General features: G+C 60.4%; 52 protein-coding genes, 2 pseudogenes and 1 riboswitch (2 of these 55 only partly in view). Of the genes and pseudogenes, 22 read left to right on the top strand and 32 right to left on the bottom strand.

Going from position 1 to position 55,415, the window contains the following annotated elements; translation table 11 throughout:
* The 4 genes from CXF97_RS00540 to CXF97_RS00525 all read right to left on the bottom strand — a co-directional run.
* Window positions 1-560 carry the beginning of a monovalent cation/H+ antiporter subunit D gene (locus CXF97_RS00540; protein WP_101155170.1) on the bottom strand. 1,120 nt of this gene lie to the left of the window's left edge, so 560 of the gene's 1,680 nt are visible here — the first part of the coding sequence; the start codon lies at window positions 558-560; its stop codon lies beyond the left edge, outside the window.
* On the bottom strand, window positions 557-901 hold the full coding sequence (locus CXF97_RS00535; RefSeq protein ID WP_016775082.1) for a Na+/H+ antiporter subunit C: 345 nt from the start codon (window positions 899-901) through the stop codon (window positions 557-559). The genes CXF97_RS00540 and CXF97_RS00535 overlap by 4 nt, the downstream gene beginning before the upstream one ends.
* Window positions 901-3,819, bottom strand: a complete 2,919-nt coding sequence (locus tag CXF97_RS00530; protein WP_101155168.1) for a monovalent cation/H+ antiporter subunit A — start codon at window positions 3,817-3,819, stop codon at window positions 901-903. Before CXF97_RS00530 ends, CXF97_RS00535 begins: the two co-directional genes overlap by 1 nt.
* Before the next feature lie 223 nt (window positions 3,820-4,042).
* Window positions 4,043-4,978 carry a DMT family transporter gene (locus CXF97_RS00525; protein ID WP_101155166.1) on the bottom strand — a complete coding sequence of 312 codons (936 nt, stop codon included), beginning with the start codon at window positions 4,976-4,978 and terminating at the stop codon, window positions 4,043-4,045.
* An 85-nt stretch (window positions 4,979-5,063) separates the two neighbouring features.
* On the opposite strand from CXF97_RS00525, the gene CXF97_RS00520 reads away from it, so the two are divergent.
* Both CXF97_RS00520 and CXF97_RS00515 read left to right on the top strand, forming a co-directional pair.
* A complete protein-coding gene (locus CXF97_RS00520) occupies window positions 5,064-5,627 on the top strand; it encodes a helix-turn-helix domain-containing protein (RefSeq protein ID WP_101155375.1) in 564 nt (187 codons plus the stop codon).
* Window positions 5,628-7,031, top strand: coding sequence for an FAD/NAD(P)-binding protein (locus CXF97_RS00515; protein WP_101155164.1), 1,404 nt, complete (start codon window positions 5,628-5,630; stop codon window positions 7,029-7,031). It abuts the gene before it with no gap.
* A gap of 201 nt (window positions 7,032-7,232) precedes the next feature.
* On the opposite strand, the gene ppnN is transcribed toward CXF97_RS00515, so the two are convergent.
* Window positions 7,233-8,606, bottom strand: coding sequence for a nucleotide 5'-monophosphate nucleosidase PpnN (gene ppnN / locus CXF97_RS00505; protein ID WP_101155162.1), 1,374 nt, complete (start codon window positions 8,604-8,606; stop codon window positions 7,233-7,235).
* 223 nt (window positions 8,607-8,829) lie between these two features.
* Here ppnN and CXF97_RS00500 point away from each other — a divergent pair, with 223 nt between their 5' ends.
* Window positions 8,830-9,357, top strand: a complete 528-nt coding sequence (locus tag CXF97_RS00500; RefSeq protein WP_101155160.1) for a DUF3087 domain-containing protein — start codon at window positions 8,830-8,832, stop codon at window positions 9,355-9,357.
* Here CXF97_RS00500 and CXF97_RS00495 read toward each other — a convergent pair.
* Window positions 9,354-9,740 (bottom strand): DUF2784 domain-containing protein, encoded by a 387-nt coding sequence (locus CXF97_RS00495; protein WP_101155158.1) that lies wholly within the window; start codon window positions 9,738-9,740, stop codon window positions 9,354-9,356. The two genes, CXF97_RS00500 and CXF97_RS00495, sit on opposite strands and share 4 nt — an antisense overlap.
* Before the next feature lie 129 nt (window positions 9,741-9,869).
* Between CXF97_RS00495 and CXF97_RS28140 the strand changes: the two genes are divergently transcribed.
* Window positions 9,870-10,013: a hypothetical protein gene (locus CXF97_RS28140; protein WP_178081126.1), complete on the top strand. Its 144-nt coding sequence runs from the start codon at window positions 9,870-9,872 to the stop codon at window positions 10,011-10,013.
* 44 nt (window positions 10,014-10,057) lie between these two features.
* Here CXF97_RS28140 and CXF97_RS00490 read toward each other — a convergent pair whose 3' ends face one another.
* Both CXF97_RS00490 and CXF97_RS00485 read right to left on the bottom strand, forming a co-directional pair.
* Window positions 10,058-10,330, bottom strand: coding sequence for a hypothetical protein (locus CXF97_RS00490; protein ID WP_101155156.1), 273 nt, complete (start codon window positions 10,328-10,330; stop codon window positions 10,058-10,060).
* Between the two features lie 262 nt (window positions 10,331-10,592).
* Complete coding sequence (locus tag CXF97_RS00485) at window positions 10,593-11,273, bottom strand: SOS response-associated peptidase (protein WP_101155154.1); 681 nt, start codon at window positions 11,271-11,273, stop codon at window positions 10,593-10,595.
* 155 nt (window positions 11,274-11,428) lie between these two features.
* Between CXF97_RS00485 and CXF97_RS00480 the strand changes: the two genes are divergently transcribed.
* From CXF97_RS00480 to CXF97_RS00470, 3 genes are all read left to right on the top strand, one after another.
* The gene (locus tag CXF97_RS00480) at window positions 11,429-12,376 is read left to right on the top strand and encodes an ABC transporter substrate-binding protein (protein ID WP_101155152.1); all 948 of its coding nucleotides are present in this window, start codon (window positions 11,429-11,431) and stop codon (window positions 12,374-12,376) included.
* A 133-nt stretch (window positions 12,377-12,509) separates the two neighbouring features.
* Complete coding sequence (locus CXF97_RS00475; RefSeq protein ID WP_101155150.1) at window positions 12,510-13,409, top strand: polysaccharide deacetylase family protein; 900 nt, start codon at window positions 12,510-12,512, stop codon at window positions 13,407-13,409.
* A gap of 106 nt (window positions 13,410-13,515) precedes the next feature.
* Window positions 13,516-13,758 (top strand): DUF1652 domain-containing protein, encoded by a 243-nt coding sequence (locus CXF97_RS00470; protein WP_101155149.1) that lies wholly within the window; start codon window positions 13,516-13,518, stop codon window positions 13,756-13,758.
* A gap of 3 nt (window positions 13,759-13,761) precedes the next feature.
* On the opposite strand, the gene CXF97_RS00465 is transcribed toward CXF97_RS00470, so the two are convergent.
* A complete protein-coding gene (locus CXF97_RS00465; protein WP_101155373.1) occupies window positions 13,762-14,124 on the bottom strand; it encodes an NUDIX hydrolase in 363 nt (120 codons plus the stop codon).
* A 216-nt stretch (window positions 14,125-14,340) separates the two neighbouring features.
* On the opposite strand from CXF97_RS00465, the gene CXF97_RS00460 reads away from it, so the two are divergent.
* Window positions 14,341-14,538 carry a DUF2188 domain-containing protein gene (locus tag CXF97_RS00460; RefSeq protein ID WP_101155147.1) on the top strand — a complete coding sequence of 66 codons (198 nt, stop codon included), beginning with the start codon at window positions 14,341-14,343 and terminating at the stop codon, window positions 14,536-14,538.
* Between the two features lie 54 nt (window positions 14,539-14,592).
* Here the strand turns inward: CXF97_RS00460 and CXF97_RS00455 are convergent, their stop codons facing one another.
* On the bottom strand, window positions 14,593-14,832 hold the full coding sequence (locus CXF97_RS00455) for a hypothetical protein (RefSeq protein WP_101155145.1): 240 nt from the start codon (window positions 14,830-14,832) through the stop codon (window positions 14,593-14,595).
* 184 nt (window positions 14,833-15,016) lie between these two features.
* Between CXF97_RS00455 and CXF97_RS00450 the strand changes: the two genes are divergently transcribed.
* The gene (locus CXF97_RS00450; protein ID WP_101155143.1) at window positions 15,017-15,352 is read left to right on the top strand and encodes a hypothetical protein; all 336 of its coding nucleotides are present in this window, start codon (window positions 15,017-15,019) and stop codon (window positions 15,350-15,352) included.
* Window positions 15,353-16,123: 771 nt separating this feature from the next.
* On the opposite strand, the gene CXF97_RS00440 is transcribed toward CXF97_RS00450, so the two are convergent.
* Window positions 16,124-17,023 (bottom strand): LysR family transcriptional regulator, encoded by a 900-nt coding sequence (locus CXF97_RS00440; protein ID WP_101155141.1) that lies wholly within the window; start codon window positions 17,021-17,023, stop codon window positions 16,124-16,126.
* Window positions 17,024-17,142: 119 nt separating this feature from the next.
* On the opposite strand from CXF97_RS00440, the gene CXF97_RS00435 reads away from it, so the two are divergent.
* Both CXF97_RS00435 and CXF97_RS00430 read left to right on the top strand, forming a co-directional pair.
* Complete coding sequence (locus CXF97_RS00435; RefSeq protein ID WP_101155139.1) at window positions 17,143-18,510, top strand: MFS transporter; 1,368 nt, start codon at window positions 17,143-17,145, stop codon at window positions 18,508-18,510.
* Window positions 18,511-18,540: 30 nt separating this feature from the next.
* The gene (locus CXF97_RS00430; protein WP_101155137.1) at window positions 18,541-19,815 is read left to right on the top strand and encodes a glucarate dehydratase family protein; all 1,275 of its coding nucleotides are present in this window, start codon (window positions 18,541-18,543) and stop codon (window positions 19,813-19,815) included.
* A gap of 51 nt (window positions 19,816-19,866) precedes the next feature.
* Here the strand turns inward: CXF97_RS00430 and CXF97_RS00425 are convergent, their stop codons facing one another.
* Window positions 19,867-20,751 (bottom strand): LysR substrate-binding domain-containing protein, encoded by an 885-nt coding sequence (locus CXF97_RS00425; RefSeq protein ID WP_101155135.1) that lies wholly within the window; start codon window positions 20,749-20,751, stop codon window positions 19,867-19,869.
* 157 nt (window positions 20,752-20,908) lie between these two features.
* Here CXF97_RS00425 and CXF97_RS00420 point away from each other — a divergent pair, with 157 nt between their 5' ends.
* Window positions 20,909-23,935, top strand: coding sequence for an FAD-binding and (Fe-S)-binding domain-containing protein (locus tag CXF97_RS00420; RefSeq protein ID WP_101155133.1), 3,027 nt, complete (start codon window positions 20,909-20,911; stop codon window positions 23,933-23,935).
* On the opposite strand, the gene CXF97_RS00415 is transcribed toward CXF97_RS00420, so the two are convergent.
* The 3 genes from CXF97_RS00415 to CXF97_RS00405 form a co-directional block, all read right to left on the bottom strand.
* Window positions 23,868-24,554: a paraquat-inducible protein A gene (locus tag CXF97_RS00415; protein ID WP_101155131.1), complete on the bottom strand. Its 687-nt coding sequence runs from the start codon at window positions 24,552-24,554 to the stop codon at window positions 23,868-23,870. The genes CXF97_RS00420 and CXF97_RS00415 overlap by 68 nt on opposite strands.
* Window positions 24,551-25,147, bottom strand: coding sequence for a paraquat-inducible protein A (locus tag CXF97_RS00410; protein ID WP_101155129.1), 597 nt, complete (start codon window positions 25,145-25,147; stop codon window positions 24,551-24,553). Before CXF97_RS00410 ends, CXF97_RS00415 begins: the two co-directional genes overlap by 4 nt.
* A gap of 608 nt (window positions 25,148-25,755) precedes the next feature.
* Window positions 25,756-27,147 (bottom strand): aldehyde dehydrogenase family protein, encoded by a 1,392-nt coding sequence (locus CXF97_RS00405; protein ID WP_101155127.1) that lies wholly within the window; start codon window positions 27,145-27,147, stop codon window positions 25,756-25,758.
* A 103-nt stretch (window positions 27,148-27,250) separates the two neighbouring features.
* Here CXF97_RS00405 and CXF97_RS00400 point away from each other — a divergent pair, with 103 nt between their 5' ends.
* Window positions 27,251-28,129 (top strand): LysR family transcriptional regulator, encoded by an 879-nt coding sequence (locus CXF97_RS00400; RefSeq protein WP_101155371.1) that lies wholly within the window; start codon window positions 27,251-27,253, stop codon window positions 28,127-28,129.
* A 12-nt stretch (window positions 28,130-28,141) separates the two neighbouring features.
* Here the strand turns inward: CXF97_RS00400 and CXF97_RS00395 are convergent, their stop codons facing one another.
* The 3 genes from CXF97_RS00395 to CXF97_RS00385 form a co-directional block, all read right to left on the bottom strand.
* On the bottom strand, window positions 28,142-28,765 hold the full coding sequence (locus tag CXF97_RS00395) for a glutathione S-transferase family protein (RefSeq protein ID WP_101155125.1): 624 nt from the start codon (window positions 28,763-28,765) through the stop codon (window positions 28,142-28,144).
* 118 nt (window positions 28,766-28,883) lie between these two features.
* A complete protein-coding gene (locus tag CXF97_RS00390) occupies window positions 28,884-29,702 on the bottom strand; it encodes an alpha/beta fold hydrolase (RefSeq protein WP_101155123.1) in 819 nt (272 codons plus the stop codon).
* Between the two features lie 219 nt (window positions 29,703-29,921).
* Window positions 29,922-30,965 carry an LLM class flavin-dependent oxidoreductase gene (locus CXF97_RS00385; RefSeq protein ID WP_101155121.1) on the bottom strand — a complete coding sequence of 348 codons (1,044 nt, stop codon included), beginning with the start codon at window positions 30,963-30,965 and terminating at the stop codon, window positions 29,922-29,924.
* 203 nt (window positions 30,966-31,168) lie between these two features.
* Between CXF97_RS00385 and CXF97_RS28655 the strand changes: the two are divergent.
* Window positions 31,169-32,209 (top strand): annotated as a pseudogene (locus tag CXF97_RS28655) (cache domain-containing protein); the annotation flags it as partial.
* Between the two features lie 138 nt (window positions 32,210-32,347).
* Window positions 32,348-33,115, top strand: a complete 768-nt coding sequence (locus tag CXF97_RS28650) for a methyl-accepting chemotaxis protein (RefSeq protein ID WP_371918358.1) — start codon at window positions 32,348-32,350, stop codon at window positions 33,113-33,115.
* A gap of 79 nt (window positions 33,116-33,194) precedes the next feature.
* On the opposite strand, the gene CXF97_RS00375 is transcribed toward CXF97_RS28650, so the two are convergent.
* Window positions 33,195-33,680 (bottom strand): flavin reductase family protein, encoded by a 486-nt coding sequence (locus CXF97_RS00375; RefSeq protein WP_042606747.1) that lies wholly within the window; start codon window positions 33,678-33,680, stop codon window positions 33,195-33,197.
* Window positions 33,681-34,003: 323 nt separating this feature from the next.
* On the opposite strand from CXF97_RS00375, the gene CXF97_RS00370 reads away from it, so the two are divergent.
* Together CXF97_RS00370 and CXF97_RS00365 are read left to right on the top strand one after the other, a co-directional pair.
* Complete coding sequence (locus tag CXF97_RS00370) at window positions 34,004-35,410, top strand: cytosine permease (RefSeq protein WP_101155117.1); 1,407 nt, start codon at window positions 34,004-34,006, stop codon at window positions 35,408-35,410.
* 249 nt (window positions 35,411-35,659) lie between these two features.
* Window positions 35,660-36,760, top strand: coding sequence for a polyamine ABC transporter substrate-binding protein (locus CXF97_RS00365; protein ID WP_101155115.1), 1,101 nt, complete (start codon window positions 35,660-35,662; stop codon window positions 36,758-36,760).
* Window positions 36,761-36,886: 126 nt separating this feature from the next.
* Here the strand turns inward: CXF97_RS00365 and CXF97_RS00360 are convergent, their stop codons facing one another.
* Together CXF97_RS00360 and CXF97_RS00355 are read right to left on the bottom strand one after the other, a co-directional pair.
* Window positions 36,887-37,861, bottom strand: coding sequence for a TerC family protein (locus tag CXF97_RS00360; RefSeq protein WP_101155113.1), 975 nt, complete (start codon window positions 37,859-37,861; stop codon window positions 36,887-36,889).
* A 249-nt stretch (window positions 37,862-38,110) separates the two neighbouring features.
* Entirely contained in the window at window positions 38,111-38,899 is a 789-nt protein-coding gene (locus CXF97_RS00355; RefSeq protein WP_101155111.1) for a helix-turn-helix domain-containing protein, read from the bottom strand.
* 82 nt (window positions 38,900-38,981) lie between these two features.
* Here CXF97_RS00355 and CXF97_RS00350 point away from each other — a divergent pair, with 82 nt between their 5' ends.
* Window positions 38,982-39,980, top strand: coding sequence for a bile acid:sodium symporter family protein (locus CXF97_RS00350; protein WP_101155109.1), 999 nt, complete (start codon window positions 38,982-38,984; stop codon window positions 39,978-39,980).
* Between the two features lie 6 nt (window positions 39,981-39,986).
* Here the strand turns inward: CXF97_RS00350 and CXF97_RS00345 are convergent, their stop codons facing one another.
* Window positions 39,987-40,583, bottom strand: coding sequence for a response regulator transcription factor (locus CXF97_RS00345; RefSeq protein WP_101155107.1), 597 nt, complete (start codon window positions 40,581-40,583; stop codon window positions 39,987-39,989).
* Between the two features lie 113 nt (window positions 40,584-40,696).
* Between CXF97_RS00345 and CXF97_RS00340 the strand changes: the two genes are divergently transcribed.
* Window positions 40,697-42,337, top strand: a complete 1,641-nt coding sequence (locus tag CXF97_RS00340) for a hybrid sensor histidine kinase/response regulator (RefSeq protein WP_101155105.1) — start codon at window positions 40,697-40,699, stop codon at window positions 42,335-42,337.
* A gap of 33 nt (window positions 42,338-42,370) precedes the next feature.
* Here CXF97_RS00340 and CXF97_RS00335 read toward each other — a convergent pair whose 3' ends face one another.
* Both CXF97_RS00335 and CXF97_RS00330 read right to left on the bottom strand, forming a co-directional pair.
* Window positions 42,371-43,543: a cystathionine gamma-synthase gene (locus tag CXF97_RS00335; protein WP_101155102.1), complete on the bottom strand. Its 1,173-nt coding sequence runs from the start codon at window positions 43,541-43,543 to the stop codon at window positions 42,371-42,373.
* Entirely contained in the window at window positions 43,540-44,916 is a 1,377-nt protein-coding gene (locus CXF97_RS00330; RefSeq protein ID WP_101155100.1) for a pyridoxal-phosphate dependent enzyme, read from the bottom strand. Before CXF97_RS00330 ends, CXF97_RS00335 begins: the two co-directional genes overlap by 4 nt.
* Before the next feature lie 365 nt (window positions 44,917-45,281).
* Here CXF97_RS00330 and CXF97_RS00325 point away from each other — a divergent pair.
* Window positions 45,282-46,394: pseudogene (locus tag CXF97_RS00325) on the top strand (5-methyltetrahydropteroyltriglutamate--homocysteine S-methyltransferase); the annotation flags it as partial.
* A gap of 65 nt (window positions 46,395-46,459) precedes the next feature.
* Here CXF97_RS00325 and CXF97_RS00320 read toward each other — a convergent pair.
* The 3 genes from CXF97_RS00320 to CXF97_RS00310 are packed head-to-tail and all read right to left on the bottom strand — an operon-like array spanning window position 46,460 to window position 49,247.
* Complete coding sequence (locus tag CXF97_RS00320; RefSeq protein ID WP_101155099.1) at window positions 46,460-47,224, bottom strand: ABC transporter ATP-binding protein; 765 nt, start codon at window positions 47,222-47,224, stop codon at window positions 46,460-46,462.
* Complete coding sequence (locus CXF97_RS00315; RefSeq protein ID WP_101155097.1) at window positions 47,221-48,237, bottom strand: iron ABC transporter permease; 1,017 nt, start codon at window positions 48,235-48,237, stop codon at window positions 47,221-47,223. Before CXF97_RS00315 ends, CXF97_RS00320 begins: the two co-directional genes overlap by 4 nt.
* Window positions 48,234-49,247: an ABC transporter substrate-binding protein gene (locus tag CXF97_RS00310; RefSeq protein WP_101155095.1), complete on the bottom strand. Its 1,014-nt coding sequence runs from the start codon at window positions 49,245-49,247 to the stop codon at window positions 48,234-48,236. Before CXF97_RS00310 ends, CXF97_RS00315 begins: the two co-directional genes overlap by 4 nt.
* 139 nt (window positions 49,248-49,386) lie before the next feature.
* Window positions 49,387-49,581: riboswitch (cobalamin riboswitch) on the bottom strand.
* 138 nt (window positions 49,582-49,719) lie between these two features.
* Here CXF97_RS00310 and CXF97_RS00305 point away from each other — a divergent pair.
* Both CXF97_RS00305 and map read left to right on the top strand, forming a co-directional pair.
* Window positions 49,720-49,947, top strand: coding sequence for a ParD-like family protein (locus CXF97_RS00305; protein ID WP_007918027.1), 228 nt, complete (start codon window positions 49,720-49,722; stop codon window positions 49,945-49,947).
* Window positions 49,944-50,735: a type I methionyl aminopeptidase gene (gene map / locus CXF97_RS00300; RefSeq protein WP_101155093.1), complete on the top strand. Its 792-nt coding sequence runs from the start codon at window positions 49,944-49,946 to the stop codon at window positions 50,733-50,735. The genes CXF97_RS00305 and map overlap by 4 nt, the downstream gene beginning before the upstream one ends.
* Before the next feature lie 131 nt (window positions 50,736-50,866).
* On the opposite strand, the gene CXF97_RS00290 is transcribed toward map, so the two are convergent.
* The 5 genes from CXF97_RS00290 to ribBA form a co-directional block, all read right to left on the bottom strand.
* Window positions 50,867-52,021 (bottom strand): ABC transporter ATP-binding protein, encoded by a 1,155-nt coding sequence (locus CXF97_RS00290; protein WP_101155091.1) that lies wholly within the window; start codon window positions 52,019-52,021, stop codon window positions 50,867-50,869.
* 17 nt (window positions 52,022-52,038) lie between these two features.
* On the bottom strand, window positions 52,039-52,848 hold the full coding sequence (locus CXF97_RS00285) for an ABC transporter permease (protein WP_007918021.1): 810 nt from the start codon (window positions 52,846-52,848) through the stop codon (window positions 52,039-52,041).
* Window positions 52,849-52,854: 6 nt separating this feature from the next.
* Window positions 52,855-53,763, bottom strand: a complete 909-nt coding sequence (locus tag CXF97_RS00280) for an ABC transporter permease (RefSeq protein ID WP_101155089.1) — start codon at window positions 53,761-53,763, stop codon at window positions 52,855-52,857.
* Window positions 53,760-54,785: an ABC transporter substrate-binding protein gene (locus CXF97_RS00275; protein ID WP_101155087.1), complete on the bottom strand. Its 1,026-nt coding sequence runs from the start codon at window positions 54,783-54,785 to the stop codon at window positions 53,760-53,762. Before CXF97_RS00275 ends, CXF97_RS00280 begins: the two co-directional genes overlap by 4 nt.
* A 316-nt stretch (window positions 54,786-55,101) precedes the next feature.
* Window positions 55,102-55,415, bottom strand: the end of a protein-coding gene (gene ribBA / locus CXF97_RS00270) for a bifunctional 3,4-dihydroxy-2-butanone-4-phosphate synthase/GTP cyclohydrolase II (RefSeq protein WP_101155085.1). The gene runs 796 nt beyond the window's last position; the window shows 314 of its 1,110 coding nt (coding positions 797-1,110); its start codon lies off the right edge, out of view; its stop codon occupies window positions 55,102-55,104.

The following is a 55,415-nucleotide window of genomic DNA, read 5'->3' as shown; positions in this document are numbered from 1 at the left end:
TAAATCAACGCCGCGCCGATAAGGAACAGTGACGATGCCAACAGGTTGATCGAAATGTAATGCAGCCCCGACGACACTCGCGCCCGGCCCGAGCCGTGCAGCAACAAGCCGTAGGATGCGGCAAGCAACACTTCGAAGAACACGAACAGGTTGAACAGATCCGCCGTCAGAAACGCCCCATACAGACCCATCAATTGAATCTGGAACAACGCGTGGAAACTTGAGCCGGCGCCGTCCCAGCGAGCCATGGCAAACATCAGCGCGCTGACGCCGATCACGCCGGTCAGCACCAACATCATTGCCGACAGACGATCAACCACCAGAACGATGCCGAAGGGGGCCTGCCAGTTGCCCGGCAGATAAACGCCTATGGAACCGGGCACACCGGTGGTCTGCGTCCATTGCAGGAGCATCACCGAAATGAACAGGCCGAGGAAGCTGGAGAAGAGGTTGATTTTGGCCTTCAGCGGCCGATGCTTCTCGCCCAGCATCAGCATGATCGCGGCGGTCAGCAGCGGCAGCAGGATCGGAGCGGCGATCAAGTGAGTCATCACCATCATTCTTTAGGCTCCCGGCCGTCGACGTGGTCGGTGCCGGTCAAGCCGCGCGAGGCGAGCAGTACGACGAGAAACAGCGCGGTCATGGCGAAGCTGATGACGATGGCCGTCAGTACCAGCGCCTGGGGCAAAGGGTCGGTGTAGTGCAGCAGATCCTGGGTTACGCCGTCCTTGATCACCGGCTCCTTGCCGATAAACAGGCTGCCCATGCTGAAAATGAACAGGTTGACGGCATAGGACAACAGGCACAGGCCCATGACCACCTGAAAGGTTCGCGGGCGCAGGATCAGCCAGACTCCGGACGCGGCCAGAATGCCGATGGCGATTGCGATGACTTCTTCCATCAGACGGCTCCTTTGCTGGCGACGGATTTGGGCAGCGATGCAGTCTTGTGTCCGCGCACCGATTGGTGGGCGAGGGCGGTGAGGATCAGCAGTGTCGACCCGACCACCACGGCGTACACGCCGATGTCGAAAAACAGCGCACTGGCGATATGAATATCGCCGAGCAACGGCACGCTGATGTGCCACGTGTGAGTGGTCAGAAACGGATAGCCCACCAGCATCGCACCGAGACCGGTGGCAGTGGCGAACAACAGCCCGGTGCCCATCCAGCGCAATGGGCGCAGGCTCATTTGCGCCTCCACCCACTGCGTGCCTGCGACCATGTACTGCAGGATAAAAGCCACCGACATCACCAGCCCGGCGACAAAGCCGCCGCCCGGTTGATTGTGCCCGCGCATGAACAGATAGAACGACACCACCAGTGCGACGGGCAGCAGCAGACGCACCAGCACCGCCGGCACCATCATGAAGCCAAGCGCGGTGTCACTGGCCGAACGCGGGTTGACCAGATCCGTCACCACGTCGGGTGCCAGCAAGCGTTGCTGGGCCGGCAATTGCAGGCTTTCTTTCGGCGGGCGGAAGCGGCGCAGCAGCGCGAACACGGTGAGCGCCACGGCGACCAGTACGGTGATTTCGCCAAGGGTGTCGAAACCACGGAAGTCCACCAGCATCACATTCACCACGTTGCTGCCGCCGCCCTCGGGCAGGGCGCGGCTGAGGTAGAACGACGAAATGTGGTTAGGCGTCTGCCGGGTAAGCATGGCGTAGGACAGCAGCGCCATACCCGCACCGACCGCAATCGACAGCAGCAAGTCGCGCAGACGCCGAATGCGCGCCTTGCGCAGGCTGCCTGGCAGCGGAGAAACCTCTTCAATGCGTCGCGGCAACCAACGCAGGCCGAGCAGGATCAACACCGTGGTCACCACTTCGACCGCCAGTTGCGTCAGCGCCAGATCAGGGGCCGAGAACCAGACAAAAGTCACGCAGGTCATCAGGCCACAAACGCTGACCATGGTCAGGGCGGCGAGACGGTGATACTTGGCTTGCCATGCGGCGCCGAGCGCACAAGCGATCGCCAGCAGCCACAGGGTCACGAAGACGATGGAACCAGGGATTTTCGGTCGCTCGCCCCAAGTGAGAGTGCTGTGCAGCATCGGGATCAGACCGGCGAGCACGGCGGCCAATACCATCAGAAAGAGCTGCATCTGCAGTCGCTTGGTACCCAGTCTCCTTTCGACGCGCCGGGCGAGGCGCATCATCACCACCAGACTGCGCTCGAACAGCCGCTTGCCGTTGAAGCGCCCCACCAATGGTGGGTACTTGAAGCGACCGAGCTTGAACTGCTTGCGCAGCAACAAATACAGAAGGATGCCGCCGGTCATGGCGACCAGGCTCATGATCATCGGTGCGTTCAGGCCGTGCCAGATGGCGAGACTGTATTCCGGCAACACGCCCCCAACCACCGGCAGTGCCGCAGCCGCAAGCAATGGCCCGATGATTTGCGCCGGAAAAATCCCCACCAGCAGACAGGTGAAGACCAGCAATTCTACTGGGGCGCGCATCCAGCGTGGCGGCTCGTGCGGGGTGTGCGGCAGGTCGGTGGCGGTGGGGCCGAAGAATACGTCGACAGTGAACCGCAGCGAGTACGCGACGCTGAACATGCCGGCGATGGTTGCGACGATCGGCAGACTGGTTTCCACCCATGCGGTGGCGTTGATGAATACGGTTTCGGCGAAGAACATTTCCTTAGACAGGAAACCGTTAAGCAACGGCACCCCGGCCATTGAGGCGCTGGCGACCATGGCCAGCGTCGCCGTATAGGGAATCAGTTTGATCAGGCCACTGAGTTTGCGGATGTCGCGGGTGCCGCTTTCGTGGTCAATGATGCCGGCGGCCATGAACAGCGAAGCTTTGAACGTGGCGTGATTGAGAATGTGAAAAACCGCTGCGACCGCAGCCAGTGGACTGTTGAGGCCCAAGAGCAAAGTGATCAGGCCGAGATGGCTGATGGTCGAGTAGGCCAGCAGACCTTTGAGATCGTTCTGGAACATCGCGCAGTACGCGCCGAGCAACAGCGTACACGCGCCGGCACCGCTGACGATGTAGAACCATTCTTCACTGCCGGACAGCGATGGCCACAATCGTGCAAGGAGAAAGACCCCGGCCTTGACCATGGTCGCTGAGTGCAAATATGCCGAGACAGGCGTCGGCGCTGCCATGGCGTGGGGCAGCCAGAAGTGAAAGGGGAATTGTGCGCTTTTGCTCAGCGCGCCAATCAGGATGAGCGGCAGAAGAACGGGGTAGAGGGCATGTGCGCGAATCAGATCGCCGGCGGCCAGGACCTTGTCGAGGTCGTAGCTGCCTACGACATGGCCGAGGATCATGACCCCCGCCAGCAGGCTTAACCCGCCTGCACCGGTGACCATCAACGCCATATAAGCACCGCGCCGCGCATCGGCGCGGTGATGCCAGTAGCCGATCAGCAGGAACGAGAAGAGACTGGTCAGCTCCCAGAAAAACACGATCTGAATCAGGTTGCCGGAAATCACCAGGCCAAGCATGGCGCCCATGAACGCTAGGAAGAACGCGAAAAAGCGCGGCACCGGATCGTCCGGCGACATGTAATAGCGGGCATATAAAGAGACGAGTGTGCCGATGCCCAGCACCAGCATCGAGAACAGCCAGGCAAAGCCATCCATGCGCAAAATGAAGTTCAGCCCAAGGCTGGGCAACCACATGAATTCTTCGCGGATCACGCCGCCGTGGGCGATTTGCGGGTACAGCAACGCGACCTGAACGGTGCCGATCAAAGCGACCAGGCCCGCCAGCAGGGATTCGGCATTACGCGCATTGTGCGGCAGGACAGCTGCCAGACAGCTGCCAACGAATGGCAGAAGCAGTAGAACTATCAGGGACATAGGCTTCTAATCTGCGGAAGTTTGTGAAGCATCATACGTGCCAGCTCCCCGATCACCAAATGCGAGGATGTCTCAGAATCCTACAAAGTAGTCTCAAATTTTATGTTTAGTGTTGTTTCAACGAGGCGAATTTACCGTTGATCGCCTTATCGCGAGCAGGATCACTCCTGCTATATGCAACGCGTCGAATGAGCCTGCTCGCGATATTAAAGGGGCGCGCAACCTAGCCAAGCGTTTTCCGCTCCCGCTCATCCTGGGCTTGAACCATATTTCCTTTGGTCTTCAGCTCACTGACAATCACCGCCACAACAATCAGCCCGGCACCCACCAGCGCAATGGCCGGCAACCGTTCCCCGGCCATCCGTCCGACGATTCCCGCCCATACTGGTTCACCGGCATAGATCAACGTCGCGCGAGTCGGCGAAACACTTTTCTGTGCCCAATTCATCGCCACTTGAATCGCCGCACTGGCTGCGCCCAGGCCTAAAGCCGTCGCGAGCAACAACCAGGAAAAATCCGGAATCACTTCACCGGTCGGCACCACCAGCAAGAACGACAACACCGCGGTCACGGCCAGTTGCACCACGGTCACGCGTCGCACGTCCACCTGCCCGGCGAACGTGCTGATCAGAATGATTTCGGCAGCAATCGCTACGGCGCTGATCAGTGTCGCAATTTCCCCTGGGCTGAAATTCAAGGACGCACCCGAAGGGCCCGACAACAACATCAACCCGGTGAACGCCAGCATGATCCCGATGCTTGGCATCAATCCCGGGCGCCTTCCCATTACCAGCCATTGCAGCAGCGGCACAAAAGGCACATACAGCGCAGTAATGAACGCCGACTGGCTGCTCGGGATACTTTGCAGCCCGACCGTCTGCAAGCCGTAACCGAGCATGATCGCTACACCGATGAACGACCCGGCTTTCACTTCGAACAAGGTCAACTCGCGCAGGTGGCGCCAGGAAAAAAGCGCGACGATCGCCGCCGCTGCGGCAAAGCGCAGGCCGACGAAAAACATCGGGCCGCTGACAGTCATGGCGTGCTGCACCAGCAGAAAGGTGCCGCCCCAGATCATGGTGATCAGTACCAGCACACACTCGGCTTTGCTGAAACGGGAAAAGCGGATTCGGGAGGGAGAAATGTTCGGCGACATCATGACCTTGCGCACTGTAAAAGGGAGGCCGCACAATGCCGCCAACGTTGCGCAGTATACTGCCCAACCCCATCGAGTGAGCAATATAGTGCACAAAGATTCAACTCAGCGAGCCTCCGTCCTGCAACACGTCAGCCAGAACGTCCGGCGCCTGCGCCATGCTGCGGACATGAGCCAGACCGCGCTGGCAGAAAAATCCGGGGTCAGCCGACGGATGCTGGTGGCGATCGAGGCGGGCGAAAAGAACGTCAGTCTGACCACGCTTGATCGAGTTGCCGAAGCGCTCGAGGTGGCCTTCAGCGATCTGATTCAGGCGCCCGAGGCGCGCGATCCGAGCCGGATCAACGAGGTGGCCTGGGCGGGCACTATAGCGGGCAGCAGAGCCGTGCTACTGTCCAAAGCCACCGCGACCCGTGAAGTCGAACAGTGGGAATGGTGCCTGCAACCGGGTGAGGTCTACCCCTCGCAACCGGATGCCGATGGCTGGAGCGAGCAGATTTACGTGTTTGAAGGTTGCCTGACGCTGATGCTGGGCGATCAGCCGCAGCACATCCATAAAGGAGAGTTTTTCATGTTCGCCAGTAATCAACCGCACTCCTACCGCAACGATGGCGAAGTCGCAGCGTGGTTCGTGCGCAATGTGGTGATCTGAATGGAGCAGCCTGACGACATCCTGATCATCGGCGGCGGCCTCAGCGGCACGATGCTGGCGGTGCAATTGTTACGCCTGCCTGGGCAACGGCGGATTCTGCTCATCGAGCCGCGTGATGAACTGGGACGTGGTGAGGCTTACAGCGCGGTCGAGCTGGGGCATACCCTGAACGGCAACGCGGCGCGGATGAGCGTCGACCCGGATAATCCCGACGACCTGACACAGTGGTTGAGGGAACATATTGCGGCCGGCGGCTGGCCGGAGTCGGCTGAGCAGGATGTGCCAGTCAGTGAACTGTTTCCTCCGCGTGGTTTGTTCGGGGTCTATGTGCAACAGCGTCTGGCTGAGGCACGGGCGGTCGGCGCGCAGCAAGGTTCGTTCGTTGAACACGTCCGTGCGGAGGCCGTCGACCTGCAAGTCGATGCTGGTTCAGTGCAGCTCACCTTGAGCGATGAACGGATTTTGCGCGGATCCCGGGCCGTGTTGGCCACCGGCATGTTTCCCGCCGCTCGCACGCCACAGACACAGTCCAGTGGCCTTAACGCAGCTGCGCTCGATCCTTGGGATGTCGCGACCATGCGCCAACTCGCCCCGCAATCCACCGTGTTGATCATCGGTTCCGGTCTGACCATGGTCGATGCCGTGGTGTCGCTGGAGCAGGCCGGGCATCGCGGGCCGATCGAGGTCTTCTCCCGGCATGGCCTGCTGCCGCATGTGCGCCGGCAACCGCCGGCCTGGGCAGATTTTCTGGCGCAGGATGAGCGCATCCGCACACCCCGCCAGCTGTTGCGCGAACTGCGTCGGCACTGTCGCGACGCCATCGCTCAGGGTATCGATTGGCAGGCGCCACTGGACACGGTTCGGGCGCATATTGCACGTCTGTGGAGTCAGGCGACCGACGTGCAGCGTCGACAATTCGTACGGCATGTGCGGCCGTGGTGGGAGAGTCACCATCACCGCTCGCCACCGCTGAGTGCCGAATTGATCGAGCGGCTGCACAACGAAGGGCGCTTGCGCATTCATGCCGCGTCGTTCACAGGGCTTGAGCCCGGCACTGACGATGCTGTGAGGATTGGTATTCGTCCGCGCGGTGAGGCCGAAACTTGCGTCGTAAGCGGTGCGGCGCTGATCAACTCCAGCGGCATCGAATATGACTGGCGACGGGTCGCTCGGCCATTGCCGCAGCAATTACTGGCGCGCGGACTGGTGCAGCCGGGGCCTCTGGCGTTAGGCATCGCAGCGGTGGACGGTGCGGTAGTCGATGCCGAAGGGCGCGTGAGTTCTCAGCTGTTTGCGATGGGCCCGCCATTGCGTGGGATGTGGTGGGAGAGTACGGCGGTGACGGATGTGGCGTTGCAGGCCAAGGCATTGGCTGGGCGCTTGGTGAATAGCCTGAAAGAATGAGGGATCCTGTTGGGCCTTTTCGCGAGCAGCCTGCTCCCGGAGGGGGGATTGAGGTTGTGGATACAATTTACGCCACACCATAAACCCTGTGGGAGCGAGCTTGCTCGCGAAAGCGTCATCTGATTCAACGTCTCTGTTGAATGAGAGACCGCTATCGCTGGCAAGCCATCTCCCACATTGGGTTTGTGTGACAGCCTGGTGTTATGCGACGACCTGGTAACACGGCACATACGCCGCGCCACCCGGCAGTTTCATCCGGTGCTGAGCGACGAAGGCTTTGAGTAGTGCATCGAGCGGCTGCATGATCGCCGCATCCCCACGGATCTGATACGGCCCGTGCTCTTCGATCAGACGAATGCCCTTGTCCTTGACGTTGCCGGCCACAATCCCGGAGAACGCCCGGCGCAGGTTGGCCGCGAGTTCATGCGGTGGCTGGTCGCGGTGCAGTTTCAGGTTGGACATGTTTTCGTGGGTCGGATCGAACGGACGCTGGAAGCCCTCATCGATTTTCAACAGCCAGTTGAAATGGAACGCATCGTTACGTTCGCGGCGGAACTGCTTCACCGCTTTCAGGCCTTGATTCATCTGGCGCGCTACTTCGGCCGGGTCATCGATGATGATCTCGTAATGCTGCTTGGCCGCTTCGCCGAGGGTCGCAATGACAAACGCATCCAGCTGTTCCAGATACGGCGCGGCATGCTTCGGTCCCGTGAGGATGACCGGGAAGGGCAGGCCTGCGTTGTCCGGGTGCATCAGGATGCCGAGCAGGTACAGGAACTCTTCGGCAGTACCGGCGCCGCCCGGGAAAATGATGATGCCGTGGCCAACACGGACGAAGGCCTCCAGGCGCTTTTCGATGTCCGGCAGGATCACCAGCTCATTGACGATCGGGTTAGGCGCTTCGGCGGCAATGATGCCTGGCTCGGTCAGACCGAGGTAGCGACCGCCATGGATGCGCTGCTTGGCATGGGCGATGGTTGCGCCTTTCATCGGGCCTTTCATCACGCCCGGTCCGCAACCGGTGCAAATGTCGAGGCTGCGCAGGCCCAGTTCGTGGCCGACTTTCTTGGTGTATTTGTATTCTTCGGTGTTGATCGAGTGGCCGCCCCAGCACACCACGATCTTCGGTTCGACGCCCGGGCGCAGGGTGCGGGCGTTGCGCAGCAGGTGAAACACGTAGTCACTGATGCCTTGGGAGTTGCTCAAATCGATGCGCTGGCTGTCGAGTTCGTTCTCGGTGTAGACGATGTCGCGCAGGGCGCTGAAGAGCATTTCACGGGTGCTGGCGATCATCTCGCCATCGACGAACGCGTCGGCCGGAGCGTTCAGCAGCTCAAGGCGTACACCGCGATCCTGCTGGTGAATACGGATTTCGAAGTCCTTGTAGGCTTCGAGGATGGTCTTGGCGTTGTCGACATGCGCGCCGGTATTGAGGATAGCCAGGGCGCACTGGCGGAAGAGGGTGTAGGTGCTGCCGGATCCGGCTTCGCTCAGTTGCTGAACTTCACGTTGAGAAAGGGTTTCCAGGCTGCCTTTCGGGCTGACCGAGGCATTGATTACGTGTCGTTGGGTCATGCAGTGATCCTTAAAACGATGCCATCCGCAACGCAGCGAAGAGCACCCGAATAGTGTGTATCCATGAATGAAGATGGCACGATCTGCGCTGTACCGCCATGTCCCCGTTGGACGCTGAAAAGATGAAAAGGAGCCCCAGCATAGCTAAAACCCTGTGCGATGCGATAATGCGTCGGCGAGTTTTTTGCGTTGCGCCTTTTGTCACTCAGGGAAGTCATTTTTGATGTTCGAGATTCAGCCGATGGACCCCGCTACCTTTCGTCAGCAGACCCGCCGCAGCACAGTCATCATCGCTGTGCTGTTTTTGCTGTTGGCCATGTTGTTTTCGTCTGTCGCTGTGGCTCTGTTTGGTGAACCGGACGGGGATAATCTGCGCTTCAATGTTGGCGGCGTATTTGTGGCATTCCTGCTGACGGCGGCGCTGTTGCGCGGGCGTTTCTGGCACCAGACCTGGATGGCCCCGGCGGTGTACAGCTGGCGCCTCAAACGCAACCTGATGAGCATCACTAACGTGATGCATCAAGTAACCGCCGCGGTGCAACGCAACGATCCTACAGCGATGAAGGTGTTGCGTTTCTACCACCTCGGATTGCTGCAGATGCACGAGCTGGACGGCAATTCCAGCGATCACGGCCAATTGCGTGAGGAAGTCGAACAGCACAAGGCGCGAATGCAGGCGCTGGGTCTTGATCCAGACCAACCACGCTTCGATCCGCAGTGGCTGGAGACGTTAAAAACGGCTTCGCGTTAAAACGGAATGCGCCGGGCGCGGCGCAGTTTCCACGAACGAAGCAGTCGTGCGTATACCAGCAGGTTGACCGCCAGCACCACACTGCCGAGGGCCAATTGAATCTGCGGCGTCAGACCTGCCGGATAGATGATCGGCCAGATGTAATGCTCGATAAAACCGCCAGCGTATTCGGTCTGCCCGGCCGCGTGGCGCATCAGGTTTTCCCAATAGGTCAGCGGGCAGTTCAAGTGCAGCACCTCAACCGCCACGCCCCAGGCGGCCGCTGGCAGGTGCAGCCACAGTAGCCGTGGCCAGCGCAGCACCAGCAGCCCGCCGAACAGCACGAACAAGATGAAACACAAGTGAAACAGCACCAGCCCGTCGGCGGCGATTCGGTACAGCATGGCGTCTTCCTGACGTAAGTTCTGAGAGCGCTATGGTACGCCGTGCGGAGCTGAAATCGTGGGTGAATTCCGGCGTGGGAAAATGTTCTACCCTTTCAGGGATGATCAACTGTTCTGAGTGAGGTGGACATGGCAAACGAGCAAACGCGTCCGAATCAGGATGAGCCAACAGAGGAAGAGATCGAGCGGCAAAAGAGGCAGGAAAAAACCTGGAAGCACGACGACAGTCGCGAGCTGTCTGACCGCGATCAGGAGCGTCCGCTCAAGCCTTGAATTGCACCTGCAAAGAGCCCCGCATCAGCGGGGCTCTTTGCATTTCAGAGGTCTTCCAGCTGCGTGAAGTCCGGGTAAGTTGCTCGGTACCCCAACGTCCTGTCGATCCAAGCATTGAGCTCATTGACCATCACCGGCGGGTGGCCGGGATAACCCTCGAGGGCGTTGCGCAGGGTGCGTTCGATGTCGGGCACGCTGTGCAAGTTTCGGGTCTTGATGTAATGGCCGATAAAACAGTCGAGTTCCAGGCGTTCTGTCTTGGACAGATGGACACACTTCAGGCCGCTGACCTGTTTGATTGCAAAATCGTCGCTCACTTATTTCTCTGCAAGGCTTGAAAGTTGTTGATGGATTCCTGATTTCTTTGACTCTTTGGTCAATTGGTATACCAATCGGAAAGGCGGCGCGCATGCTATCCGCAGCGCGCGAAAATGTATGTATGACTGTCGAAATGTCAGACAGGCGGTTAGCCAGATCGAAGGGCGTTCAAGAGTTGTTGTTTCGCGGTTGAAACACTTTTTGTAACGCGAGGGATTCTGCAGTGGGCTCGTTTGAACAACGCTGGGATGGTGGAATGATCTAGTCGACGCGTTCTATCAAATGCGCACCTTGATTACGCGTATTACCGACCGCTTTGCCGACTTTGTGCCATTCGAAGGCATCACTGGGCTCGCCTTCAAAAAGCAGCATCTGCTCGGCGCGCTCGTGTGACGTAGCCGGATCAAGCCATTCACGAGCATGTTGCGCATCGAAGACCACGGGACGGCGATCATGAATATCGAGCAGGCCGCCCAGGCTGTCGGCGGTGATGATGACGAATCCGTCGTCCTCCCTTGGTAGAACTCCCGGTGCAGGAAATTGGCCGATGCCAGCACAGAAAACCGGGGCGTGATCCGCCCGACGAATCAACCAGGGCTGTCGGGATTTTTCCCCGCTATCAACCCACTCAAACCAGTTGTCGACGGGCACGATCAGCCGCTGCCGCCAGATCGCCCTGAAAAACGCGCCGTGGCCGACTTTTTCCCCCCGAGCGTTGATGGGCGCGGCACGATTCTTCGCCCAGTGCGGGCGCCAGCCCCAGCGCAGATCGTTGGCATGAACGGACTGTTCGTGTTGATGCAGAACCGCCAGCGCAGTGGTGGGCGCTGCGTTGTAGCGATTCAGCGGCGCGTCACCAACGTGATTGATCAACGCGTCGGGCATGTTCAGCACCGCGACGAAATCATGAATCCCGCAGTACTGGGTGAGTCTTGCGCACATGGCTGAAATCTCCTCAAGGAGTTTTCAGTCTAGTCGCGCCCGAACATCGCCTTTATCAATGTGAAAATAACGAGCTTACGTTATGCGAAATTAGAATTTAAAAATAAAAATCAAGAGCGTTAAGGTCTATGCAAACCACTTCTGCAGGACTCGCCATGAAGCTTTCTCGTGTGCTCCGCCGCGTGCTGAGCGCTGCCTTGTTGACCTCCCCACTTGCCTACGCTGCGGAGCCAGTGGTCCTGCATGTGGGCGATCAAAACTACTACAACATCCGCGCTTCGATTGAGGCATCAGGTGTGTTGAAGGACGCGCCTTACACGGTTGACTGGAAACATTTCCAGGCTGCCGCACCGCTCGCCGAGGCGTTGCAGGCCGGCTCGCTGGATCTGGGGTTTCTCGGCGATTCAGGCTTCCTGTTCCTTGCTGCCAGGCAGGCACCCGTGAAACTGATCGGCGTATCGCGGCAGAACCCCGACACCATTGCCTTGCTGGTGCCCAAGGATTCGCCAGTGAAAACCATCGCCGACCTCAAGGGCAAAAAAGTCGCTTACTGGCCCGGAGCCTGGAGTCAGCAATTGACCCTGCGTGCGCTGGAGCAGGGCGGTCTGCCGGAAAACTACGTTGATTTCGTCAAGCTGATGCCGATCGACGCGGCCGCCGCTCTGCCGCAGGGTAGCATCGACGCCTTTCCAGTGTGGGAGCCGTATATCTCGCAACAGATCGTGTTCTCCGGCGCTCGACCGATTCTGACCGCGAAAAACCTGATGCCGGGGTTGAGCGCCATCGCTGCGTCGACGCCTTCCATCGACAGCAAGCGTGCGGCGATTGCCGATTTTCTCGCACGATTGAAACAGGCGCGCGCCTGGGTGGATAACCACACCGACGAGTACGCCGACCTCTGGGCGAAGAAGGCCAATCTCGATCAACAAGTCTCGCGGCACTGGTTGCGCCAGGCGCACATGACCGTCGGGCCGGTGGATCAGCAGGCGGCAGCGGATTTGCAGAGCACGGCGGACTTCCTGTTCAAAGTCAAGGCACTACCGGCCCCGCTGGCCACGGCGGGCATTATCGACACTTCATTTCAAAACGCCTTGACGCGCTGAAAACCAGCACTGGAACCAAACCCTGTGTACCTTATCCAACCTGCGCTCGCCGATAGCGGCGCGGGGAGGGACAAGGGCGAAGGAGTTTTGCCATTCGACAACACGACGGCTGCGGCCGGACTCAGGGCAAAACATGACATCCGGATGCAAATTTTTTTGTGCTGCGCTCATCGCGTTGGGTCTGGCTGGCTGCATCGCCGCGCCGATCGAGATGACCGCGCAAACCGAAACACGCCTGCAATCCCGACCGCCCGTACGTTTTCTCCTGACGTTTGATGATGGCCCCAGCGCTTCGGGATTGTGGAACCCGACGGCCACGGTGCTCGACAGCCTTAAAAGCAATCCAGCGCAGGCAAACATCAAAGCAGTGTTTTTCGTGCAGACCCGAGCGCCGAGGGCAGGTAACAGCGAGATCGGCCGCAGCCTGATGCGTCGTGAACACGCCGAGGGGCATATTCTCGCTTTTCACACCGCAACGCATTGGCACACCAACCATCGCTTGCTTGACCCACAAGAACTGGAGCAGTCGCTGACCGATGGCAGCGCTGATATCGCCGCTATCGCCGGGGCTCCGCCCAAGCTGTTGCGCCCGCCATTCTGGAACTACGACAAACGGACATTTGCGGCTTATCAGAAACATGGCTTGCACGTCCTGCTCACCGACCTGAGTGCCAACGACGGCAAGATCTGGGGTTTTAACGCCAGCCCGCGGCGCCGCGCAAACATGTTGCGGCAGTTATCCGAAGTACGGGAACGCATCGCTGTTGGCCAACTGCCGACCGTGGATGGTGTGATTCCGGTGGTGGTGACGTTCCATGATCTCAATCGCTACACGGCACGACACACGCGAGAGTATCTGCAGATTCTGCTCGATAGCGCCGCGGCGACCGGTGTCAAGCTGGCGGACAAGCCGTTCTACGACGATCAGGCTGCGCTGGAACAAGCAGCGCTGGCGCGTACGGTCCAGCAAAGCGCTGAACCCGTGACTCTGCCCGGCATGTGGAACTGGATTTGGGATCAGGACGCGCACTGAGTGGAGCGCGCAATTTGTGACCGGCTTGGCATTTGCGGGCCGGGCAAATAACACGTCGTGCAACTATGCTCGATGGGTCAATTCTCCGCCTGCGAGGCGTCCGTCCATGCTTGCCATTGCCGATATTTGCCGCATCGTCGAGTCAGGCTTTCCCACGTACAAGTGTGATTGCACACCGAACGGACAGGGTCTGTTGCGAATCAAGGTGTATGAGCCGGGCAGCGGGCGTGTCGAACTCTTGCTTGATGGCGTTTCTCCCGAGCACTTGGTCACGATTCGGGATGTTTCCAATTTCATCGCCGAGTTGCGCACTGAAATGAGCGCTGGACGCCGGGCCTTCGCCGGCTGACCTCTATAAACGCCGTTGAAAGGCCTGCACGATGCGCCGTGTCGCGTCATTGGTTTCGAGATTGTGCACGGCATCGAGCGGGTACCAGATGCAGTCGACAATTTCGTTCTGCGGGCGTACATCATCGAGGTTGGCCACCGAAGCCTCATAAACATGATGCTGCGTACTGCCCGCCTGCAGATCCATCAGGTACAGCACTTCCTCGGCATTCAGCCCGGTTTCCTCCTGCAACTCGCGCACGGCTGCGGCCGCGCGAGTTTCCCCGGGCTCAACCTTGCCGCCGGGCAGTGACCAGTGATGGCGGGGTTTGCGCACCAGGAGGATATGGCGGTCCTGTTCGCAAATGACGGTAGCGCGTACTTTCATGAATACCTTGTAGATGCGTGTCATAAAACTGTAATTGAACTGCAATATTCGAGCCGCAGGCGGATTTAAAGGTTCCTCTTGAAGTGGGAGCTATTTGCAGCGCAAAAAGTGCCAGTCAATTGACAGGGTCAGGTGGCAATCGGGTTTACACCGGAGCGGGGACCGGGTGTAAGGTGAGTACGTACCCCAGACACCGTTGGCAAAAAGGAGGTGCTCATGAGCATTCCAATGCTGAACAAGCTGCACATGAACGGGTATGACGTGCTCAGCGTGAACAACGGCCCATGGCGGGTTTGCACGCAGGGCGACCGATTGGCGTCATTCACCAGCAGGGAGGAGGCGATGGCCTACGCCGCGGCGCTTCCCGGTTACAAAAAGCGTTCCCGGCAGGTGCAAACCCACGATGGTAGTTGACGCGTTGTAACGAAAAAGCCCCGGTTTCGACCGGGGCTTCTTGTTTAAGGCGTGTCAGTGAACCTTGATTCGGCTGATCGTCCGGGCTTTTACCTCCCTGGCATAAATCTGCAATCTTTCCTCGTCGCTTTGCAGAATTTCGCAAGACCGCAATACAGTCTGGGCGTCTGCCTCGTTGCCGGATTTGCGCAGTTGTTCAGCGATGCGCTTGAGATCGACTGCCGACCATCTCAGATCGGATGCCACGCTTTGCAAATCCCGTTGAAGTTCGTGTTCGTATTCATTGAGCCGCATGATCACCTCCAGAACATTCTCGGTAGAAAAGAGTAGCCGCATTTTTCCAGATGCAGCCAGGTCATCTGACGCTCGGCTGAATGGATGTAAATAATTGTCCAGTCGCCCGTAACGGCGGGGTGCCACGATGGATGTGCGGGCAGTTAAACGGTACATTCACGTTTTTTCTGAACAGGTAAACAGCATGCGCGTATGGATCAGCACCTTGACCCTGGCCTTGTTGGCGGGTTGCTCATTACCCGCATCGTTGGTGCCGGGCGAGCCAAACCTGAGCAAGACCAGTGAAAAGCCTCCCCGTGAATATGCCGCTTGTTTGTTACCGTTGTGGCAGAAGGACGTCGCCAGGACCTCGCAGATGTCGATTTCCAATGGCTACCGGATTACCGCGCCAAGCATCATCACCGCCGATGAGATTCTCGATATCGTCAAGTACAAGGACGGCAGCAAAGTGTCCCTTTACCAGGGGCCGCCATGGGCCAAGTCCGGGTCGCTGCGCCAATCGGTGCGTGACTGCCTGTAGGCAGCTGCTTGATTCGCAAAAAGGCAGGCACCGAAGCCCGGTGTCTGCCTTTTTTCATGGGATGGAGGCTCCGGCTGACCGCCGCAATGGTCTGTGACAGTTGCCTGCGCGGCGCTGCAAAATCCTCGACTAGGCTTTGAATGTCGGCCGGTGATGGGCCGGCATGACGAAAAGGAGCCTCGGATCATGGATGATCTGGTCAAGGAAATCATTCCGCTGTTGCAGTACCTCATTCCCGGGTTTCTATCGGCCTGGGTCTTCTATTCACTTACGGCGTTCAAGCGACCTGGGTCTTCTATTCACTTACGGCGTTCAAGCGACCGGATACGTTTGGTCAGATCGTGCAGGCGCTGATGTTTACGTTTGTGATTCAGGGCGCGGTGTTGGCGGTGGGCAACTTTGTCTGTGGATTGGCTCGAAGGGATTTTCTGCAGGCACCTGGGATGCCCGGGCACAAAGGCTTTGGGCTTTATGGCCATCCGAGTCCGGCTGCGGGCAGTTCGTGATGCAGAATCCACGTTGGGTCAATGACGACGGCCAGTCTGCGCCTTTTGGCGCCGAACTTTTGCTGATAGATTCCGCGCAAGTCAAGTGGGTTGAGTTCAGCCCGGTATCAGAGGGTTCATCATGACACCCGCCAGAGCGCCGCAGCTAATGCCAAAACAATACGAACGTCTTTTCAAAGGGCCGGACGGCAAACCGCTAGAGGAGCCGCTGATCAAAGCACCGAGCGCTCCGCCGCCGCTCAAATATGGACTGCCACGATAACTCTCAGCCCCAACCCAGCGCCACCGCCCGGCGAATCGCCTCCAGCAACATCGCGAATGCCGGGTTGTCATTGTTCTCCCGCCAGATCAGATGCAGTTCGCTCTGCACTCCTTCGCCCAGATCGATTTCGCGAAACACTACATTCCTGAACACCACGCTGGTTGCGCAGCGCGGCACCAGCGCCAGGCCCATGCCAGCGTTGACCAACGCCAGAATCGTCAGCGATGAGCCCAGCCACTGCACGTAATCCGGTGCCACCCGCGCTGAACGCAGGGTGCCGGTCAACAGTTCGTTGAACGGTGGATAGGCTTCGTGGGAGTACATCAGGAACGGCTGTTTATCCAGATCACCCACTGACACGTCAGCCGTGTTTGCCAATCGATGCCCGCTCGGCACCGCCAGCACGAACGGTTCCCGCACCAAACATTCGGTGGCATAACCCGGTTCCTGCAATGGCGCCCGGGCAATGCCCAAGTCGATACGGCGGGCGCGCAAGGCCTCGTGCTGCTGATAGGTGTTCATTTCTGCCAGATCGATTTTCACTTGCGGCTGTTTCAGTCGCGCTTCGGCGATCACCTTGGGCAGAAACTCATACACCGCGCTGCCGACGAACGCGATATTCACCGAGCCGATGTCACCCTCGGCAAACCGGCGGGCGGTGATTGCCGCTTGCTGGGCACGCTCCAGCAGGTTCTGCGCTTCGACAAAAAAAGCCCGGCCCGCCGCCGTCAGCGCAACGCTGCGGGTGCTGCGGGTGAACAGCTCTACACCGAGGTGATGCTCCAGCAGCTGAATCTGCCGACTCAGCGGCGGCTGGGTCATGTTCAGCCGTTCGGCGGCGCGGCGAAAGTTGAGTTCGGTGGCGACCGTGGTGAAGCAGCGCAGCTGGGTGAGCTCGAACATTGATTTAATCCGGGTATCAATCGAATGCCAGTTTAGATTAGACGGGATCAATGCGCGACATCCATGATCAGCCCATCGCTTCAAGTCATCCCTAAAAAAACAAGATCGGGAGTCGCCCCTTGAAAACCGTTCAAAGTCCGCCTGACATCACGGTACTCGCCCGCGCCGCCGCCAAGGTCAAACGCCACGTGCTGCCGCTGTTCGTGGTGATGTTCATCGTCAATTACATCGATCGGGTCAACATCGGCTTCGTGCGCAGCCATCTGGAGACCGATCTGGGTATCGGCGCAGCGGCTTACGGACTTGGCGCCGGGCTGTTCTTCATCGGTTACGCTTTGTTCGAGGTGCCGTCGAACATGCTGTTGCAGCGCTACGGCGCGCGGGTCTGGCTGACCCGGATCATGTTCACCTGGGGCGCTGCGGCCATGGCGATGGCGTTTGTTCAAGGTGAAACCAGCTTCTACGTGCTGCGCTTTATTCTCGGCGCGGCCGAGGCCGGGTTCTTCCCGGGAATTATTTATTACTTCACCCAGTGGCTGCCAGCGTCCGAGCGCGGCAAAACCATGGCGGTGTTTCTCAGCGGTTCGGCGATTGCCTCGGTCATTTCCGGCCCGGTGTCCGGTGCGCTGTTGCATGTCAGCGGGTTGGGCATGCACGGTTGGCAGTGGATGTTTCTGATCGAAGGCGCAGCGTCGGTGGTGTTGTGCGCATTCGTCTGGTTCTGGCTGCAATCGCACCCGCGTCAAGCCAAATGGCTGAGCGAGGAGGAGCGTGAAGCGCTTGTTGCGGCGATCGCCGAAGAACAGCGCGCCCGAGAAGCAGTGCAGGTCGCCAGGCCGTCGATGTTCAAGCTGCTGGCCGACCGGCAGATCGCGTTGTTCTGCTTCATCTATTTCTCTATCGCGCTGACCATTTACGGTGCAACGTTCTGGCTGCCGAGCATGATCAAAAAGATGGGCAACCTCGGCGACTTCCAGGTCGGGCTGCTCAACTCCATTCCGTGGATCATCTCGATTATCGCCATGTACGGTTTCGCAGCGATGGCCGGTAAATGGAAATTCCAGCAGGCCTGGGTCGCGCTGACGCTGGTGATCGCAGCCTTCGGCATGTTCATGTCGACCACTGGCGGGCCGGTGTTTGCCTTCGTTGCCATCTGCTTCGCGGCCATCGGCTTCAAAGCGGCGTCGGCGCTTTTCTGGCCGATTCCACAGAGCTATCTGGATGCGCGCATCGCTGCGGCGGTGATCGCGCTGATCAATTCCATCGGCAACCTTGGCGGCTTCGTCGCGCCGACGGCGTTCGGCATTCTCGAACAAACCACAGGCTCCATCGAGGGCGGCCTGTATGGCCTGGCGGCGACATCGCTGATCGCCGCTGTGGTGATCTTCTTCGCCCGCACGGCGCCTGGCGCCAAAGGCCAAACCCCGGCGAAGCCAAGTGCCGAAGCCGCCGTTGTGGCGCCGGCTCGTCCGGCTGCGAGCCACTGAATCGATTGTTGATCTGTCAGGAGCGTTATCTTGAAAATCACCCGTGTCAGCGTCACCCCGATCGCCTTCCGCGATCCGCCACTGCTCAATGCCAGTGGCATCCATGAGCCCTTTGCCCTGCGCTCGATCATCGAGATTGAAAGTGACAATGGCTACATCGGCCTCGGCGAGAGCTACGGCGATGCCCCGGCGCTGGCGATCCAGCAGCAATTGAAGAGCCAGTTGATCGGCCTTGATCCGTTCAACCTCAATCAACTGCGCGCGATCGTGCAGGCCACCGTGGCAGCGAATAAACCCGCCAGCGTCGCTGGCGCCGAACTGGCTCCCGGTTCCCACGCCAGCAAAGCGGTGAGCAACGCCTACTCGGCGTTCGAAGTGGCGTTTCTCGATTTGCAGGCGCATTACCTCAATGTGCCGCTGGTGGATCTGCTCGGCGGTGCAATCCGCGATGAAGTGCCGTTCAGCGCTTACCTGTTTTTCAAATACGCCGAACATATCGACTCGCCCTACAAACCCGACAACTGGGGCGAGGCGCTGAGCGAGCAGCAGATCGTGGCGCAGGCCGCGCGGATGATTGAGGCGTACGGATTCAAGAGCATCAAGCTCAAGGCCGGCACCTTGCCGCCGGAGCATGAAGTGGCATGTATCAAAGCGCTGAAAAAAGCCTTTCCGGGTTTTCCGCTGCGCATCGACCCGAACGGCAACTGGTCGCTGGAGACGGCAATTCGCATGGCCGAATTGCTCGGCGATGATCTGCAGTACTACGAAGACCCGACGCCCGACCTTGATGGCATGGCCGAACTGCACAAGCGCACGGGTTTGCCACTGGCGACCAACATGGTGGTGACCGATTTCGACGAGTTCCGCCGCAGCGTTGCGCAGAACAGCGTGCAGATCGTCCTCGCCGACCACCATTATTGGGGTGGCCTGCGTGATACGCAGGCACTGGCGAAAATGTGCGACGTGTTCGGCCTCGGTGTGTCGATGCATTCCAACTCGCACCTGGGCATCAGCCTGATGGCCATGGCCCACGTCGCGGCGGCGGTGCCGAATCTGGATTACGCCTGCGACACCCATTACCCGTGGCAGGAGCCGGACGAGGAGGTGATCAAGGGCGGCAAGCTGCCGATTGTCGATGGCTGCGTGAAGATCACTCGCGCGCCCGGGCTGGGGTTGGAACTGGACCCCGAACAACTGGCCAAGCTGCATGATCAGTACCTGACGTGCGGGATTCGCCAGAGGGATGATGTGCGGCAGATGCAGCGTTACAAGGCGGATTGGCGGGCGGTCAAGCCGAGGTTTTGATCGCGTCGGGACGGGCCCCATCGCGGGCTTGCCCGCGAAAAGGCCCACGAATCAAAGCGTCTCCAGCAGCCAATCCCTGAACGCCTTCAGCGAAGGCAAATTCTCATTGCGCGGCGGATACACCAGGTAATAACTGCGCCGGCTGGTAATCGGTTCGCCCAATTGCAGCAATTCGCCCTTGAACAATTCTTCCTCGACCAGAATGCGCGGTACCAGGCCCACGCCTATATTGGCGCGTACCGCTTGAATCAAGTGCGAGGTCATTTCGAAGCTCGGCCCGATCCTCATGCGGCGATGCGGCAGCTGGTAGTGGCTGAACCATTCCGCCCACGCCTGGGCGTTACTGCTGACATTGAGCAGCAACTGCTCGCTGATGTGCCGCTCGGCCTCGTCGCGTTCAGTCGCCGACAGCTGCGCGCTGGCAATCGCCACCAGTTCTTCGGTGTGCAGGGGCAGGGCGGTCAGGCCCGGCCAATCACCGCCGCCGACACAGATGGCCGCGTCGATTTCGCTGATATCGAAATCGATGGTTTCGATCCGCGAATGCAGGTGCACGGTCATGCCCGGGTGCGCCGTATAGAAATCCTTCAGCCGTGGCAGCAGCCATTTCGAACCGAAGGTCGGCAGCGTTGCCAGGCGCAGGCTGTGAATGCCCGAACCAAACGCCATCGCCTGCAAAGTGGCGCTGCGAATCTGCCCGAGGGCTTCGGTGAGCTCACGTTGATACATGCGTCCAACATCGGTCAGCGCCACCTGCCGGCCTTCGCGGCTGAACAGGCGCATGCCGAGCATCTTCTCGAGAATCTGTACCTGACGGCTGACCGCACTCTGCGTCAACGACAGTTCATGGGCGGCGCGGGTGTAACTTTCGTGCCGAGCGGCGGCTTCGAAAGCGAGCAACAGCGACATGGACGGCGTGAGCGAGCGCGGATTCATTCGTAAAACTCATCGATAGCGGGTCGAATTTACGCTTGTTCCATGGTTCTTCAGCAAATAACATGGGCGCATTCAGATGGCGGAGCCTGACGCAATCATTCGTTGCGCACAACTGTTCACCGCCACGCCGCCCGATTTGACCGAGATAACCTGACCGATGATTGCCCAGCTATCGCCCGCCAAAGCCCTGACCGGCGATTACCGACAATTCCTTGCCGCCCTGAAAAACAGCGGCTTTCGCGGTGAAATCAGCGCCGATTACGCCAGCCGCGTGGTGCTCGCTACCGACAATTCGATCTATCAGCGGTTGCCGCAAGCGGCGGTGTTTCCGCTGGACGCCGAAGACGTCGCGCGGGTGGCGCGGCTGATTGCCGAACCGGCGTACGAGAAAGTGGTGATCACCCCGCGCGGCGGTGGCACCGGCACCAATGGCCAATCGCTGACGGACGGTATCGTCGTCGACCTCTCGCGGCACATGAACCGCATTCTGGAAATCAACGTTGAACAACGCTGGGTGCGCGTGCAGGCCGGGGTGGTCAAGGACCAGCTCAACGCCGCATTGAAATCCGCCGGGCTGTTCTTCGCCCCTGAGCTGTCGACCTCGAACCGCGCCACGGTCGGCGGCATGATCAATACCGACGCCAGCGGCCAGGGCAGTTGCACCTACGGCAAGACCCGCGACCACGTGCTGGAGCTGCAGATGATTCTGCGCGGCGGCGAGCGTTTGCACGGTCTGCCGCTGGAAGAAAACGAGCTTGAAGCACAGTGCGCTCGCGCCGATCGGGTCGGCGAGGTCTACCGTTGCGCTCGGCAGATCATTGATGAGCAGGGCGAGTTGATCAAGGCACGCTTCCCCGACCTCAACCGCTGCCTGACCGGTTATGACCTGGCGCACCTGCGTGAGGACGATCAGCGCTTCAATCTCAACAGCGTGCTCTGTGGCGCGGAAGGCTCGCTGGGTTTTGTCGTCGAAGCGCGATTGAACGTGCTGCCGATTCCCAAGCACACGATGCTGGTCAATATCCGCTACGCCGGGTTCATGGATGCGCTGCGCGATGCGCGGGCGTTGATGGCGCTCAAGCCGTTGTCGATTGAAACCGTCGATTCCAAGGTCTTGCTGCTGGCGATGCAGGACATCGTCTGGCACGGCGTTGCCGAATATTTTCCAGAAAGTGCCGAGCGCCCGACGCTGGGCATCAACCTGGTCGAGTTCTGTGGCGATGACCTGGAAGATTTGCAGCACCGCGTTGAAGCGTTCATCCAACACTTGCAAAACGACCGCACGGTGGAGCGTCTGGGCCATACGCTGGCGGTCGGTCAAGCAGCGGTAAACAAGGTCTACGGCATGCGCAAACGTGCGGTGGGCCTGCTTGGCAACGTCGCCGGCGAGGCCCGTCCGCAGCCTTTCGTCGAAGACACCGCCGTGCCGCCGCAGCACCTGGCTGAATACATCGCTGAGCTGCGCGACCTGCTCGACAGCCATGATTTGCAGTACGGCATGTTCGGCCATGTCGACGCCGGCGTACTGCACGTGCGGCCGATTCTCGACATGAAAGACCCGCTGCAAGCGGCGTTGGTGCGCCCGGTGTCCGATGGCGTCGCCGCACTGACCCAGCGCTACGGCGGCCTGCTTTGGGGTGAACACGGCAAGGGCCTGCGTTCGGAGTATGCGCCGGCATTCTTCGGCGAGTTGTACCCGGCGCTGCAAGCCTTGAAAGCGGCGTTCGACCCGTTCAACCAGTTCAACCCGGGTAAAATCGCCACGCCAGCGAACAGCGGTGCAGCGCTGCTGAAGATCGATGAAGTGACTCTGCGCGGTGAGCTTGATCGGCAAATCGACGAGAAAGTCTGGCAAAGCTACGGCGCGGCCATGCACTGCAATGGCAACGGCGCCTGCTACAACTTCGATCCTGATGACGCCATGTGCCCGTCGTGGAAAGCCACCCGCGAACGTGCGCAGTCGCCCAAGGGGCGTGCCTCGCTGATTCGCGAATGGCTGCGGTTGCAGGGCGAGGCGGGTGTCGACGTGCTGTCGGATGCGATCCGCAAACCGGCGTTTTTCCGCACGCTGTGGCAGCGCTGGCGCAACAGTCGCGATCCGTCGGCAGACTTTTCCCATGAAGTGTACGACGCCATGGCCGGTTGCCTGGCCTGCAAATCCTGCGCGGGGCAGTGCCCGGTGAAGGTTAACGTGCCGGAATTTCGCTCGCGCTTTCTCGAGCTGTATCACAGCCGCTACCTGCGTCCGGCACGGGATTATCTGATCGCCTCGCTGGAGTACACCATCCCGTACATGGCGCGGATTCCGGCGCTGTACAACGGTTTGATGGGCGCGGACCGGGTGCGCAGTGCCTTGGCGCGGGTCGGGGGCATGGTCGATGTGCCGTTGCTCAGCCGCTTCGATTTCCACGCTGCGCTGCGCCGTTGGCGGGTGCAGCCCGCGACCGTTGCGGCGCTGTCGGCGCTCACCCCGCAGCAACGCGAACGCAGCGTGGTGATCGTGCAGGACGCCTTCACCCGCTACTTCGAAGCGCCGCTGTTGGCGGATCTGGTCGAGCTGATTTCGCGTCTGGGTTATCAGGTCTATCTCGCACCGTTCAGCGCCAATGGCAAACCGCTGCATGTGCAGGGCTTTCTCTCGGCGTTCAATCGCGCGGCGTTGCGCAACGCTGGGCAATTGCAGGCGCTGGCGCAGTCCGGAGTGCCCTTGCTGGGGCTGGATCCGGCGATGACTCTGGTCTATCGCCAGGAATACCTGAAAGTGCCGGGCCTGAATGAATGTCCAGAAGTCGCGCTGGTGCAGGAATGGTTACTCAAGGTCATGCCGGAGCAGGCGCCTGAGGTTCAGCCCAAAGCGTTCCGTCTGCTCGCCCATTGCACGGAGAAAACCAACGCGCCGGCCGCGACCCGCCAGTGGGAACAGGTCTTCGAACGTGCTGGTCTGAAGCTCGCCACACAAGCCACCGGTTGCTGCGGCATGTCCGGCACTTACGGCCATGAAGCGCGCAACCGGCAGACTTCAGCGCTCATCTATGAGCAGTCGTGGGCGCGTCAGATCCAAGCAGTGGCGGAGCAGGGCGAGGCGTTGGCGACCGGCTATTCCTGCCGCAGCCAGGTCAAGCGCCAGTCGGCTCAGGCGCTGCGTCATCCGTTGCAGGTGTTGTTGGAGACGCTGCGTCGCTGATCGTGTCGCTGGTGTCCTTGTCCCAGATCAGACGCGGGTCGAAACTCATCGCAGCGAGCATGGTGAACACCACGACCAGGCCAAAGAACAGGATTCCCGGTCGTGGCTCGATATCGCCCAGCGCCTGGAATTTCACCAGCGCTGCGACCAGTGCGACCACCAGCACGTCGAGCATCGACCAATAGCCGATCAGCTCGACGAAGCGGTACAGCTTCGAACGCTCCTTGCGCGCCCAATCGCTGTTTCGCTGCACCGTGACCAGCAGCAAGGTCAGGGCGACGAATTTGACTCCCGGTACCGCGATGCTGGCGATGAAAATGATCAAGGCAATGTCCCACGCCCCGGCCTCCCAGAACTCCAGCACGCCGCTCATGATCGTGCTGTCGGCGCCGTTGCCGAGCATCACCGTGTTCATCACCGGGAGCAGATTGGCTGGAACATAAAAGGCCAGCGCGGCGAGCATGTACGCCCAGGTGCGCGTCAGCGAATTGGTCTTGCGCCGATGCAGCGGCGCGTCGCAGCGCGGGCATTCGTGTGGCTCGTCGGTCATGTCACAGGCCAGGCCACAGCTGTGACACAGGCACAGGTTGAGTTCGCTGGCAGTCGGTGGACGCTTCATAAAATGTCCCAGAGTTCGCGGATGTCGCGGCCGGCAATGCGGATCATCATCAGGCTCAGCACCGCCAGGGCGAACAGGCCGATCCCGGGCAGCACATCGAGCAGGCCGGCCAGTTTGAACACCGCAACCATCGCCCCCAGCAGACACACTTCAAGCATGCTCCACGGCCGCAGGGTTTCCAGCCAGCGCATGCACAGATTGAACCCCGGTGCCCTGCGCAGGCCGAGGGCAAAACTCAGCACCCAGATCAGCAACACCAGCTGAAAGGCCGGGGCAATGATGATTGCAATCGCCGCGACCATGGCGATGAAAGTAATCGGTCCCTGGCTCAGCGCGAGCACCGAATCCCACAGCGTCGCACTGTTTTTCATGCCTTTGAGGCTGATGCTCATCACCGGGTAGAAATTGGCGAACAGCCACAGCATCGCCGCCGTGAACGTCAGCGCCAGACGCTGCTCGATGGTCAGCCCGTTGAAGCGCTGCAGTACACCACCGCAACGCACGCACAGGGTTTTCTGATGCTTGGCGAGCACGACCTTTTCGTACACGCAGTCACAGTGCTCGCAGATGATCAGGTGTTCGGTGGTGACCATGGACAGCGCTCAAGGGCAAGGCGGACCTGTTCACTATAGAAGGCTGGAGCCGATGGGCAACCTCGATGCTGACGAGTTGCTCGCACAATGGAAATATGTTGCGCCCCAATAGACGCTGCGGTTCCCGGGTGGGAGCGGGCTTGCTCGCGAAGAGGGTATGTCAGGCGATGCAGCGGTGACTGACCGAATGCTTTCGCGAGCAAGCCCGCTCCCACAATGGAAATGTGTTGCGCCCCAATAAGCGCTGCGGATCCCGGATGGGAGCGGGCTTGCTCGCGAAGAGGGTATGTCAGGCGATGCAGCGGTGACTGACCGAATGCTTTCGCGAGCAAGCCCGCTCCCACAATGGAAATGTGTTGCGCCCCAATAGACGCTGCGGTTCCCGGGTGGGAGCGGGCTTGCTCGCGAAGCGGGTATGTCAGGCGATGCAGCGGTGACTGACCGAATGCTTTCGCGAGCAAGCCCGCTCCCACAATGGAAATATGTTGCGCCCCAATAGACGCTGCGGTTCCCGGGTGGGAGCGGGCTTGCTCGCGAAGAGGGTATGTCAGGCGATGCAGCGGTGACTGACGGGACGCTCTCGCGAGCAGGCCTTCAGCGTGTCTGGATTATTTACGATCCAGCCACACGGTCTGCGCGTTGCAGAATTCCCGTACGCCGAAGTGCGACAGCTCACGACCGAAGCCGCTCTTCTTCACGCCGCCAAAGGTCACACGCGGGTCGCTGGCGGAGTAGCCGTTGATGAATACACCGCCGGTTTCCAGTTCGCTGGTCAGTTGCTCGGCCAGCGCCACGTTGGCGGTGTAGATCGTGGCAGTCAGGCCGAAATCGCTGTCGTTCGCCAAGGCTACGGCGTGTGCGCAATCGCGGGCGGTGATGATCGAGGCGACCGGGCCGAACAGTTCTTGTTTGAACGAAGTCATGCGGTCGGTGACATCGGCCAGTACCGTCGGCTCATAGTAGTTGCCCGAACCCTCAACCTTGCTGCCGCCGAGCAGCAGCGTCGCGCCTTCTTCAAGGGTGTCACGCACTTGCTGATCCAATTCATCACGCAGATCGAACCGCGCCATCGGCCCGATGTAAGTATCAGCGTTGAGCGGATCGCCCATCTTCAACTGGCGTGTCGCTTCAACGAACTTGCGGGTAAATTCCTCGACCACGCCTTGTTCGATGATCAGACGTTTGGCAGCCGCGCAAACCTGGCCGGAATTCTGATAGCGACCGACCACCGCCGCGTGCACCGCCTCATCCAGATCAGCATCGTTGAGCACGATGAACGGATCGGAGCCGCCGAGTTCCAGCACGCACTTCTTCAACGCCGCACCGGCCTGAGCGCCGATGGCCATACCGGCGCGGACGCTGCCGGTCAGCGTCACAGCGGCGATGCGCGAATCGGCAATGGCGCTGGAAACGCCTTCCTGGGTGACGTTGATCACTTCAAACACGCCCTCGGGAAAACCGGCGCGAACAAACGCATCGCGCAACAGGTAAGCGCTGCCCATCACGTTCGGCGCGTGCTTGAGCACGTAGGTGTTGCCGGCGATCAGCGTCGGCACCGCGCCGCGCAGCACCTGCCAGATCGGGAAGTTCCACGGCATCACTGCCAGAATCGGTCCCAGCGGGCGGTACTCAATGCGCGCCTTGCCGCCTTCGACCTGAGTGGCCTCGGCGTCGAGCATGGCCGGGCCGTGTTCGGCGTACCACTCGCAGAGCTTGGCGCACTTCTCGATTTCGCCACGAGCCTGAGCGATCGGCTTGCCCATTTCCCGAGTGATCATCGTCGCCATGGCTTCGGCGGTTTCACGCAGCGCGCCGGCGAGGGCGGTCAGTAGGCGCGAACGGTCCTGCAGCGGCTTGCGCTTCCACTTGCCGAAGCCATAGGCGGCCCGGGTCAGTGCTGCATCAAGGGCAGCGGCGGATTCGAACGCGTAGTGACCGATCTGCTCGCCGGTGGCGGGGTTGATCGAGATGGCGTGGGTCTGGCTGGCAATCTGGCTCATGACTTTGTCCTGCAGGTTCGTCGGATGGGCCTAGAGTAGGGTGGCGTTTGTTTTCTTGAAACTGAATAATAAAGATCGTTTCCTTCACGATTGGAGAATGACTGTGGATCTGGTGCAACTGGAAATCTTCAAGGCTGTGGCCGAACACGGCAGCATCAGCGCTGCCGCCACGCAGATCCATCGCGTGCCGTCGAACCTGACAACGCGGATCAAACAGCTGGAGCAGGACCTCGGCGTCGATCTGTTTATCCGTGAGAAAAGTCGTCTGCGTCTGTCGCCGGCCGGGTGGAGCTTTCTCGAGTACACGCGGCGCATTCTCGATCTGGTGCAGGAAGCCCGAGCCACTGTGGCGGGTGAGGAGCCCCAGGGCGCGTTCCCGTTGGGCTCGTTGGAAAGTACCGCAGCTGTCCGCATTCCCGAACTGCTGGCGGCGTACAACCAGCAGCATCCGAAGGTCGACCTCGATCTTTCCACCGGGCCATCGGGGACGATGATCGACGGCGTGCTGTCCGGGCGTCTGGCTGCGGCATTTGTCGACGGCCCGGTGCTGCATCCGGCGCTGGAAGGCGTGCCGGCCTTCGAAGAGGAAATGGTCATCATCGCGCCGCTCAATCATTCACCGGTCGAGCGCGCGGCGGATGTGAACGGTGAAAATATCTACGCTTTCCGATCCAACTGTTCCTACCGTCATCATTTCGAAAAATGGTTTGGCAGCGACGCCGCCGTACCGGGCAAGATTTTCGAAATGGAGTCCTACCACGGCATGCTCGCCTGCGTCAGCGCCGGTGCCGGCTTGGCACTGATGCCGCGCAAAATGCTGCAGAGCATGCCCGGCAGCGCGACGGTCAGCGTCTGGCCGCTGACCGCGGACTTCCGCTATCTGACCACCTGGCTGGTGTGGCGCCGGGGTACGGTGTCGCGCAGTCTGAGCATGTTTGTGCGTTTGCTTGAGGAGCGTGGCGTGGTGCGCGAGCAAGCCTGATCAAGCGTGTCTTTATGGCGTGCCATTGCGCCCATACAAACGACAACCATCGCGCTGGTTCAAACGATCGTAGTAGGCCCGCACCGCAGCAAAATCCGCATGATCGAGCGGCGTTTCGAACCAGCGATTGACCGACAGCCCGATCGGGATATCCGCCAGGGAAAACTGCTCGCCACCGACGTAAGCGCCGGTTTTCTCCAGTTGGCGATCGAGGATTTCCATGTTCCGCGTCCAGTCCCGGCAACCGGCGGCCAATGCGTCGCGATTCTGATAATCCGGCGACTTGCGCACCAGCGCCATCAGCGGATACGACCACGAGCGATTCAGCTCCGAGGCCTGCCAATCGATCCACTGATCAACCCGCGCCCGGGCGATCGGCTCAGCGGGATACAAATGCGCGCCGCCGTAACGCGTCGCCAGATAACGAATGATCGTGTTGGATTCCCACAAAGTGAAATCGCCATCCTGAATGACCGGCACCATGGCGCAGGGGTTGAGCGCGAGAAACTCAGGCGTGTTTGGCGACTTGAAACCCGAACCCCAGTCTTCACGCTCGAACGGGATGTTCAGTTCGGCACAGGTCCACAGCACTTTGCGCACATTGATCGATGAGGCTTTGCCGAGTATTCGCAGCATGGGATCTCCTTGTCTCCAGATGTCGGACGCAGAAAAAATACCATAGCGCAAAACACAAGGCCCGCATCGCGCGGGCCTTGGTCATCAGCGTGTACTGCTCGATTTCACCGGGTGGAAATCAGCGCTTGAGGAACGCCAGCAGATCCTCATTCAGCGCCTGCGCATGGGTGACGGCAAACCCGTGCGGCGCGCCGGCGTAAACCTTCAACTCGGCGCCTTTGATTTGCGCGGCCGCCTTCTTGCCGGTGGTTTCGAAGGGCACGATCTGGTCGCCGTCGCCATGGATCACCAGGGTCGGCACGTCGATCTTGGCCATGTCCGGGCGGAAGTCGGTTTCCGAGAACGCGGTCACGCAATCGACGGTGCCCTTGAGCGATGCCATCAGCGCGATGTTCAGGGTTTGCGTGAGCACGCCGTCAGAGATTTTCTGGCCCTGATTGATGCCGTAGAACGGCGTGTTGAAGTCGGCGATGAACTGCGCACGATCCTTCAGCAGGCCAGCCTTGATGCCGTCGAATACCGATTTGTCGACGCCGTCGGCGAAGTCGGCTTTCTTGCCGAACAGCGGCGTGACCGCACCGAGCAATACCAGGCCGGCAACACGCTCGCTGCCGTGGCGGGCGATGTAGCGGCTGACGTCGCCGCCACCCATGGAAAAACCGACCAGGGTCACGTCGCGCAGGTCCAGATGGTTGATCAAACCTGCGATGTCATCGGCAAAGGTGTCGTAGTCGTAGCCGGTCCATGGTTGATCGGAGCGGCCGAAACCACGGCGGTCGAAGGCGATGGTGCGGTAGCCGCGACTGCTCAGGTATTCCATCTGGTATTCCCACATGTCGGCATCCAGCGGCCAGCCGTGGCTGAACAGCACGGGCTCGCCGCTGCCCCAGTCCTTGTAATAGATCTCGGTGCCGTCTTGGGTCTTGAAGGTGCTCATGCAAACTCCTTGTGATGTCTATGGGCTTGAATGGATGCCGAATGGCAACGGCTACTATCCGCGCAAAACGCGAAGGACACTTGTACGCAAGTGCTGGTTTGGCGCAAGAGAAGTGTCTTAGGTTGCTCGGTGAGTATTTCAGCTCGACATTACAGAATTGAAAAAGGGCGAACTCCCAGCGGAGTCGCCCTTTTTCAATGTCCAAGGATTGGCAGGTTTCTAGCGAAACGCCGGCACCACATGCTTGATAAACAACTCCAGCGATTTCTTCTTCTCTTCATGCGGCAAGCTGTTGTCGCACCAGAAACTGAACTCATCCACGCCCAGTTCCTGGTAGTACTTGATCCGCGGAATGATCTCTTCCGGCGTGCCGATCATCGCGGTCTTGTGCAGGCTCTCCAGCTCAAACTCCGGACGCCCGGCAAATTTCTCTTCCGGGCTCGGCGCGAGGAAGCCATTGACCGGCGTTTGCTTGTTGCCAAACCACGCATCGAACGTGCGGTAGAAACGTGAGATAGCTTTGGCGCCGACTTGCCAGCCGTCCGGGTCGTCGGCGGTGTGAACGTGGGTGTGGCGCAGCACCATCAATTGCGGGCGCGGTACGTCTGGGTTGTTGTCCAGTGCGGTCTGGAATTTGTTCTTCAGGTCGAGGACTTCTTCGTCGCCCTTCATCAATGGCGTGACCATCACGTTGCAGCCGTTGGCCACGGCGAAGTTGTGCGAATCCGGGTCGCGGGCAGCGATCCACATCGGCGGGTTGGGTTTCTGGATCGGTTTCGGCACGCTGGTGGAGGTGGGAAATTTCCAGATGTCGCCGTCGTGGGCGTAGTCGCCTTGCCACAGGGCGCGGACTACCGGGACCATTTCGCGCAGGGCCTGGCCGCCGCTGGAGGCGGGCATGCCGCCGGCCATGCGGTCGAATTCAACCTGATAGGCGCCGCGCGCGAGACCGACTTCCATGCGGCCGTTGCTGATCACGTCGAGCAGGGCGCATTCGCCGGCGACACGCAGCGGGTGCCAGAACGGCGCGATGATGGTGCCGGCGCCGAGGTGGATGGTCGTGGTTTTCGCTGCGAGGTAGGCCAGCAGCGGCATCGGGCTGGGGGAAATGGTGTATTCCATGGCGTGGTGTTCGCCGATCCACACGGTGCTGAAACCGCCAGCCTCGGCCATCAGGGTCAGTTCGGTCAGGTCTTCGAACAGTTGGCGGTGGCTGACGCTTTCGTCCCAGCGTTCCATGTGTACGAACAGGGAAAATTTCATGACGCTACCTCGAGTCTTTTGTAATTGGCCGGTCGTGTGCGGGCCTGTCGAACTGACGTGAGCGCTGTGCGCTCGCGAGTCTTCTCACCATTCAAGCGCGCCTTCGAGGACGGCTGTTCGGTTGATTGAATATTGGTATACCATAATACGGAATATCCGCAAAATATTTCTGACCGACACTTCGAACAAGGAAGGCGCAAGCAATGAACATAAAACAAAAACTGACTTTGGCGTTTGCGGTAATCGCCAGCCTGCCGGTGTTACTGGTGGCAGCGCTGATCATCCTCAATGTCCGCGAGGGCGCGCGCGACACCTTTACCGACAGCACCGGGCGCGAAGTGCGTCAGGTGGAAAACGCGATGCAGCTGTTTTTCGAAGGCATCAGCCAAAACGTTGCTTATCTGGCCGAGCATCCGCAATTGCAAAGCATCGACGCCAGCCTCAAACGCTACCTGAGCAGCGAGGCCGCGCAAGTGCCGATGGGGCCGCAGGATCAACAGCTGTTCAAGCTGTTCGACGGCCTGGCCAAGGCGCACCCGGCCTATACCTATCTGTCTGTCGGCACCGAGCAGGGCGGTTATCTGTTCTGGCCGGGCGATGCGAAGTTGGCCAACTACGATCCGCGCACCCGCCCCTGGTACAAAACCGCGATGGCCAATCCTGGCCAAACCCTGCGCACCGAGGCCTATTACTGGGTGGCGGATGACGTGGTGCTGGTGAGCACCGTGCGCAGCTTCAACAACCAGTTGGGGAGCAATGCCGGTGTGGTCAACATCGATGTGTCGCTCAAGCAATTGACCGATCTGGTCAAGCAGATCCGCCTCGGCGAGAGCGGTTATCTGATGCTGATGGAAGCCAATAACACCGTGCTGGTGGACCCTAGCGATCCGGCGCACAACTTCAAGAAACTCAGCGATCTCGGCGATGGTTATCAGCAACTGGCCGAGGCGGGCAAAGGGCTGGTTGAGGTGCAGTTGGCCGGCGAGGATTACATGGCGCTGGTCTGGCCGTCGCAGGCATTGGGCTGGCGCTTTGTGGGCTTGGTAAAAGCCAGTGAAGTGATGGCTGGGGCGACGCGTTTGACCTGGCTGATCGGCGCGATCGCTGTGGTTTGCGCACTGTTGTTTGCGATGGCTGGTGCTTGGTTCGCCGGGCTGATGGTCAAGCCGATTCGCGGCGTGGCGAGTGGTCTCGAAGGCATCGCACAAGGCGAGGGCGATCTCACTGCGCGACTGGAGGTGCGCGGGCAGGACGAAACCGCGCAACTGGCCGGCTGGTTCAACCAGTTTCTCGAAGCAATTCGCACGTTGATTCAGCGCATCGGCCAGGCAGCGGGGCAGATTCACAGCAGCTCCGGCAGCGCCACCGAAGTCTCGGCGGAAATGGCCGACGTCGCTTCGCGTCAGCGTGAGGCGGTGGACATGGTGTCGACCGCGTTCCACGAAATGGTCGCCACCTCCAATGAGGTTGCGCGCTCGTGCAGTCAGGCCGCCGACTCGGCAGACAACGGTCAGCGCCAGGCACACACCGGGCAGCAACAGATCGACGCGGCGGTGAGCAACGTCGGGCGCTTGAGTCAGGAGATCGGCCACAGCGCCGAGTCGATGCAGCAATTGGAGCAGGACAGTAACGACATTCAGTCGATTCTCGGCACGATCCGCTCGATTGCCGAGCAAACCAATCTGCTCGCGCTCAACGCCGCCATCGAAGCCGCGCGCGCCGGTGAACAGGGCAGGGGCTTTGCCGTGGTCGCGGATGAAGTTCGCGCGCTGGCCAAACGCACGTCGGATTCAACCGGTGAGATTGACGCACTGCTGGGTAATCTGGCGCGGCGCACCCATCAGATGGGCAAGCAAATGCACGCCAGCCTCGAGGTCTCGCAGCAAACCGTGGTGTCGATCAACGAGGCGCGGGCGAGTTTTGAATTGATCCGTGAATCGGTCGACGTGATCCGCGACATGAACACGCAAATCGCCACGGCGGCGGAGGAACAGCATCAAGTGGCAGAGGACATCAATCGGCACATCAGCCAGATTCATGGTGATGCGCAGTTGGTGGCGAGCCTGGCGGATTCGACTCGGCAGGATGCGCAGAATTTGACGGCCTTGTCGCAGACCTTGAATCAGCTGGTGAGCCGGTTTCGTACGTAGTCCGTAACCACCAGCAATCCAAAAAAACGTGGGAGCGAGCAAGCTCGTTCCCACATTGGATCTCTGAGCGCCGATGGACTTACGCCACAACCGGCAACGCGCCCATCTTGCCGTGGCAATACACCAGCGGCCCGGCGACCTGCTCGGGGACGATCAGGTTCTTCACCGCGCCGACCATGATGGCGTGGTCGCCACCTTCGTATTCACGCCACAACTCGCACTCGATCACCGCCGTCGCATTGGCGAGGATCGGGTTGCCCAGTGCGCTCAACGTCCACTCGATGCCCTGCGCCTTGTCCTTGCCTTTGCGGGCGAAGGCATAGGCCTCGCTTTGCTGCACGCTTGATAACAGGTGAATCGCAAAGCGCTTGTTCTTGATCAGCACGGGGTAGGAGTCGGAGCTGTAGTTGGGGCAGAACAGCACCAGCGCCGGGTCCATCGACAGCGAGCTGAACGCGCTGGCGGTCAGGCCGACGATCTGACCGTCGTCGTCCAGCGTGGTGATAACGGTGACGCCTGACGGGAACGAGCCCATGACTTGTTTGTAAATGGCAGCATCGATCATTGGGTGGTCCTCGGGTGGTGTGACGCGGTTTTTATGGTTTGTAGGTCTGATGGTATACCGTAATACATATCTTGCAAGGGCTTTTCCGATGAACCGATAAACGTGCGACTTTCGTCGGAAACTCAATGTTTACGGGGCTTTCAGCTAGCCGTGCAGGGGCGGGATCAGCGAGGATAGCGGATCAGAGAGGGACAGAATCAGCGGATCAGGCTTGTGCAAAGTTTGGAATACCATAATATGGTCTGCATCTGAGGGGCGACCCAAGAGTCCTCCCGGTTTGGCTTCATACAAAGATAAAAACAGACAAACTCGAGTTCATGCATATGTCCCAGATGTCCCGGCAAGATCCGTTGATCGAGAATCATACGGTCGATTACGTCCCACTCGCGGAACGCCACGGGAAGGCCCGCGATCTGTTCACTCTTTGGTTCAGCACCAACATCGCGCCACTGCCCATCGTCACCGGCGCCATGGTGGTTCAGGTGTTCCATCTCAATCTGTTCTGGGGGCTGCTGGCGATTGCGCTGGGGCACATGATCGGCGGCGTGGTGATCGCGCTGGCCTCCGCCCAGGGCCCACGCATGGGCATTCCGCAAATGGTCCAGAGTCGCGGCCAGTTCGGCCGTTATGGCGCGCTGCTGATCGTGTTCTTCGCGGCGATCATCTACATCGGTTTTTTCATTTCCAACATCGTGCTGGCCGGCAAATCCATTGTCGGCATTGCGCCCTCGGTGCCAGCGCCGCTGAGCATTCTGATCGGCGCGCTGGCCGCTACAGCGATCGGCGTGATCGGCTACAACTTCATTCACACGCTCAACCGCATCGGCACCTGGGTGATGGGCGGCGCGTTGCTCGCCGGGTTCATCTACATTTTCGCCCATGACTTGCCGGCAGACTTTCTGACGCGCGGCAGCTTCAATGTCTCCGGCTGGCTGGCGACAGTGTCGCTGGGGATCATCTGGCAGATCAGTTTCTCGCCCTACGTCTCCGACTACTCGCGTTATCTGCCGGCAGACATCGGCATCGCCAAACCCTTTTGGGCGACGTATCTGGGCGCGACGCTGGGCACGATTCTGTCGTTCAGCTTTGGCGCAGTGGCCGTGCTGGCGACGCCGGAAGGCACCGAAGCGATGGCGGCAGTCAAACAGTCCACCGGTTGGCTGGGGCCGATTCTGATGGTGCTGTTTCTGCTCAACATCATCAGCCACAACGCGCTGAATCTGTATGGCGCGGTGCTGTCGATCATCACCTCGATCCAGACTTTCGCCAGCCAGTGGACGCCCAGCATCAAGGTGCGCGTGGTGCTGTCGAGCGTGATCCTGGCTGGATGCTGCGTGGTCGCCCTCGGCGCTTCGGCGGATTTCATTTCCGAATTCATCGGGTTGATTCTGGCGCTGTTGCTGGTGCTGGTGCCGTGGGCGTCGATCAACCTGATCGACTTCTACCTGATCAAGCGCGGCAACTACGACATCACCTCTATCTTCCGCGCCGACGGCGGCATCTACGGGCGTTTCAACCTGCACGCAATCATTGCCTATTGCATCGGCATCATCGTGCAGCTGCCCTTTGCCAACACCTCGCTGTACGTCGGGCCGTACGCCAATCTGGTCGAGGGCGCCGACCTGTCGTGGCTGGTTGGCCTGGTGGTCACCGTGCCGCTGTATTACTGCCTGGCAACTCGCGGTCAGGCGCAGCAGAGCAGGGCGGCCAGACTCGGCTATACCGACTGATCCAAACGGCAACACAGCAATGCCCGGCCCAGCGCCGGGCATTTTTGTGTGCGTATTTCAGCGGTCACGGAAATTGGCCATATCGATCCCCTTTTGGCCTGCCGCCTACTGTCAACGCGCTACGCTGTCAGCAAGAATCGAAACCATAACAACAGGCTCGACCTTTTTTGCCCTTGGCTATCCTTACAGCCACTGCCGTGTACAGAACATAAAAACCATCGATCTCACGTCGCATTCGGGGAAACAACCATGGTCACGATCAAACGTATTCTGGGCGCCACCGTGTGTGGCTTGACGCTGCTGGCCAGCGCCGTCCAGGCCGAGCAGCGCGAACTGCGGGTGTACAACTGGGCGGATTACATCCTGCCGTCAGTGCCCAAGGATTTCGCCGAGCAAAGCAAGATCAAAGTGACCTGGGACACCTTCGACACCAATGAATCCCTTGAAGCCAAACTGCTCACCGGCAACTCCGGTTACGACCTCGTGGTGCCGTCCAACCAGTTCCTCGAAACCCAGATCAAGGCCGGCGTGTTCCAGAAACTCGACAAGTCGAAACTGCCGAACTGGCAGCACCAGGATCCAGCCCTGCTCAAATTGCTCGACGCCAACGACCCCGGCAACCAGTACGGCATGCCATACATGTACGGCACCGTGCTGATCGGCTTCAACCCGGCCAAGGTCAAGGCTGCATTGGGCGATAACGCACCCGTGGACAGTTGGGATCTGGTGTTCAAGCCCCAGAACATGGAAAAGCTCAAGGCCTGTGGCGTGGCGATGCTCGATTCGCCGTCGGAAATCCTGCCGCTGGCCCTGCATTATCTGGGCCTCGATCCGAACAGCCAGAACCCGGCGGATTATGAAAAGGCCAAGGCCTTGATGATGAAGATTCGCCCGTACGTGACCTATTTCAACTCGGCCAAGTACATGACCGACATTGCCAACGGCGACATCTGCGTGGCGATCGGTTATTCCGGCAGCTTCTACCAGTTCGGCAATCGCGCCAAAGAGGCGGGCAACGGCGTCGTGGTCGACTGGCGTTTGCCGAAGGAGGGCGCACCGATCTGGTTCGACACGTTCGCCATTCCCAAGAGCGCGAAGAACGTCGCCGAGGCGCATGAGTTCCTCAATCACTTGCTCGACCCGAAAGTGATCGCACCGATCAGCGATTTCCTCGGCTATCCGAATGCCAACAAGGACTCGATGCCGCTGGTCAACAAGGACATCACCGACAACCCCAACCTGACCCCGACCAGCGAAGCGCTGAAAACCCTGTATGTGGTGCAGCCGTTGTCGCAGAAAATGGAGCGGGTGCGCACGCGGGTGTGGACCAGTATCAAGTCCGATAAATAAGTATCGGCTGTACGAAAACCCTTTGGGAGCGAGCTCGCTCGCGAAAGCGCAGTGGCAGTCGGTGTAAATGTTGACTGATCCGACGCCTTCGCGAGCAAGCCCGCTCCCACAAGGTGTCAGGTGGTGTCATTCGGTGCGGCGTTCTGCCTCGCGGCTGGTCACCAGACTCAACAGTACCGACCCGAGAATCACCGAACCCACCACCGCCAGCGACCATTCCACGGGCATGTGGAACCATGGCATCAGCACCATCTTGCCGCCAATAAATACCAGCACGATCGCCAGCCCGTATTTGAGCAGGTGAAAGCGATCAGCCATGTCCGCCAGCAGGAAGTACAGCGCGCGCAGGCCCATGATCGCGAAGATGTTTGAGGTAAAAACAATGAACGGGTCGGTGGTCACGGCGAAGATTGCCGGGATACTGTCGACCGCGAACATCAAGTCGCTGGCCTCGATCAGCACCAGCACCAGAAACATCGGCGTTGCCCAGCGCACGCCGTTCTGCAGGATGAAAAACTTCTCGCCGTGAAAGCTGCTGGTGATGCGCATATGCCCGCGAACCCAGCGTAACAACGGGTTTTTGTCCAGATCCGGTTGATGATCAGCGAACACCAGCATCTTGATCCCCGTAATGATCAGGAATACGCCGAAGGCATAGAGCAGCCATTCGAACTGTGACACCAGCCACACACCGGCAAAGATCATGATCGCGCGCATGACAATCGCGCCCAGCACGCCGTACAGCAGCACGCGTCGTTGCAATTCCGGCGGCACGGCGAAATAGCTGAAAATCATCACGAAGACGAACATGTTGTCGATCGACAGCGACTGCTCGATCAGATAACCGGTGAGAAACTCCAGGGTTTTCTGCCGGGCGATTTCACCGCCGAATTCGCCGTGCAGATACCACCAGAGCAACCCGGCAAAACTCAGCGCCAGCAGGCACCAGGCAACCACCCAGGCCGACGCTTCCCGCACCGACACCCGGTGCGCCTTGCGCCCACCGAAGACAAACAAGTCCAGGGCCAGCATGGCGAGAACGAAGACGATGAAGGCGCCCCACATCCAGGGTTCGCCGATATTGATGTTCGTGGCAGGCATGTCACGCTCCCTGTCTTTTGCAGCGTTATCACCGTTCCCGGCTCCGGCACAGAAACCTGTGGGAGCGGGCTTGCTCGCGAGTGTTGACTGACAGACTGCATTTGCGAGCAAGCCCGCTCCCACAGGGATCACCGTTGGCTGGGAGTTGTGTTCATGGCTTGATCAAGTCAGACGGGGCCATGCTAGCGACGGATTTGTGACTAAGAAAAATCGTTTATTTCTGACTGACAGTTCGGCAAAAACGAAGTGTCAGCGAAAAAACTCCCCCGGGGTCTCACCAAATTGCTGGCGAAACGCGGCGATAAACGCCGATGTCGAGTCGTAACCGCACGCCAGCGCGACATCGGTCACGCGCTCACCTTGTTCCAGCGGCGTCAGCGCACCCAGCAGGCGCAGGCGCTGGCGCCAGGCGCGAAAGGTCAGGCCGGTGTCGCGCAGAAACAGGCGCGTCAGGGTCTTTTCGGTGACGCCGAACTGGTCGCTCCAGTGGCTCAGAGTGGTCTGCTGTTCCGGGTGTTGCTCCAGGCTCTGGCAGATCTGCTTCAGGCGAGCGTCTTGCGGCAGCGGCAGCATCAAGTCGATGGTCGGCGCGTCGGCCAATTGATCGAGGATCACCTGAGCCAGGCGTCCATCGGGGCCACCTTCGTCGTATTCCACCGGCACCTGACTGAAGGCGCGGATCAACTCCCTGAGCAAATCGCTGACGCCGAGCACATGGCAATGTTCGGCCGCCCAACCGGTGACGCTGCTGTCGATGTACAGGCTGCGCATTTCCGTGTGTGGCGCGCTGAAGACGCGATGGGGCACGCCGGCAGGAATCCATACCGCACGCTCCGGCGGCGCGACAAAGCGGCCGGCGCTGGTCTGCACTTCGAGCACGCCCTGAATCGCATAGGACAACTGCACCCACGGATGACTGTGGCGGCGGGTGAGGGCGCGATTGGGCAGCGATTCGGTGCGTCCATACACGGGGCGCGGCAGGCTGGGCAGCCCGGGAACGCTGCGACGGACGCTTTTGGCATGTCCTTTAGGCGGCATCTTGCGGCTCTTCGGCGTTAGTCGGTAATTGCCAGTCACGTTAGAGTCGTCGGCACGCACTGGCAACCCCCGGATGAATCTCATGACGCGCCCACGTTTTTTGCCCGATAACTTCACGCTGACGTTGATCGGCGTTGTCCTTCTGGCCAGCTTTCTGCCTGCCAGCGGCCAGGTCGCGGTCGGCTTCGGCTGGCTGACCAATATCGCCATCGCCCTGCTGTTTTTCCTGCACGGTGCCAAGCTGTCCCGCGAATCGATCATCGCCGGCGCCGGCCATTGGCGTTTGCATCTGCTGGTGTTTGGCCTGACCTTCGTACTGTTTCCGATTCTCGGCTTGGCGTTGAAACCGTTGTTGTCACCGCTGATTGGCGATCAGTTGTACATGGGCATGCTTTACCTGTGCGCATTGCCGGCCACCGTGCAGTCTGCCATCGCTTTCACTTCGCTGGCGCGAGGCAATATTCCGGCGGCGATCTGCAGTGCGGCGGCGTCCAGCCTGTTCGGGATTTTCCTCACTCCCTTGCTGGTGACGCTGCTGCTCAACGTTCATGGCGACGGCGGCTCGACCCTCGATGCGATCGTGAAAATCAGCGTGCAATTGCTGCTGCCGTTCATTGCCGGGCAGATCGCTCGACGCTGGATCGGCGCGTGGGTAGGGCGCAACAAAAACTGGCTGAAATTCGTTGATCAGGGGTCGATCCTGCTGGTGGTTTACGGCGCGTTCAGCGAAGCGGTCAACGAAGGCATCTGGCAGCAGATTCCGCTGTTCGAGTTGCTTGGCCTAGTGGTGGTCTGCTGCATCCTCCTGACGCTGGTTCTGGTGGCATCGACTTTGTTGAGCAAAGCGTTCGGCTTCAATCAGGAAGACCGCATCACCATTCTATTCTGCGGCTCGAAAAAGAGCCTGGCCACTGGCGTGCCGATGGCTCAGGTGCTGTTTGCCGGCAGCACCATCGGCGTGCTGATCTTGCCGCTGATGTTGTTCCACCAGATTCAACTGATGGTCTGCGCGGTGCTGGCGCAGCGTTATGCGAAACGGCCGGAGTCGGTGCCGGATCTGATGGCGCAGGTTGACCCGTAAAGCGCTTCACAACCCCGAGTACTTGACCGCCGCCGCCGCCCGCGTCGGTACGTCCAGTGTGCGCAACAACGACGACACATGGATACGCACCGTGAACGGCGAAATATCCAGTTCACGGGCGATTTCCTTGTTGGTCTTGCCTTGCGCGATCAAGCGCAGCACATCCTGCTGACGCGGCGTCAGCGCCGTCGCAGTTTCCAGCGGCAACAAGCCGGACGGCGCCGATTTCACCAACACTTCACCCTCACGGATCGCCAGAATCGCCTGGCCGATTTCCTCCGGCGCAATGTTCTTGCCGATAAAACCATCAACCCCTGCTGCCATGACTTCACTGATCAACGCTTGGTCGTCGACCATCGACACCACAATCAGCGTGGTGCGCGGTAATCGTTGGCGCAGGTCGGCGAGCTGGGTGATGCAGGTCAGCCCGGGAAAACGCAGATCGAGCATCAGTGTGTCCGGCTCGCTGCCCAGCAGTGCGGTGACAGCGTCGAGGTCTCCCGCCTCCTCGATGGTCGCCTCGGGAAGTAACCGCTGCACAGTGCGCAGCATCGCCTCGCGAAACAGTGGGTGATCGTCGGCTATGATGATCCGGCATGCCATGGCGCGACCCTCCCTGGGTCAAGCGTTAATCAAGGCCGGCACCTTAGCATCGGACGCGAAGGCTGCCTGTAGGCTGCTTCCGAAACTGACGAACGCTGCACAAGGACGTTTACATGAAATTCGAGAAAAACACCGAACTCGACCAGGCCAATCTGCGCATCATCATCGCTGCCATCGCGGTGGTTTACATGGTCGTGCTGGTTTTTCTGCCGGGTCATCGGCTGGAGACCTACCTGCCGGTCATTACCTACATCAGTCTGTTTCTGCTGGCTTCCATCGTGTTCCGTCAGGCCATTGCGCGCTGGCCCGGGCATTATCCGGCGCGGCGGATTTTTGCCATGCTTCACGATTACACCGGCACCTGTTTCGGTCTGGTGATCGGCGGTGAGGCGGCGCTGCCGCTGTATGCGGTCATGGTCTGGGTCAATCTTGGCAACGGCATGCGCTACGGCTCGCGCTATCTGGCGATTGCCACCGGCCTGGCGCTGGCGGCGCTGCTGGTGGTCTATCGCCTGACGCCGTATTGGCAGGCGCAGCCGTTCATGGTGCTGATGCTGCTGATCACCAGCACGGTGATTCCGTTTTATGCGCACTTGCTGTTGGAGCGTACGCGCAAGGCCTCCGAAGAAGCACTGGCGGCTAACCTTGAAAAGTCCCGGTTTCTGGCACAGGCCAGTCACGATTTGCGTCAGCCGATTCATTCCATAGGACTGTTTACCGCGTGTCTGCGCGAGTCGCGCCTGGGCGCTGACGAGCGGCGGCTGGTCGATAACATCGACCGTTCTCTGCTCAACGTCTCGCAGTTGTTCCGCTCGATTCTCGACCTCTACACCCTCGATAACGGTCGGGTCGAAGCGAAAATGCAGACGCTGGACCTCGGTGAATGGCTCGCGGACATCGTCCGGCAACACGAGGAAGCGGCGCGTTGGGCAGGCGTCGAGCTGCGGCTGCGACCGTGCAAGCACTGGGTCAGAACTGATCCGGCGTTGCTGGCGACCATGGTGCAAAACGTGCTTTCCAACTGTTTCAAATACGGCGCACAGCGGCCGGTATTGCTCGGCGTGCGTAAACGCGGGGCAGGGCTGGCCATCGTCATTTATGACTGCGGCAACGGCATTGCCGAAGAGCATCAGCACAAGGTTTTCGAGGAGTTTTATCGGGTGCGGCAGGTACGCGACAAAGACGTCGAGGGTGTCGGGCTGGGCCTGTCGATTATCAAGCGTCTGGGTGAACTGATCGATGTGGACGTTGCTCTGCGCTCGCGGGTAGGGTGCGGCACGGCGGTGACCCTTGGCGGTTTGCCAATCGTAGCGGCGCCGCAGTCACGGGTTGTCCGCAGTGAAGCGCGACAAGTGGGTTTGTTGACGGGGCTGAAGGTGTGTCTGGTGGAGGATGATCACAACGTGCTGCTGGCCACTTCGGCGTTGCTTGAGCGCTGGGGCTGCGTGGTTCAGGCCGAGTGCTCGGCTGAGGATCTGGTGACTGACTGCGACATCATCGTCGCCGACTATGACCTCGGCACCCACGCCACTGGCATCGAATGCATCGATGAGGTGCGCAGGCAGCGCGGCTGGGCAGTGCCGGCGATGATCATCAGCGGCCACGACGTCGAAAGGATTCAGGCAGCCTTGCACGACCGACAGATTGCGATTCTGTCGAAACCGGTGCACCCGGCCGAGTTGCGCGCGACGTTGCGCGGGCTGCGCGGGCTGCGCGATCGACGAGGCGAATCCGCCGAAAACGTTCTGACGTAAAGTCCGATCTTCAGGCTTTACGTCAGTGCAGTGCTAGATGTTCGCCAGTGCCCTGGCGAGGTCGGCACGCAGGTCTTCGACGTCTTCAACGCCTACCGACAGCCGCACCAGCCCATCGCCGATCCCGAGTTTTGCGCGGGTTTCGGCCGGGATGGTCGCGTGGGTCATGATTGCCGGATGCTCGATCAGACTTTCCACACCACCCAGACTTTCCGCCAGGGCGAAGATCTGCACGTTCTCCAGAAAGCGCCGTGCGCCGGCCAGGTCACTGTTCAGATCGACGGAAATCATCCCGCCGAAACCACGCATCTGCCGCTTGGCCAGTTCATGCTGCGGATGCGAAGCCAGCCCCGGGTAATAAACGCGCTTGACCTGCGGTTGCTGCTCGAGCCACTGCGCCAGGTCCAGGGCGTTGCTGCAATGTCGCTCCATGCGCAGCGCCAGGGTTTTCACCCCGCGCAGGGTGAGGAACGCATCGAATGGCCCGGAAATCGCGCCGACGGCGTTTTGCAGAAAACCGAGTTTTTCCGCCAACTCGGCGTTCTGCCCGACCACGGCAATGCCACCGATCACGTCGGAGTGGCCGTTCAGATATTTGGTGGTCGAGTGCAGAACGATGTCGAAACCCAGCTCCAGCGGGCGCTGGATATACGGGCTGGCGAACGTGTTGTCGGCCACGCAGATGATCCCGCGAGCGCGGCAGATGCGCGCAATCGCGGCCAGATCCGACAGGCTCAGCAGCGGGTTGGTCGGGGTCTCGACCATGACCATGCGCGTGTCGTCCTGCAGCGACGCTTCGAACGCCGACAGATCGGTCAGGTCGACGAAGCTGAAACGGTGCCCGGCACTGCGCTGACGAACCTTGTCGAACAGGCGGAAGGTACCGCCGTACAAGTCGTTGCCGGAAACGATATGCGAGCCGGCATCGAGCAGTTCCAGCACCGTGGAAATCGCCGCCAGACCCGAGGCGAAGGCGAACGCGCGGGTGCCACCTTCGAGGTCGGCGACGCAGCGTTCCAGGGCAAAACGCGTCGGGTTGTGCGAGCGGCCGTAGTCGAAACCCTTGTGCACACCGGGACTGTCTTGCAGGTAGGTGGAGTTGGCGTAGATCGGCGGCATCAGCGCGCCGGTGGTCGGGTCGGGCGCTTGTCCGGCGTGGATCACCCGGGTGGCGAAGCCTTGGGATTTAACGTCGTGCTGACTCATGCAAGGGATCTCCGTAATTGATTGAGCATGTCGGTGCGGGTGATCAGGCCATGGAAGCCGGAGGCGTCGGCGATGATGGCGACGAGGCCACGGCTGAGCACCGATTCCAGCTCGGCCAGGCTCGCGGCCGGGGCGAGGGTTTGCAGTTTGTCGGTCATCACGCTGGACACCGGCTGGCTGAAGCGCGCGGCATCTTCGTGCACGCCGAGAAGGATGTCGGACTCGTCGATCACGCCCACCAGTTGCTTGCCTTCGACCAACACCGGCAATTGCGAAACATCCGCCAGACGCATGCGCTGGAATGCGGTAAGCAGGGTGTCATCGGGGCCGACGCTGATCACCCGGCCGTCCTCGAAACGTCGGGCGATCAAGTCGCGCAGATCGCCGTAGCCCTTGCGTTGCAGCAGGCCCTGATCGGTCATCCACTGATCGTTGTAGACCTTCGACAGGTAGCGCGTGCCGGTGTCGCAGACAAAACTGACCACCCGTTTCGGCTCGGTCTGTTCGCGGCAATAACGCAGCGCGGCAGCGAACAGGGTTCCGGTCGATGAGCCACCGAGGATGCCTTCGGCCTTGAGCAACTGGCGGGCGTGATCGAAGCTTTCTGCGTCGCTGATCGAGTAGGCGTGACGCACGCTGGAAAGGTCGGTGATCGATGGAATGAAATCTTCGCCAATGCCCTCGACGGCCCACGAACCGGGAGTCGGCAAGGTGCCGTCGCGACTATATTGCGCCATCACCGAACCGACCGGATCAGCGAGGACCATTTCCAGATTCGGCTGCACGCGCTTGAAGAAGCGACTCAACCCGGTCAGCGTGCCGGCCGATCCGACGCCGACAACGATGGCGTCCAGGTCATGTTCGGTCTGCGCCCAGATTTCCGGCGCGGTGCTGCATTCGTGGGCCAGCGGGTTGGCTGGATTATTGAACTGGTCGGCGAAAAACGCGCCGGGAATGTCCTTGGCCAAACGCGCGGCAACGTCCTGGTAATACTCGGGATGGCCCTTGCCGACGTCGGAGCGGGTGATATGCACTTCGGCGCCCATGGCCTTCAAGTGCAGGACTTTCTCGGTGGACATTTTGTCCGGCACCACCAGTACCACGCGATAGCCTTTGGCACGGCCGACCAGCGCCAGGCCGAGACCGGTATTGCCGGCGGTGGCCTCGACGATCGTGCCGCCCGGTTGCAGGCGGCCGTCGCGTTCAGCCGCGTCGATCATCGCCAGACCGATACGATCCTTGATCGAGCCGCCGGGGTTCTGCGATTCGAGTTTGAGAAACAGCGTGCACGGTCCGGTATCGAAGCGGGTGACCTGAACCAGCGGAGTATTGCCTATCAGCCCAAGTACGGCAGGGCGTGATTCCTTCGACATTTCTTCACCTCTTTATGGTGTTGATCGCGTTCCAATCGCGGGTAAAAGACTCGCGTGCAACTTAGGCGCAGACATCTTCCCCTCGCAACCTTTAATCCTTCGCAAATCCAGCCATTTGGATCTAACCATAGAACGAAAACTGGCAAGTTGCCCTGAGGCGTTCTGATCGTTCCACGCTCCGCGTGGGAATGCAGTCGGGGATGTTCTGCATCCCTACGGTCTGAAGATCGCAGCCTTCGGCAGCTCCTACAGGGGTGTATGTGCATGAGTGGAACTTGTGATGATCTAGAATTTATTGAGTTTGTTTCATCAAGCTTCGTTTCCGACAATGGCCGCCATCGAATAAGCACCTGGAGTTGTTTGTCATGGCACTGGCCCATTCCCTTGGATTTCCGCGCATCGGTCGCGACCGTGAACTGAAGAAAGCGCAAGAGGCGTTCTGGAAGGGAGAACTGAATGAGGCGGGCCTGCGTGACGTCGGGCGTGAGCTGCGCAAGGTCCATTGGGACTTGCAGAAGAACGCCGGCATCGATTTGTTGCCGGTCGGCGACTTCGCCTGGTATGACCAAGTGCTGAGCCACTCGCTGATGTTCGGCGTGATCCCCGAGCGCTTCCGCCCGCATGACGGCAAAGCCACGCTGCAAACCCTGTTCAGCATGGCCCGAGGCGTCAGCAATGCTTGCTGCAGCGACGGCCAGGCTCAGGAAATGACCAAGTGGTTCGACACCAACTATCACTACCTCGTACCGGAATTCAGCGCCGATCAGCACTTCCAGCTGGGTTGGGAGCAGCTGTTTGAAGAAACCGAAGAGGCCCGCGCGCTGGGGCACAACGTCAAACCGGTGATCCTCGGCCCGTTGACCTATCTGTGGCTGGGCAAAACCAAAGACGCCGACTTCGACAAGCTCGATTTGCTCGATCGCCTGCTGCCGCTGTACGGACAGATCTTCGCGCGGCTGGCGGCATTGGGTGTGGAGTGGGTGCAGATCGATGAGCCGATTCTGGTCCTCGATCTGCCGCAGGACTGGAAGAATGCTTTCGAACGCGCCTACAACCAGATCCAGCGCGATCCGCTGAAAAAACTGCTCGCTACCTACTTCGGTGGTCTGGAAGAAAACCTCGGTCTGGCGGCGAACCTGCCGGTCGACGGCCTGCACATCGATCTGGTGCGCGCGCCGGATCAGTACCCGACCATTCTTGATCGCCTGCCAGCCTATAAAGTGCTGTCGCTGGGTGTGGTCAACGGTCGTAACGTCTGGCGCTGCGATCTGCAAAACGCATTGGCGACGCTGCGTCACGCTCATGAGCGTCTGGGTGATCGTTTGTGGGTGGCGCCGTCCTGCTCGTTGCTGCACAGTCCGGTCGATCCAGGCCGAGAAGACCAGTTAGATGCCGAAATGAAAAGCTGGCTGGCGTTCGCCCGACAAAAGTATGAAGAGGTGGCTGTGCTCGCCCAAACGGTCAGCGAGCCGCAAGCGCTGCGCGCGTAGCCCTTCGTCGGAGCGGGCTTGCTCGCGAAAGCGGTCCGTCAGCTACACATGCGTCAGGTAAGAAAACGCAATATCTGCGCCCCATCGAACGGGTCCGTCAGGTAGTGCGCCCTGACCCCGAAAGTCGTCTGTAAACGCTCCGGCGTCAGCACTTGCAACGGCTCACCCAATGCCACGAGACGGCCGCGTTCCAGCACCGCCAGACGATCGCACTTGAGCGCCTGATTGAGGTCGTGCAGGGCGATCAGCGTCGTCACCGGCAGCGCACGCACCACTTGCAGAATGCTCAACTGATGCTGGATGTCGAGGTGGTTGGCCGGCTCGTCGAGCAGCAGGATCTGCGGGCGCTGGGCCAGTGCGCGGGCGATGTGCACGCGTTGGCGTTCGCCGCCGGAGAGGCTGCGCCAGAGGCGGTTGCGCAGGTGCACGGCGTCGACGTCAACCAACGCTTGCCCGACGATGGCGTCATCGGCCGGCGACCACGGTTGCAGCGCCGACAACCATGGCGTGCGCCCCAGCGCCACCGCGTCGAACACGCGGATGCCATCGTCGGTATCGGCCTGTTGCTCAACCACCGCGAGCGTCTGCGCGATGCTGCGCCGTGACATCTTGCCCAGCGCCTGACCGCCGAGCTGCACATGGCCCGCGCTCGGTTCGCGCAGGCCGGCGAGCAGTTTCAGCAGCGTGGATTTACCCGAACCGTTCGGCCCGACAATGCCCAGGGTCTCGCCGCGCTGAACATCGAGACTGACACTGTTGAGCAACTCGGCACCGCGCACTTTGAAGCCCACACCCGCACAACTCAGAACCGTGTTCATCGCGCCGATCTCCGGCCCACCAGAATCAGCGCGAACACCGGCGCGCCGACCAGCGCGGTGATCACACCGACCGGAATCACCTGACCCTTGATCAGGGTGCGTGACAGCACATCGGCGGCGATCAGAAACACCGCGCCGCCCAGTGCGCTGGCGGGCAGCAGACGCGCATGGCCGGTACCGAGCAACAACCGTGCGGCGTGGGGAATCACCAGGCCGACAAAACCGATCGAGCCGACAATCGACACCATCACCGCCGTCACCAGCGCGGCGCAGCCGATCAGCAGAATCTGCACGCGACGCACGGCAATGCCCAGAGACGCTGCCGAATCCGCGCCAAAGGTAAACGCATCCAGCGCACGCCGATGCCACAGGCACACCACCAACCCCAACAGCGCTACCGGCACCGCCAGCCACACCGACGGCCAGCGTACGCCGCCGAGATTGCCCAGCAGCCAGAACATGATCCCGCGCGCTTGCTCCGAGCTTGCTGAGCGGGTAATCAGAAACGCCGTGAGGGCGTTGAACAACTGCGACCCGGCGATGCCGGCCAGGATGATCTGCCCGGTGCCGCTGGCCGAGCCGCTGACCCGTGCCAACAGGATCACCAGCACGAATGCCGTCACCGCACCGGCAAAGGCACCGACCGACAATGAAATAGCCCCGGCGCCGACGCCAAGCAGGGCGACCATCACCGCGCCGGTCGAGGCGCCAGCGGAAATTCCCAGCAAATACGGATCGGCCAACGGATTGCGCAGCAACGACTGCAGGATCACCCCGCACGTGGCCAGGCCGGCACCGCAGGCCGCCGCGACCAAAGCGCGAGTCAGGCGATAATTCCAGACGATGCCTTCGTCGATCGGGTCGAGCACATGACCGGCGCCCCACAGTTTGTTGGCCAGCACCTGCAACACCACGCTTGGCTCGATCGAGGTCTCGCCAATGGCCACGCCGCCGATCAGCGCGACCGACAGCGTCAACAGGACCTGCAGCGACCGAATCAGGTGTCTGCTCATTGCGACAGGTCGTAGCCGTTGATGGCGCTGGCCAATTGTTCGAGGCCGTCGAAGGTGCGCAGGCTGGCCTGCATGGCCATGGCGTCGAGGACGATAATGCGGTTGTGCTTGACCGCGTCCATGTTGCGCGTCACCGGATCACGGCGCAGGAAGGCGAGTTTTTTCTGATAGTCGTCCGCCGGGAAACGTCGACGATCCATGCGCGCGATGACCAGAAACGTCGGGTTGGCCTTGGCGATGGTTTCCCAGCCAACGGTCGGCCATTCTTCATCCGACTCGACGACGTTGCGCACGCCGAGGGTGCTGAGCATGAAATCGGGAACGCCTTTGTGCCCGGCCACGAACGGCTCGATGTCCATCTCGGCGCTGGAGAACCACACCAGGGCGCTGACGTCTTTGCGCTGCTGTTTTTTCGCGGTGGCGATCGACCGCGCGAGGCTGGCCTTGAGCTGTTCATTGAGCTGTTCGCCACGCGCCTGCACATCGAAAATCGCCGCCAGTTGACTCACGCCTTTGTAGATGCTGTCGATGCGGAACGGCGCCAGCCGCGTGCCGTCGGAGCCGACGAGGTTGTCCTTGGCTTCGCAATCGGAGGGCAGCAGGTAGGTGGGAATCTTCAATTCATGGAACTGCTCGCGACTGCCGACCGCGCCATGCGGGCCGACCATCCATTCCAGCTCGACGGCAACCAGCTCCGGGCGTTTGGCGATCACCGCTTCGAAACTCGGCTCGTTGTCGGCGAGGCGCTCGATCCTGTCGTTCTGCGCTTTGTATATGCCCAGCACGTCGTTGAACCACAGTGAAGTGCCGACGACCTTGTCGCCCAGACCCAAGGCGTAGAGCATTTCGGTGCCGGCCTGGCCGATGGTCACTGTGCGAGTGGGTGCGTGTTGAAAGGTCAGGCTGCTGCCGCAGTTTTCGACGGTCAGCGGATACGCAGTCGGTGCCGCTTGAACCAGGGTGCAAAGGCTCAGACAGGTCAGCAGGGTGGCAACGCGGGGCAGCAGCATGGGGCAGTCTCCAGGGGAACCGTACGGGAGCGGGCGGGTACGGTTTGGAAACACACCTCGGGCGCGGTCGTGGAAACAGCGCAAGGCCGGCATTGTGAAAACACACACGGCACGATGTCCTTCCCGGACACCCCGCCGGTTAGTCAGTCACTGTGCCGGCAGGTCTCCTGACTGATGCGTCATCGCCGTGCTCCGGCCTTCCCGGGAATGACCCAGTGGCAGTCGAGGAGCAGGCTCGGCACCTACAGTTGCGGGGGCAGTTCCGATTGATGCTGTGCAAGCATTTCGGATTCCCTGTTAATTCCGTGTGGAAACCGGCGCGGGCATGGTAGTCGATCAGGGCGCTCAAGGGGAGCCGAATCTGCCTTCGGCAGCTCCTATAGGGGGCGCGTGCTTTCATGCCGGGTATTTGCAATCCTGGGCGAAGCTTGGCTAGTATACGTTCCATATACATTTCGTATCGGAAACAGATATGGGCATCGTAAAAATTTCAGAGGACATGCACGAGAATCTGCGCATCTCCAGCAACGCCCTCAGCCGCTCGATCAACGCGCAGGCCGAGCACTGGATGCGCATCGGCATGCTCGCCGAGCTGCACCCCAACCTCGACCACAGCGCCATTTGCCGCCTGCTGATCCGCGCCGAACAGAACGGCGGCCTGGATTTGCAACAACTGACTCAGGAAGCCGTCAGCGCATGAGAAACCAGATCAAAATCAACACGCCTGCCGACATTGAAAAATCCCGCGCCGCCGGCAAACTCGCCGCCGAAGTGCTGGCGATGCTGGTGCCGCATGTGAAGGCCGGGGTGACCACCGATGAGCTGGATCGGCTGTGCAACGACTACATCGTCAATGTGCAGAAAGCCGTGCCGGCCAACGTCGGTTATCACGGCTTTCCGAAAACCGTCTGTGCGTCGGTCAATGACGTGGTGTGCCACGGGATTCCGTCGGGCACCCCATTGAAGGACGGCGACATCGTCAACCTCGATATCGCCGTGATCAAGGATGGCTGGTTCGGTGATACCAGCCGCATGTACGTCGTCGGTGAGGCGACTCCTGAAGCGCAGCACCTGATCAAGACCACCTACGAAGCCATGTGTGCGGGCATTCGCGCAGTGAAACCGGGCGCAACGCTGGGCGATATCGGTCATGCGATCCAGAGCCTGGCGGAGGCGGAGGGCTTCAGCGTCGTGCGTGAATACTGCGGCCACGGCATCGGCAAGGTTTATCACGATGAACCGCAGATCCTGCATTACGGCTTTCCCAATCAGGGGCTCAAGCTCAAGGCCGGGATGATTTTTACCGTGGAGCCGATGCTCAATGCCGGCAAGCGCCATGTGAAGAACATGCCGGATGGCTGGACCGTGCTGACCAAGGATGGCTCGTTGTCGGCGCAGTGGGAGTATATGGTCGCGGTGACCGAGACCGGGTTTGAAGTGCTGACGGCTTGGCCGGATGAGGTCGAAGGCTTTATCCCGATTGTCTGAGCACCACAAAACCTTGTGGGAGCGGGCTTGCTCGCGAATGCGGTGGGTCATTCAACCTTGATGGTGACTGACACGACCTCTTCGCGAGCAAGCCCGATCCCACAGTTGAAACGCAATTTCATGTAGAAGCTTCAGTGGGCACCGGCAGCCTTGTTCAAGTCGCTTTCGGCCCACTCGGTATAAACGCAAGCATCCGCCGTCGCCCAGCGCACCCGCACCGGATCGCCGGCCTTGAGCGGCATGCCCGCCGCCGACAGTGCTTTGACCGTCATCGACGTCCCGCCCGCAGTCACCACGCTGCACGTCTGGCTCTCACCCAGAAACAGCACTTCCACAACATTCGCCGACACCTCATTCCAGCCCGCCGCGAGCGGCTCATCACTCGCTTGCTGCACACTCAGCGCCACAGCCTTTTCCGGCCGCACCATCAGCAGCACATCCTGATCAGTGTGCAACCCGGACGTCAGCCGAATCGACAATGACTGCCCCTCGAAACTCGCCGCCGCATTGCCCTGCGCCTTGAGTTTGAGGAAGTTCGAATTGCCGAGAAAGGATGCGACAAACGCATTCGGCGGATTCTGATAAAGGTCATAACCACTGCCCAGGCCCACGATCTTGCCGTGGCTGAAAATCGCGATGCGTTGCGACAGACGCATGGCTTCTTCCTGGTCGTGGGTCACGTAGACAATGGTGATGCCCAGGCGCCGGTGCAGCTGGCGCAGTTCATCCTGCAAATCCTCGCGCAGCTTCTTGTCCAGTGCGCCCAGCGGCTCGTCCATCAGCAGGATGCGTGGCTCGTAAACCAGCGCCCGGGCAATGGCGACACGTTGCTGCTGACCACCGGACAGTTGCGAGGGGCGGCGATGGGCGAACTGTTCGAGCTGCACCAGTTTGAGCATTGCATCGACGCGTTTTTCGCGCTCGGCCGCTGCCAGTTTGCGGATCGCCAAAGGGAAGGCGATGTTGTCGCGCACCGACAGATGCGGGAACAGCGAATAACGCTGGAAGACCATGCCGATGTCGCGCTTGTGCGGCGGCACGTTGACCAGCGATTGGCCGTTGACGAGGATCTCGCCGCTGCTCGGTGTTTCGAAGCCGGCGAGCATCGACAGCGTCGTGCTTTTGCCCGAGCCGCTGGAGCCGAGGAAGGTCAGGAATTCGCCGTCCTTGATGTCCAGCGAGATGTTGTCAACGGCGACAAAATCGCCGTAGTGCTTGTTCAGGTTGCGCAGGCTGACCAGGGGGTTGTCGTTCTGCTGGGATGCGTCTTTGATCACGGCACTCATGTCGTACTCCTGGGCGCTCAGGCGCTGATTTCATTGCGCCGGCGCAGGGCGGCGGCGATCACCATGACCAATACCGACAGGCCGATCAGCAGCGTCGAAGCGACGGCGATCACCGGGGTCAGGTCCTGGCGCAGAGTGGTCCACATTTTCACGGGAAGGGTTTGCAGAGTCGGGCTGGCCATCATCACGCTGAGCACCACTTCGTCCCACGAAACGAGGAAAGCGAAGAGGGCGCCGGCGACCATGCCCGGACGGATCGCCGGGAACGTCACCTTGAACACCGCTTGCAGGCGCGAGGCGCCGCAAATTACCGCTGCGTCTTCAATCGACTGATCGAACAGCTTCAACGAGTTGATGATCGAGATGATGGTGAACGGCAGCGCGACGATCACATGGCTGACCACGAAGGCAAACATCGTCCCGGTGTAGCCGAGCTTGAGGAACAGCGCATACACCGCCACGGCGATGATCACCAGCGGCACGATCATCGGCAGGGTGAACAGGCCGTAGAGCATCTCGCGGCCGGGGAAGCGCCCACGCACCAGCGCAAACGCGGTCGGCAGACCGAGAGCCACGGCGCAAATCGTGGTCAGTACGGCCACCTTGAGACTGGCGGCAGCGGCGTTCATCCAGTCGGGGTTGGAGAAGAACTGGCCGTACCATTTCAGCGTCCAGCCCGGTGGCGGGAACACCAGCCACTGGGAAGAGCCGAACGACAGCAGCACGATGAACACGATCGGCAACAGCAGAAACAGACCGATCAGCCCAGTCGTGGCGTAGAGGCCGAAACGCATGCGCCGGCTCATGGCATTGGGGGTCAGAAGCATGTCGGCTTACCTCGCGTTACTGGCGCCAACCGGGGATTCCGGTTGAAGCTTCAGGTAGAAGTAGAACAACACCAGGGTGATGGCGATCAGCAACGCGGCGCCGGCACTGGCCAGGCCCCAGTTGAGGAACGATTGCACCTGCTGAATGATGAACTCCGGCAGCATCATGTTCTGCGCCCCGCCGAGCAGCGCCGGGGTGACGTAGTAACCGAGCGACATCACGAACACCATCAACCCGCCGGAGGCCAGGCCCGGCCGGCACAGCGGCAGAAACACCCGGAAGAAGTTGGTCCACGGGCTCGCGCCACAGATCGAGCCGGCCTGCAGGATCATCGGGTCGATGGCCTGCATGGTCGCCTGCAACGGCAGCACGATGAACGGGATCATGATGTAGCTCATGCCGATCACCACGCCGGTGAGGTTGTGCACCATTTCCAGCGGCTGATCGATGATGCCCATGGCCATCAGCGCCTTGTTGATCACGCCCGAGGCTTGCAGCAACACCAGCCACGAATAGGTGCGGGCGAGCAGGCTGGTCCACATCGACAGCAGCACGATGTTCAGAATCCAGCGGCCCCAGCCGCGCGGTACCAGGGTGATCGCCCAGGCCAGCGGGAAGCCCAGCAACAGGCTGAACAGCGTCACCAGCCCGGCCACCGAAAAGGTATTGAGCAGCACTCGGGCATAGGCCGAGTTGGCGAACAGTTGTTCATAGTTGCCAAGACCCGGCACCGGTTCCAGCACGCCGCGCAACAGCAGGCCAATCAGCGGCGCGAGAAAGAACAGGCCGAGGAACAGCAGCGCCGGGACGAGGTTGCCGGCGCCGCGCCAGCGCTGCTTGAAAGCCGAACCGGCAGCGCCGGCGGCGCTCCCGGTGGCAGCGGAGGGGCGGGGCGCAGTGGCCGCGATTTTCATTTGACCAGCCATTCGTTCCACCGTGTCGCGATAGCCGGACCGTTTTTGGCCCAGTAAGCGAAATCAAGGGTGATCTGATCCTTGGCGTACGCTGTTGGGAGGTTGGGCGCCAGCGTCGAATCCAGACGCTCGACACTGTCGAGGTTGACCGGGGCGTAGGCGGTCAGGTTGGAGAAATCAGCCTGGCCTTTGGCGCTGCTCGCGTTGGCGAGGAACTTCATCGCCGCATCCTTGTTTTTCGCGCCTTTGGGGATGACCAGAATGTCGGCCATGACCAGGTTCTGCTTCCAGCTCAAGCCAACGGGTGCGCCGTCTTCCTGCAAAGCATGCACACGACCGTTCCAGAACTGGCCCATGCTCGCTTCGCCGGACGCCAGCAGTTGCTGCGACTGCGCGCCGCCGCCCCACCAGACGATGTCTTTCTTGATGGTGTCGAGTTTCTTGAAGGCGCGGTCCAGGTCCAGCGGGTAGAGCTTGTCAGCCGCAACGCCGTCGGCCAGCAGCGCCAGTTCGAGCACGCCGGGGCTTGGCCATTTGTACAGGGCGCGTTTGCCGGGGTAAGTCTTGGTGTCGAACAGCGCGCTCCAGTCCTGCGGCTTGTTGGCGCCGAGCTTGCCCTCGTTGTAACCGAGGACAAAGGAGAAGAAGAACGAGCCGACGCCGTGATCGTTGACGAAGCGCGGGTCGATCCTGTCGCGTTGAATGACTTTGAAGTCGAGGGGTTCGAGCAAGCCTTCAGCGGCGGCGCGCAGGGCGAAATCGGCTTCGACATCGACCACGTCCCACTGCACGTTGCCGCTCTCGACCATGGCTTTGAGTTTGCCGTAGTCGGTCGGCCCGTCCTGGACGACGGTGATGCCGCTGGCCTTGCTGAACGGATCGGCCCAGGCCTGTTTCTGCGCATCCTGGGTGCTACCGCCCCAGCTGACAAAATTCACGCTTTCGGCAGCCATTGCAGCCTGGCCGGTAACGCTGAGCAGACCTGCGAAAAAGATCGCAGTTGCAGCTTTGTTCAACACCATGTTCACGCCCTCATTGTTGTGTTTTTGAGCGGGCCTTGCGTTGTTGCCCGCCTGTCGGGAGCAGTAGCTGGACGATTGGTTGCAGCGTCCGGTCTATGGAATATCATATTATGGTATTCCAAACTTTGTGCAAGCACTTTGCCTTACCGGTTATCTGGCAGGACAGTTTTTTGTGACTCAGAAATCCGTGCGTGTAATACAGGCCCGTGTGGGAGCGGGCTTGCTCGTGTAGCGTCGGGTCATTCAATAATGAAGTCGGCTGACAGGACGCCTTCGGGAGCAGGCCCCCTCCCACAGGAAATGTGGGTCAGGTGGATTATTCGGTGAAGGGGATGCTCTCGACGACCTCCAGGTCATACCCGGTCAGCCCTGCGTACTTCAGCGGCGGCCCGAGGTGGCGCAGCTTGCCGACGCCAAGATTCTGCAGAATCTGCGCCCCAGTCCCGACTTCGGAATAGATCCGTGATTGCGAGCGGCTGAACTGCCGGGGCGGCTGGGTCAGTTGCGGCACCCGCTCCAGCAACGCCTGCGACGACTCATGATTGGCCAGCACCACGACCACCCCGTGACCTTCCTCAGCCACTCGTTGCAACGCCGCCCACAGCGTCCAGTTCTTCGGCCCGCTGTACT

It is taken from the genome of Pseudomonas sp. Choline-02u-1 (genome assembly GCF_002836515.1).
Lineage (GTDB): Bacteria > Pseudomonadota > Gammaproteobacteria > Pseudomonadales > Pseudomonadaceae > Aquipseudomonas.
The sequence above is the reverse complement of the archived record's forward strand: the minus strand, read 5'-3'. Positions and strand labels throughout refer to the sequence as shown.

What these genes read in the sequence shown, in the direction of transcription:
- CXF97_RS00370 (WP_101155117.1), top strand. Translation starts at nt 34,004, where the DNA reads ATGTCCCAGATGTCCCGGCAAGATCCGTTGATCGAGAATCATACGGTC.
- CXF97_RS00285 (WP_007918021.1), bottom strand. Translation starts at nt 52,848, where the DNA reads ATGCTTCTGACCCCCAATGCCATGAGCCGGCGCATGCGTTTCGGCCTC.
- CXF97_RS00425 (WP_101155135.1), bottom strand. Translation starts at nt 20,751, where the DNA reads ATGAATCCGCGCTCGCTCACGCCGTCCATGTCGCTGTTGCTCGCTTTC.
- CXF97_RS00450 (WP_101155143.1), top strand. Translation starts at nt 15,017, where the DNA reads ATGCGCGTATGGATCAGCACCTTGACCCTGGCCTTGTTGGCGGGTTGC.
- CXF97_RS00340 (WP_101155105.1), top strand. Translation starts at nt 40,697, where the DNA reads ATGAAATTCGAGAAAAACACCGAACTCGACCAGGCCAATCTGCGCATC.
- CXF97_RS28140 (WP_178081126.1), top strand. Translation starts at nt 9,870, where the DNA reads ATGGCAAACGAGCAAACGCGTCCGAATCAGGATGAGCCAACAGAGGAA.
- CXF97_RS00275 (WP_101155087.1), bottom strand. Translation starts at nt 54,785, where the DNA reads ATGGTGTTGAACAAAGCTGCAACTGCGATCTTTTTCGCAGGTCTGCTC.
- CXF97_RS00335 (WP_101155102.1), bottom strand. Translation starts at nt 43,543, where the DNA reads ATGAGTCAGCACGACGTTAAATCCCAAGGCTTCGCCACCCGGGTGATC.
- CXF97_RS00470 (WP_101155149.1), top strand. Translation starts at nt 13,516, where the DNA reads ATGCTTGCCATTGCCGATATTTGCCGCATCGTCGAGTCAGGCTTTCCC.
- CXF97_RS28650 (WP_371918358.1), top strand. Translation starts at nt 32,348, where the DNA reads ATGGCCGACGTCGCTTCGCGTCAGCGTGAGGCGGTGGACATGGTGTCG.
- CXF97_RS00390 (WP_101155123.1), bottom strand. Translation starts at nt 29,702, where the DNA reads ATGAGCACCTTCAAGACCCAAGACGGCACCGAGATCTATTACAAGGAC.
- CXF97_RS00305 (WP_007918027.1), top strand. Translation starts at nt 49,720, where the DNA reads ATGGGCATCGTAAAAATTTCAGAGGACATGCACGAGAATCTGCGCATC.
- CXF97_RS00495 (WP_101155158.1), bottom strand. Translation starts at nt 9,740, where the DNA reads ATGCTGTACCGAATCGCCGCCGACGGGCTGGTGCTGTTTCACTTGTGT.
- ppnN (WP_101155162.1), bottom strand. Translation starts at nt 8,606, where the DNA reads ATGACCCAACGACACGTAATCAATGCCTCGGTCAGCCCGAAAGGCAGC.
- CXF97_RS00415 (WP_101155131.1), bottom strand. Translation starts at nt 24,554, where the DNA reads ATGAAGCGTCCACCGACTGCCAGCGAACTCAACCTGTGCCTGTGTCAC.
- CXF97_RS00395 (WP_101155125.1), bottom strand. Translation starts at nt 28,765, where the DNA reads ATGCTGCGAATACTCGGCAAAGCCTCATCGATCAATGTGCGCAAAGTG.
- CXF97_RS00525 (WP_101155166.1), bottom strand. Translation starts at nt 4,978, where the DNA reads ATGATGTCGCCGAACATTTCTCCCTCCCGAATCCGCTTTTCCCGTTTC.
- CXF97_RS00535 (WP_016775082.1), bottom strand. Translation starts at nt 901, where the DNA reads ATGGAAGAAGTCATCGCAATCGCCATCGGCATTCTGGCCGCGTCCGGA.
- CXF97_RS00375 (WP_042606747.1), bottom strand. Translation starts at nt 33,680, where the DNA reads ATGATCGATGCTGCCATTTACAAACAAGTCATGGGCTCGTTCCCGTCA.
- CXF97_RS00330 (WP_101155100.1), bottom strand. Translation starts at nt 44,916, where the DNA reads ATGTCGAAGGAATCACGCCCTGCCGTACTTGGGCTGATAGGCAATACT.
- CXF97_RS00455 (WP_101155145.1), bottom strand. Translation starts at nt 14,832, where the DNA reads ATGCGGCTCAATGAATACGAACACGAACTTCAACGGGATTTGCAAAGC.
- CXF97_RS00475 (WP_101155150.1), top strand. Translation starts at nt 12,510, where the DNA reads ATGACATCCGGATGCAAATTTTTTTGTGCTGCGCTCATCGCGTTGGGT.
- CXF97_RS00385 (WP_101155121.1), bottom strand. Translation starts at nt 30,965, where the DNA reads ATGAAATTTTCCCTGTTCGTACACATGGAACGCTGGGACGAAAGCGTC.
- CXF97_RS00500 (WP_101155160.1), top strand. Translation starts at nt 8,830, where the DNA reads ATGTTCGAGATTCAGCCGATGGACCCCGCTACCTTTCGTCAGCAGACC.
- CXF97_RS00405 (WP_101155127.1), bottom strand. Translation starts at nt 27,147, where the DNA reads ATGAGCCAGATTGCCAGCCAGACCCACGCCATCTCGATCAACCCCGCC.
- CXF97_RS00480 (WP_101155152.1), top strand. Translation starts at nt 11,429, where the DNA reads ATGAAGCTTTCTCGTGTGCTCCGCCGCGTGCTGAGCGCTGCCTTGTTG.
- CXF97_RS00320 (WP_101155099.1), bottom strand. Translation starts at nt 47,224, where the DNA reads ATGAACACGGTTCTGAGTTGTGCGGGTGTGGGCTTCAAAGTGCGCGGT.
- CXF97_RS00355 (WP_101155111.1), bottom strand. Translation starts at nt 38,899, where the DNA reads ATGCCGCCTAAAGGACATGCCAAAAGCGTCCGTCGCAGCGTTCCCGGG.
- CXF97_RS00460 (WP_101155147.1), top strand. Translation starts at nt 14,341, where the DNA reads ATGAGCATTCCAATGCTGAACAAGCTGCACATGAACGGGTATGACGTG.
- CXF97_RS00420 (WP_101155133.1), top strand. Translation starts at nt 20,909, where the DNA reads ATGATTGCCCAGCTATCGCCCGCCAAAGCCCTGACCGGCGATTACCGA.
- CXF97_RS00360 (WP_101155113.1), bottom strand. Translation starts at nt 37,861, where the DNA reads ATGCCTGCCACGAACATCAATATCGGCGAACCCTGGATGTGGGGCGCC.
- CXF97_RS00290 (WP_101155091.1), bottom strand. Translation starts at nt 52,021, where the DNA reads ATGAGTGCCGTGATCAAAGACGCATCCCAGCAGAACGACAACCCCCTG.
- CXF97_RS00485 (WP_101155154.1), bottom strand. Translation starts at nt 11,273, where the DNA reads ATGTGCGCAAGACTCACCCAGTACTGCGGGATTCATGATTTCGTCGCG.
- CXF97_RS00530 (WP_101155168.1), bottom strand. Translation starts at nt 3,819, where the DNA reads ATGTCCCTGATAGTTCTACTGCTTCTGCCATTCGTTGGCAGCTGTCTG.
- CXF97_RS00315 (WP_101155097.1), bottom strand. Translation starts at nt 48,237, where the DNA reads ATGAGCAGACACCTGATTCGGTCGCTGCAGGTCCTGTTGACGCTGTCG.
- CXF97_RS00515 (WP_101155164.1), top strand. Translation starts at nt 5,628, where the DNA reads ATGGAGCAGCCTGACGACATCCTGATCATCGGCGGCGGCCTCAGCGGC.
- CXF97_RS00410 (WP_101155129.1), bottom strand. Translation starts at nt 25,147, where the DNA reads ATGGTCACCACCGAACACCTGATCATCTGCGAGCACTGTGACTGCGTG.
- CXF97_RS00365 (WP_101155115.1), top strand. Translation starts at nt 35,660, where the DNA reads ATGGTCACGATCAAACGTATTCTGGGCGCCACCGTGTGTGGCTTGACG.
- CXF97_RS00345 (WP_101155107.1), bottom strand. Translation starts at nt 40,583, where the DNA reads ATGGCATGCCGGATCATCATAGCCGACGATCACCCACTGTTTCGCGAG.
- CXF97_RS00280 (WP_101155089.1), bottom strand. Translation starts at nt 53,763, where the DNA reads ATGAAAATCGCGGCCACTGCGCCCCGCCCCTCCGCTGCCACCGGGAGC.
- CXF97_RS00310 (WP_101155095.1), bottom strand. Translation starts at nt 49,247, where the DNA reads ATGCTGCTGCCCCGCGTTGCCACCCTGCTGACCTGTCTGAGCCTTTGC.
- map (WP_101155093.1), top strand. Translation starts at nt 49,944, where the DNA reads ATGAGAAACCAGATCAAAATCAACACGCCTGCCGACATTGAAAAATCC.
- CXF97_RS00440 (WP_101155141.1), bottom strand. Translation starts at nt 17,023, where the DNA reads ATGTTCGAGCTCACCCAGCTGCGCTGCTTCACCACGGTCGCCACCGAA.
- CXF97_RS00465 (WP_101155373.1), bottom strand. Translation starts at nt 14,124, where the DNA reads ATGAAAGTACGCGCTACCGTCATTTGCGAACAGGACCGCCATATCCTC.
- CXF97_RS00350 (WP_101155109.1), top strand. Translation starts at nt 38,982, where the DNA reads ATGACGCGCCCACGTTTTTTGCCCGATAACTTCACGCTGACGTTGATC.